Consider the following 57,671-nt stretch of genomic DNA (forward strand, 5'->3'; position numbering starts at 1 on the left):
AATGTCTTGGTCTACCATAAAGAGAAGTCCGAAACGAAGAGGTACTAAGCCTACAAAACAACCAGCTGCGACAGCAAATGAAAATAACATTCCACATAAATTGGTTGAAGAGCTACCTACAGATCAGCTGGGGGAAAACCTTGATGCCACGATTGAATTACTGAAAAATCTATTAGGGAAAAATGCTGATTTCTTTTGTCGGAAGTTTCAAATGTACGGTAAATTTAGTGCTGCAATTATTTATTTTTCTAGCATTGTTGATAAAACGGCAATTAATAGTGGCATTATGAAGCCACTCATGTATGTTCCAGTAAATACAGACCTTGAAAAACTTACCCAAACAAATGTGTTGGATTTCATTTTGAATGAAGCCATGTTTCATACTGAAACAAAAAAAGAAAGTAAGATCGAAAATATCGTAACTGCTTTATTGCGCGGAGAAACCGTTATTTTTATTGATGGTGTTAGTTCTGGCATTCAATTTGCTGTAAAGAATATTGATAAACGTTCAATTTCCCAGCCAGAAACCGAACAGGTTATTTTAGGACCTCGTGAGGGTTTTATCGAATCGCTACAAACAAATATCGCATTATTGCGAAATCGATTAAAAACTGCAGACTTTCGTGTTGAAATTATGGAAATTGGTCGTGTGTCAAAATCAACGACAGCCATTTGTTATCTTGAAGGAATTGCGACTGATGACTTAGTAAAAGAAGTGAAGGATCGTTTAGGGAAAATTGATATTGATGCCATCTTGGATGTAGGCTATATCGAACAATTTATTGAAGATAACCATATGTCACCCTTTCCGCAGATTCAAAGTACAGAACGGCCTGATAAGACAGTGGGTAGTATTCTAGAAGGGAGAGTGGCTATTCTAGTTGACGGATCACCATTCTCTCTTATTGCTCCAGTTGTATTTAATCAATTTTATCAAACCTTCGAGGATTACTCATCTCGATTCTTAATGGGTAGTTTTGTACGACTCGCACGATTGGTGGCATTAGTTTTCTCTTTAATCTTTCCATCTCTGTATGTGTCGTTCATTTCATTTAACCCGGAGTTGCTTCCGACAGAATTTGCTGTTGCTGTTGCGGGTGGACGTGCAGGTGTCCCATTTCCTGCAGTGGTAGAAGTGCTAATCATTGAAGTCGCGATGGAAATACTACGTGAAGCAACTGTTCGATTACCAAAGCAGGTAGGTGGGGCTCTTTCCATTGTAGGGGTACTCGTAATCGGACAAGCAGCGGTTGAAGCGGGAATTGCAAGTCCAATAACGGTTGTTGTAATTGCGATGACAACGATTGGTTCTTTTGCAACTCCGGCATATGATGCAGCGTTTGCTCTCCGCATGCTCCGATTTCCAATTGTCATTATGGCGGGCTTTTTTGGACTTTATGGCGTCGTGATTGGGGTTATTTTCATTTTTAATCATATGCTTTCGTTAAAATCCTTCGGAGTCCCTTATATGAGCCCAGTAACTCCTGGTAATTTCCAAGGCTTAAAGGATGTCATTATTAGAGCACCTTTTTGGTGGATGCCAAAAAGGCCTGAAATGCTACATTCTCAAAACTCTGACCGTTTAGGAAAAACGAAGGGAGAATCTACAAAGGCTCAAAGTAACACTTTAGATCCAGTAATGGTTGGGAATGAGAAATGGGAGGAGGACAAGTCCAGTGGAATATCCACGCGAGATAACGGTCATACAAGCAACGACAATCCTAATTAGCACTATTATTGGAGTGGGATTATTAGCTCTTCCTCTTTTTGCAGTTCGGACGGCGGATACAGGCGCCCCACTTGTAACTTTATTGGGTATAACGATAGCATCCGCTGGACTGGGCTTGATTACATTTCTTGGAATCCGCCACCCGCGAAAATCCATCATTATGTATGGAGAAGATATTCTAGGGAAGTGGTTAAGTAGGGTGCCGAACGTAGTTATCATTCTCTTTTTTGCAATATTAACGGGACTAACTTCACGGGAGTTTGGCGCGGTAGTTATTACTGCCATTTTAAAGCAAACGCCACTAGAAGTGACTGTAATTGTGATGTTAATACTCGCGGCATTATCTACAAGGAATGATATGAATGTATTTGCCTATATCCATAATTTTTATGTACCGTTTATTTTGGCACCGGCTTTAATCATCGTTGCTCTATCTTTAAAGAATGCAAATAGCTTATATTTACTTCCAATACTAGGAAATAATCCTGGGAATTACTTAGTTGGAGGCTTTACCATTGCAGCATTATTTCAAGGTTCTTTTATTTTTACAATGATTATTCCTTTTATGAGGCATCCACGAAAAGCAGTCAAAGCTAGTATTTGGGGAATGGTTATTGCCGGTGGTTTATATCTGTTAATTGTGATTGCAACTGTTGCGGTATTTGGCCCAGGTGAAATAACGAATCTTCTATGGCCGACCCTTGAATTAGCTCGTACAACCTCAATACCTGGTAATCTTCTTCAGAGATTAGATATTGTTTTTTTATCTGTCTGGGTAATTGCTGTATTCACTACATTGTTTTCCAGTTATATGTTCACGGTTCATTCTATTAGCCAAATGGCTGGATTACGTGATCATAAAATGCTTTCCTTTTTTATTTTGCCGCTTGTTTTCATTATCGCGATGATTCCGCAAAATATATTGCATTTATATGATGTTATTGAAATCTTTGGGAGATTAGGCCTAATTCTAACAGTCGGTTATCCTACGTTATTAGTTAGTGTAGACCTTGTAAAGAAAAAGGTGAAAAAAAGTGGGAGTATCAAAGCATAGTTGGAAGACTTGTTTAAAAATTATACTAATCGCTTTAGTGCCTGGGCTATTCTTAACAGGTTGCTGGGATAGTGATGATATTGAACAACGGGCTACGATATTAGGTATATCAATTGATAAGGTTGATGATGCAGACGGTGCAGACCTTGCTCAAATAACCGGTTTAGGAAATCAATTTCCAAAGCCAAAAGATGGATTAATTAAATTAAGTGCTCAAATCGCTGTTCCAGGAAGAATTCCACTTGGACCGCAAACGGGTGGGGCTGGTGTAGACCAAAACCCACTTTGGGTAATAAGTGTAGTGGGATATACATTAGATGACGCGATAGCAGTGCTTCAGCAAGAAGTAGCTGACCGGCTTTTTTTTGGTCATCTACGGACCATAGTCATAAGTGAAGACGTTGCGAAGGATGGGGTAAAAAGATTTAACGATTATCTCCGAAGAAATCCTGAGATTAGAAGGACTGCTTGGATGGTGGTATCAAAAGGTGAAGCGAAAAAGTTTATGGAGTTGGCACCTAAACTGGAGCGGGTCCCTACCCTATATTTGTCTGCAATGGTCGAAAATGCCGTTGGATTAGGTACTTTTCCGGAAGATTTTATCGGCTTGTTTTGGACAAAGCTACAAAGCAAAGGTCAAGATACGTTCCTTCCATATCTTGAATTGAAAAAAGAGGATAATATACAAATTTCTGGTTTAGCGTATTTTAAAGATGATCGAATGATAGGTAGAACGGAACCCGTTGAAATAGGCTTATATATGGCTGTAACAGGAGAGAAGATAGGGGGATATGAGGTATTTGTTGAAGTACCTGAAACGGATGTTAAGGTAATAGTAAGGGCAGAAAATCGCAGGTCATCTATAAAACCAACACTACGAAATGGAAAGCCTCATGTGGACATAAAAATTCATTATGAAAGTACAATCGGCGAAGGAGCTGTTGGAGTAGATTTAAATAATCCGGAAATTGTAAAAAAAATCGAAGAGGAGGCATCGAATGGGGTTAAAGAAGGCACTACAAAATTAATTAAGAAAATGCAGGAGGAACAATCAGATATTTTTGGATTTGGAGAATATTTTCGTGCAAAACAACCTGATTATTGGAATAAAGAGATTCAAACAAAAGAGAAATGGCGTGAGGTATACAAGGATTTGACCTTTGATATTCAGTGTACATCAAAAATTCGAAGAGTAGGTACAAAGGCAAAATAGGCTTATCATACCGAAGGAGTTTACCATGGTCTTTATTGGGTATATAAATTATGTTGTCGTATTAAGTGTCATGACAGGGGTCTTTATTCTCATGTTTGATGTGAAGGGTTATAAAACGAAGAACATGCAAAAAGAAAAGAAGGTTAGCACGTTTTTAGGGTGGTTTAATATAACAGCAGGGGTACTTGCCTATTTTGTTAATTGGGCATATCAGCAGATTTTTTGGTGATAATCAAAACAAGCCCCTAGAAATTTCGAATCTTCTAGGGGCTATTTCCATTTAAATTTCCAACGGTCGTAAATTTGCTTCAATTTCACTTCTCTTCGGTTCTAAAAATGCAGGAAGTGCAAGTCTTTCCCCTAACGTTTCCAATGGTTCATCTATATCAAACCCAGGAGTGTCAGTTGAGAGCTCAAATAAAATACCATTTGGTTCTCTAAAGTACAATGCTTTGAAGTAATAGCGGTCTACCTTACCAGAGTTGGGAAGGCGTGTTTGTTTTATTTTTACAAACCAATCTTCATATTCCTCTTCGTTCGGAATGCGGAAGGCCACATGGTGCACTCCACCACGTCCCAAACGTTCTTTTGGTAGATCAGGTCGTGCTTCAATATGAAGTTCGGCTCCAGCTCCACCTTCACCGGTTGCATAGACTAGAATTTCAGGATAATCACCTGCAAGCGATGGGTAGCTGCCGACCTTTCGGAAACCCATGACATCCGTCAATATTTTCACAGTAGGTTCGGCGTTAGCAACGGTTAATGTGACTGGCCCGAGCCCAATTATCGCATGCTCAACTGGAATAGCATTAACTTCCCAAGGTTCACCTGCAGGAACTCCCAATTCACCATTATCCGCAACAAGGATGATTCTTGATCCTTCATAATCCTGAAATGCCAAAGTATCGCGACCAGCTCGTTTAATGATTTCTTCTGTTAATATGCGGTACTCTGCTAATCGCTTTTTCCAATAATGTAAAGAATCAGTTGTTTTCACACGTAGTGAAGTGGAAGAAATACTTGATACGCCAGGATGTGTTCGTCCGAGTCCAGGTATATCAAAGAATGTTATTTCGGTCCCTGGATTTCCTTTTGCATCTCCATAGAAAAGATGGTAGGATTGCGTATTATCTTGGTTAACTGTTTTTTTGATTAGCCGCATTCCTAATACTTTTGTATAAAATTCAAAGTTTCGCTCTGCTTTGCCAGTGAGTAACGAAACATGATGTAAGCCAAGTAATTGCATGCTCATTCCCCCAATAAAATAAATTATCTTGAATTCAAGATAATTATACCACAGAATAGATAATATAGAAAAGGCCAAGGGAAACCTTGGCCAGAGTTAACTATTTCTTTTTCTTCTTTTGAACGTTTTGTTTTTCTGCTTCTACTTCTGTATAGGATGCGAATTCAACAAGCTCTTCACTAATTCTATTTCCTTTTTTCGCATTATTATTTCGTTGTGCATTTGCATTTCCACGCTTTGTTCGTCCCATTTCGTTCAACTCCATTCTTAACATTTCACTTGTAGTATGAGTAGTTTAAATCTATTAATGTAAGGCAAGAAGTAGGAAATTTAGCCATTTACTTGTTAAAAATACCCTCACAGGTGTGAGGGTATTACTAATGGCAGGTGTCTAGCGATTTTTATTAGCCTGAGATTGCTGGTTCTGTTTACGAACTTCAGCAACATCCGTTTCGCTAGCAAATTCGGTACTGAAAGAGGATCCGGTTGAAGTGAATTGTTGTTGCCCAACAGATTGTTGGAGCTGCTGTGCGGACTGCTCTATCTGGTTTAACTGCTGAGCAGCATTCAATTCACGTCCTGCAAATCCAGGGGCAGATTGTTGCACTTGTGGTGAGCTTTGTTGGAACTGCTGTGCATTCATTTGCTCTGTTTGCGCCAACTGCTTGGCTGTTTGTTTGATTTGATTAAGTGCAGCTTGAGCCTGTGCTGGAATTTGTTGTTTGTTGTTGTTGTTGTTGTTTTGCATTCGGAACCCTCCCAGACGAATTTTTGTGGATTCTCAAAAGGCCTGCCCTTTCAAAAATCCTTTCTTAATTTGTGTAGCACAGCCCCTTTTAATGTAATGAAAAGAATGTTAATCAAGTGATATTTTTCAGTGTATATAAAAAGGACATTTGTATATTCCCATTTATAACAAAGCTTAGAGTATGCTTACCGAGTTTTTTGTTGTTCATTTCAAACCATCCATTATATAATTCAAGTAGTGGAAGAGGTGATTTGAATGAAACGAATCGATTTTTGGGGTCGTGATGAATATGATGAAAGACTTCTTGAAGAAGTACTACGTGGTGTGAAGACAGTCACCTGTACTCCAAAGGTTTGGTATGATCAATTGCCGGACGAGGAAAAAAGTGAAAAAGGCGATATCATACAGGCTTTTACGAAGCGGAATGAACATGTGGCAAACATCCAAATTACCGATTTTTATGAAATTCGATTTGGTGAAATTCAAGGTGAAGTGGGGAAGAGAATCGCGAAGGGCGAAAATTCCACGCTTGATGAGTTTATAGAGGACCATATTTTTAGCTGGGAGAAGCCACTACAAATGGATGGTTACGAACTTAATGAAGATACGGTGATAGTCGTAGAACATTTTACGCTTAAGGACATTTTTATAGATGTTAAGATAGATTTACACCTTGTCCCGATGGCAGAGGTGGAACGGTTTAAGGTCGCCAACTGGACAGATTTTGAGCTATTTGGGGTGGCTAGTGATTACTTTTATTCCGTTTATAAAGAGAAAGACTTTGTGGCATTTGTTCGATTTCGCCAAAATGAAGTAGGCACATTTATATACTACAAATTAAATCCCGATTTCGAAGGGATAATGGACGAAAAAGAACTCTTGATAAAAGCGGAAAAGTACGCGAAAGAAAATTTATTGGCAACCCAGTTGATTCATGAATGGAGTTCGATCTACACCTATCATAAATAATGATTAAGAAGACGTTTTGCGTAGAACACGCGGAGCGTCTTTTTTAGATGCCGCCAAAAAACCAATTTGACTTTCGAATACCTGTAATTGTAAAATCGTGGGACGAGGGGACTCACTTCTTGTCCCACTCAATAGAAAAATACTATTGGGGCAAAGAGACATGTCTATTTTAGTCCCAAAGGGAGAAGTGAAATGAAGCAGCTTTATATGATTTTGGTTCTAGTAATTGTGATGGCTTTTGTTGCGCCTTTTCAAGCTTTTGCTCAAAACTCTCAGCCAATTGATGCACCAACGATAAAGAGTGATGCAGTCATTTTACTAGATGCAAATACAGGTTCAATACTATATGAGAAAAATAGTGATACGAAATTATATCCTGCAAGTTTAACGAAAATGGCAACTGCCATTTATGCCATTGAAACAGGAAATTTAGACGATATTGTCACAGTAAGTGCCAATGCCTATGAAACGGGCGGAACTCGTGTTTACCTGGAAGAAGGGGAAAACGTTACGTTAAAACATCTTATTCAAGGCTTATTGATTAATTCCGGTAACGATGCCGGGGTTGCGATTGCGGAGCATCTTGATGGGAGTGTGGAAGACTTTGCTAAGTCAATAAACTCGTATTTACAAAAGGAAGTGGGTGTCAAACAGACCCATTTTTCTAACCCACATGGTCTATTTGATGAAAATCACTATACCACTGCATATGACCTTGCTTTAATTACAAAATATGCATTGAAAAATCCGGTTTTCCGTGAGATTTTTGGAACAAAGGAGTTAGCCTGGAATGGTGAAAGCTGGGATACAACCCTTTATAGCCACCATTTATTACTTAGAGGTGAAATCCCATATGAAGGGATCACTGGTGGAAAAACAGGCTTTGTCCAGCAATCACGATTCACTCTTTCAACGTCTGCAGAAAAAGGTGAAATGTCTTTAATTGCGATCGTATTAAAAGCTGATCGAAATGAAATAGCTTATGAAGATACAGTTGAGCTTTTAGATTACGGCTTTGAAAATTTTGAGGTAAAAGAGGTAGCTACAGATAAATCCTATATCGGTGACAAGAAAGAAAGCTATCATTTGAGCAAGCCACTCAAATTTACGCAAATGAAAAATGAAGAAGTACAAATTGCGATGAACGACCAAGGTGTATTGCAGGTACTTGGGGATGATGGCCGACTACTTGCAACGAAACAGATGAAAATGGACATCCCGAAGGAAGCATTGAATACCCGTGCTGAAATCAATCCCGTTACAATTAATACTAAGGATCCATTACCAGCCATCCTAATGGTGTTATTTTTTGGCGTAAGCCTCATCTACCTTCGAAAAACAATAAAAAACATAAAAAAGAGCACTTAATCAAAAGTGCTTTTTTTTCTGGGACGAGGGACCTGTCCCTCTGTACCACCGGGGGCCTTCTGTCCTGCAAAAACGATATATTTTTGGCCAAAGTAGTTTGATATTGTGTAAAGTCCTGTTCCAAGCAAGACAGCAATCTCGTTTGTGTATGGTAGTAAAATGAAATCAGCTATGAATTTACTTGCTGAATATGAAAGAAAGTAGCAGCAAAGAATGACTAAAATAAATAAAGGGATGCTTTTTCCAAATGTGGCCTTACTGTTAAACGTAAAGCGTCGGTTTAACAGATAACTGACGATCGCCCCAACTGAATTTCCTAGAAACGTCGAAAGCCAGTATGAGAGACCTGTTACATGCAACAGCAAGAAAATACTTGATAGTCCAACTATTGTATTCATGAGTCCAACTAGCAGAAAGCGGATGAATGTGTTAGTTGGTTTCAGATAATGGGCTGTAATCAATCAAGTATCCACCCTCTTCCGGAGCTTCAGGTTCTTGCTCAGGTATTGCAAGATTGAACGTATCGATATCGACGACGAACTTTGGGCGCCGCTTTGTTTCCTTATAGATTTTACCGATATATTCCCCGATAAATCCTAAAGCAATCAGCTGCAATCCACCAATTAACCAAATCGAGGTGATCAGGGAAGTCCAGCCTGTCTGAGTTTGTCCACTAAATTTTAAGTAAAAAAAGTAACCTCCAAAAAATAAGCTAACAAAGAATGAAAGCAGGCCCATTAATGAAATCAAGCGAATCGGCGTAACACTAAAGGACGTAATCCCGTCGAGCGCAAACGAAAGCATTTTTCGTAAAGGATACTTTGTTTCGCCAGCCATTCGTTCTTTACGGTCATAGAAGACAGATGTAGATTGAAAGCCAATTAGAGGAACCACTCCCCGTAAAAAGAGATTACTTTCATCAAAATGTTCAAGTGCTTCCACGGCACGCCTGCTCATTAAGCGGAAATCGGCATGATTATATACGAGGTTAACACCCATGAAATTCATTAACTTGTAAAATCCTTGTGCGGAATGCTTCTTAAAGAAAGTATCAGTCTTTCGTTCTTTTCGTACACCGTATACGACTTCATAGCCTTCTGAGAAGCGAAGAAGAAATTCACGTATGACCTCAATATCATCCTGTAAATCGGCATCTATGGAGACGAGACAATCTGACTGTCGCTTTGCGGTAAACAAACCTGCTAGTAGGGCATTTTGGTGGCCAACATTTCTGGCTAATTTTAACCCTTTTATTTTACTGTCTTCAAGTCCTTGTTTGTAAATGATAGACCATGTTTGATCCTTACTTCCATCATCAACAAATAAGAGTCTGCTTTTTTCGGAAATTAACTTGTCCGTGATAAGATCGTCCAGAAGGGCTCTAAGCTGTTTCATTGATTCAGGAAGAACTTCCTCTTCGTTATAGCAAGGGACAACAATTGTAAGTAAAGGTTTATTCATGATGAATCCCCCTAACCATTTTATTGTGAAATGGAAACTCGATATAAATAAATCCTCCATGCAGATTCTGCTGAATCGAAAGTCTCCTCTAGAACTAAATTATTTTCGGCTGCATTTTGAATAGGCAGAGATGAAATGATAAACCGCCCACCCATGTCGTAAAATGCTTGCATGTTCAGTTCCATTTTTTTAATTTCTTTTTTTGACGTTTTTTTAAACATATAGTGCTTGCCGAGTTCATCTAAAAAGATGTAGCATCGGCCACCCCACTCATCAAAATATTGTCGCAGTTTCTTGTCCTTTTCCAATTCCTTGGCAATAATTTCACGAAACTGATGCTTATAAGAAAGGGGATAAAAATTATTGTATGTATCAAGTGTATAAAACCCGTTAAACTGAGCAATTGCGGGATGAAGACCGATGCTGGCGACACGATAATCCTCTTGTGGCAAGCCAATATAGTCCTTGATATCCTCAAATTGTTTCTCCGCAAAAAATTGCTGAAAAGAAGGCTTGTTATTATAAACAATTTCTTCATTAAAAGAAGCCACAATTACTAGCTGTGCTGCTAGGAATAACAAACAAGCACGCTTCCATCCAACCCGGTATTCCCATAAAATTTTTAGCGAAATAGCAAACAAAACATAAATAACCATTGGCCTTAGAAAATGGTATCTTGCAAAATTAAAGGTATCTAAAAAATGAAATCGTTCCGTTAAAGGAACCCACCCTTTATAAAACCAAAAAGCATACCAAATGGACAAAATAGCGTTTAGGACATGTAAGAAAAGAAAAACTTTCTCTTGTTTCCATTGTTTCTTGATGATAACAACATTTAAGGCCAGTATGGTAACAGGCAAAATGACCAAGCCATGAACACTCATTACATGGGTATGACCAAGTACATAATTTTTTAAGGATAGACGAAGAGCACGTAAAAATGATAATCGTGCATGAAAATATTCATCCCGACTATTTGGTTCATCCATAAATAAAAAAGAGTACACAAGTCGATATTCAACTACCATAAAAATTAACGTGAAATAAATGAGTGCCCATAAAAAGCGAAGGTTCAAACCCTTACCACGGAAACAATCGACTAGCCAAAAAATACCCATCGCGCTAATAAAAAAGAAAAATCCAAGAACAATGCTTGCATAGAATGGGATCAAGGTCAGTGTCAACCAGTTTATCCATGACTTCTCTCCAGCCCGGATATTAAGCAGAGCCCATAAAGCAAGCGGCATCCCGAGCGTACTCAGCATTCCAGATGGCCAAAAAGGTGTAAGGGCAAAGGCTAATGAAACCCCAACTCGGATCCAAGCCCATTCATTGCGGGCGAGAATATGCTTTTTTAATAATAAATACATGCCTAAAAACGCAAAGATCCTTGTGATAAATTGGCTTAGTCCATAGGCAATCATTGGTGGAAAAACGGCATGTAGCCATACAATCCCACTAAGTTCAGTTCCAAATGCACCTCTTTGAAGATTACCGTTAATAATTTGAGGGATTGAGGCATCAACTGATCCGAGCATTTGATTGCTCTCTGCAAGAACCTTATACCAAGCAAGATTCGAATCTAAGTTGTCGTGAACTCGTAGATGAGCATTCTCACCAAGGATAAAATAAGGAGATACAAAAATGCCGATGAGTAGGAGGGCAGCTATGATGAGACGAAACTCACTTCGTTGTTGAGTTCTAGTTTGCGACAATGTCCTCCCTCCATTAACAAAATTTCCATAATTGGATTTCCATTTTTTATCGTATCCATAATCGTATGTAATATGAATGTGAAAAGAAAAAAGTGGGGAAACCCCACTTTTTATGAATGGTTTTACACGAGTACCGACCGCTGTTCAACGATTATTCGGTTTCTCCTTTTGCTTTTTCAAGGGCTTGGACTATATCGATTAATCCCTCACCAAAATAGATATCCTTTCCAGCTTTTCCAAGGTCTAAGCTTGTCCCTTTGATAATTTCCATGATTTCTATATTAGACAGGTTTGGATTAATTGAGCGCATTAAAGCAGCAAGCGCAGCAACATGTGGTGCTGCCATCGAAGTTCCAGACAATGCAGCATACTGCTCATCAATATAGGTGCTCGGTATTGTCACGCCTGGGGCTGATACATCGATATAATCACCATAATTGGAGAACTCCGCCTTATCACCGTTTAAATCAACGGCTGCGACACTTAACACTTGCGGATACGCAGATGGGAAACTCGGTTGGCTCGAATTATCGTTACCAGAAGCAGCCACCATCACAACGTCATGTCTATATGCATAATCAACTGCTTGTTTCAGCAATTTTGATCCTTGGTAATTACCAAGACTAAGGTTAATCACATCAGCTCCATGATCAGTTGCCCAAATAATTCCACGAGCAATGTCAAAGGTTGATCCATATCCATCTGACCCCATTACTTTTATTGGCATAATAGGGTTAAACCACGTTACTCCTGCAGTTCCTTCATGATTATTTGTTTGCGAGGCAATGATTCCGGCAACATGTGTACCGTGCCCATTATCATCATCTGGAACATTATTGTCCTTTAAGATGTTATAGCCGTCCGTAATTCTGTTCACCAAGTCAGGATGATCCAAATCTACCCCCGTATCAATTATGGCTATTTTAACCTTATCAGAGCCTTGTGTTATACCCCAGCCATTTTCGGAATCAATCATACGCAAATTCCATTGAAAATCGTTATATAGCAGGTCATTTGGTGATTGCTGATTTTGCATTAAAATATAGTTAGGTTCAGCAAACTCGACGTCCTTCCTTTTATCGAAATAAGAAATCATCGCAGGTGTCTTCATGTTATTTGATTCAAAAATGTAAGAAGAATCTAGTTTGCGTAGAAGCTTTCCTTCAATGTCCTTTTCAATTTGTTTAATCTCATCAGGCTTTAAGTGGTGTTTAAAATCAACAATAACCTGGTGGTGATGGTAATGGCTTTTGTCTTTGCCATTATGGTCAATTACGTCTATTTCTTCATGGTTATCTAGTTGTCTTTGCACATTGTTGTAAAGTTGAATCGAGTCTACATTCATCACTTGAGGGGAAGTATCAATCGTTTCATTTTCCATTTGGTGGGGGGTGTTACGAGTAGAAGATGTTTTTGAATTAGCTTGATCCCCATTATTATCAAATAATCTAAAAGAAACGAAAATCGATAACCCCACTGCAATTATTAATGCAACTATAGAAAGTCTCTTTTTATTCCACATTACTATCACCTCAACCAGACTTTTCTTTTAGTATCTTGCTTACACATCTCTTTCATGCCTTACTTTCATTCCAATAAATTGAAAGTAAGTAGAAATAGTATGCATAATTTCCATACATTTCATGGAATAACTAACAGGAGGGAAAGAAGTAGAAAATTAAAGAAACATGTTAAAAGCAAAAGGGTGATCGCGATGGCAAATTGGTTCAAAAAGGAAGATAAGAAACCCAGGTTAACAGAGGAAATATATCAAACCTTTCGAAAATCAGAAGATTTCATTTGCCAATTTAATAGTCAAGCAATTCGCCCATATTGGATTTGTTATCAACGAAATATTATTGATACAAAAACCCTTAACGAACACATACTACCTTATTTACTTTATGCGAAGGTCTATTCAATTCGAGACCTTAAAGCAATTATTCCTAATAAGGAGATTGTGATTTCAAAAAATCCTAGGGAAATTGAAGATAAGCTTTTACAGGGCAGTATTATGATTCAATTTCACAAACATGACGGTTATTGTGCGCTTATAGATGCTGTGAAATTTGAAAAAAGATCAGTCAACTCGCCTGAAGTGGAATTTAGTGTAACTGGCCCAAAAGAGGCATTTGTCGAATCACTTGATACCAATTTAAACCTAATTCGAAAGCGACTTCCTGTGCCCGAATTACGAGTAAAGGAACTGACTGTCGGTAAATTATCAAAAACAAAGGTAGCAGTGGTTTATATTGAAGATGTTGTTGAGAAGGAAAATGTACAAACTGTATTACAACGTATAAATGACATTGAGTTTGATCATATAAGTGATAGCTCTTTTATTTCACAAATAATTGTTGATAATACGAACTCACCATTTCCTCAAATGCTTGAAACAGAACGGCCTGACAGGGTTGCGTCTGTATTAGTTGAGGGTAAGGTAGTGGTGCTATCAGAAGGATCACCTCAAGCCATTATTACCCCAACTACACTAGTTGAGTTTTTCTCATCTTTTGAAGACTATTTCTTGAATTGGTATATTGCATCTTTTGTTCGTTTGCTTCGCCTTTTTTCAGTTATCTTTTCAATTTTAATAACGCCGATATATGTTGCCGTTCTAACTTATCATCATGAATTAATTCCGAGGGATCTTCTGGCTACTTTAGTTATCTCAAGGCGTGAGGTTCCATTGCCACCGATACTAGAGGCCTTGTTTTTAGAAATAGTCATTGAGCTACTTCGTGAGGCTGGAGCAAGGCTACCTGCAAAAGTTGGTCAAACAATCGGTATCGTGGGTGGTATCGTTATTGGAACGGCATCTGTTGAAGCGGGCCTTACGAGTAACGTATTGTTGATAATGGTCGCACTGGCTGCCTTAGCATCATTTACAACACCTGTATATACAATGGGTAACACTATCCGTATAATCCGTTTTCCTTTTTTACTGTTTTCTCAGCTTTGGGGTTTAATCGGAATTGTTGTATGTTTTTGTTTTCTATTAGCACATTTAATTCGATTAACATCTTTAGGTCGCCCATTCTTAGAACCAATTTACCCATTACGTGTTGGAGATTTAAGGGATGCATTTATTCGGCTGCCATATTCTCAGCTTGCAAAACGTCCGGTTTATTTACGTCCTGAAGATAAAAATCGTTTTAATCAAAATAAAGCAGAAGCGAAAAAAGATATTGATGAATAGTTTCACAGTATTCATGCGTATTTGATTCTAAGGAGTTGCAACGATGGAAAGGATCAAAGAATCATTTTTAGTTTCTCCTATTTTTGTATTTTTCTTAATTCATTCCATGCAAGTAGGGGTAGGAATGCTTGGTTTCCAACGAATCATTGCCAAATCGGCTGGGTATGACAGTTGGATCTCTGTAATACTTGCAGGAGTAGCTGTACACATCGTTGTATGGATTATTTATAAGCTCTTGAATCATTCAGGGGGAGACATTGTTGATGTTCATAAAGAGATATTTGGAAAGTGGATTGGTAGTTTTTTAAGCCTATTATTCGTTGTATACCTTATGGCCTTAGCCATAACCGTATTACGTACCTATATTGAGGTTATTCAGGTATGGATGTTTCCTGAATTTAATAGTTGGGTTTTTGGTTTCTTTGCATTGGTATTGACGTACTACATTATACTAGGTGGTTTTAGAACGGTAACGGGAATTAGTTTTTTTAGTATAGTCCTCCCTCTATATATACTTCTATTAGTTTTTTTTCCTTTGGATTATGGACATGTACGTAATTTGATACCGATCATGAATCACTCATTAACAGAAATTGCAAAATCTACAAAGGATATGACTTTGAGTATCTTGGGATTTGAAACGCTTTTGCTATTTTATCCATTTATTAAAAATCCACCAAAGTCCCAAAAATATGCTCATCTAGGGGTCCTAGCAACAACGGTTTTATACCTAATTGCTAATGTTACTGCAATCATGTATTTTAGCGCTGACCAACTGGATAAAATAATCTGGGCAACGTTAACGATGTTTAAAAGTATTAACATGCCATTTGTAGAACGCTTTGAGTATATTGGAATCGCATCATGGTTTCTAGTAATCCTTCCAAATCTTTGTATTGCTCTTTGGGGAGCTAGCAGAGGAATCAAAAAAGTGTTTTCAGTGCAACAACGAAAATCGTTACTTTGGATATTACCAGTCGTATTAGTTGCAAGTAGTCTCATTAAATCACGTCAACATATAGACATGATCAGTGGATATATGTCAAAATTTGGACTTTATTATATTTTTGCTTATATTCCAATCCTCTTCATAATTACACTAGTTGTTCGTAAAATGAGGGAGAAAAAATGAAAAAAATACTAACAGGAATTGCGATTTGTACCATTATATTAGTAACAGTTATTTATGGGAGAGTATCAGTAGAAATTATTGATGAAATTAACATGGTGGCAGCAGTTGGGTTTGATAGAGCTGAGGGTCAAAAAATTAAAGGTACAGCTGTTATCCCCGTTTTTAAAGCAGACAAAAGCATCGAGAATGCTAGCTTCACTGGGGAATCCGTGTTAGCTAAGGAAATCATTAATGTGCTCCAAAAAAAATCAGCGGATCCATTAGTTACAGGTGCTGTCCGTGTTGTTTTGTATGAGGATGAACTTGCAAAAAACGGAATACTACGGTATATTGACGCCCTTCAACGTGATGCAAGCATCGGATCGAATATTAATCTAGCCATTATAGAAGGAAAGACAAATGAGGTATTAGAAAAGAGTTTAGGTAACAGGGGTACTGGGGAATACTTATCAATCATGTTACAACATAATATCGAAAAACGAGATTTGCCAAGGTCTGATCTTCATACTTTTATGTATAAACATTATATGGTAGGTATGGATCCCTATCTCCCAACGATGAAACTGCTTTCTAATAAGATGGAGATTACAGGGCTTGGACTGTTTCAGCATGGTAAAATGGTGGCTAAAATCGATGAACCTGATTTGTTCTTCTTTAAGGCAATGGTCGAAAATTATGGAGAAGGCTCCTATACAATACGATTAAAAGGGACAGATGAGTATGCATCTATTAGGCGCATCAAATCAAAGAGAAAAATAAAGGTCGAGGAAGTAGATGGGGAGCCAAAAGTAAACATCACGATTAAGTTTGAAGGAATATTAAGTGAATTTTCTGGGCAAACAACAAATCCGAAAACTATTCAAAAGATAGTAGAAGAACTCGAGAGCACAATAAAAGATAAATCCGAAGCAATGTTAAAAGAATTTCAAGAAAAAAATATCGACCCAGTTGGGATTGGGTATATGGCTAGACACTCAACGCGTGGTTTAGATTTTAAAAAATGGGAGCTTAATTATCCGAATATAAAAATAGATGTTCATTCAGAGGTAACGATAACCGAGACGGGAATTACGCAATAACTTTGTGACGATGAGGATCTTTTATATCAACCGTTTTCAGGAGTGTATGGTATACTTATTTGTAAATAGTGGTTAAGATAAAGGTAATAGGAGTGTCTTATTTGAAATATTTTATTATTACTGGAACATCTAGGGGACTAGGAGAATCCATTGTTAAGCAGATTTTGGAAAAGAATCACACTTTATTTTGTATCTCTAGAAAGCAAAATAATGAGTTAAAAGAATTAGCGTCTGAAAAGGGAATCAATCTTTATTATTTTTCTTGTGACCTCCAAAAGAGCGAAGAAATCGAAAAAGTAATGGAACGAATTTTTTCATCTATTGACTTCTCAAATGCTGAAGGAATTTACTTAGTGAACAATGCTGGAATGATTGATCCAATTAAACCGATTGGAAAGGCAACTCCAAAAGAACTAACCGAAAATATTCATGTGAATCTGTTGGCGCCAATGTTGTTAAGTTCATATTTCATTCGCCATACGGCATCGTTTGCAACTAAAAAGGTAATTGTGAATATTTCATCAGGCGCTGCAAACCGTGCTAGACATGGATGGACTGCATACTCTTCGTCAAAAGCAGGAATCGATATGTTTACAAAATCAGTTGGCTTTGAGCAGGAAACGATTGAAAATCCCGTAACCATGATTTCATTCTCTCCAGGCGTTATGGATACAGAGATGCAAGAAGTAATCAGAAAGACGAATAAAGAGGACTTTACCGAGGTTGAACAATTCATTGAATTCAATGAGAAAGGGATGCTACGATCACCAGATTTTGTTGCAGGTGTTGTCCTAGACCTCATTTTTAACCAAGAATTAATCAATGGTCATGTCTATGATATAAAATCATTCGTATAAAAGAACCCCTTCCTGAGTGAATTTTCAGGGGGGATTTTTTTGTCGTGATAGACGATTTCGCGGGCTGGAATTATAATGGGGAATGGGGAGGAGAGAGAAGATGAAACATGTAAGAGTAGGAGTAATTGGCCTTGGTGCAATTGGAGAAAGGTTAATCCAAGGTTTCAATGCGAACAAACATACAACAGTAACTGCAGTCGTTGATAAGGAAAAAGAACGAGCTGCAAAAATGGCTGGAAAATTAGGCGGTATCAATTGGTATGATAACCACAAGGATATGCTAGCTAATGAGGAGTTGGACCTTGTCTATGTAGCAGTCCCGCCAAAATATCACCATGCTGTCACAATGGATGTAATCAATAAAGGGGTACATATCTTATGTGAGAAGCCTCTAGCAAATTCAGTTGAAGAGGCTAAAGAAATGTTAGAAAAAGCAGAGCAAGCAGGAATCATTCATGCTATGAATTTCCCACTAAATTATAGCACCTCTGCTAATAGCTTTGAACGGTTAATTAAGGAAGGGTACATAGGTAGAATAAGAAAGCTTGAACTTTCAATGAATTTCCCAAATTGGCCCCGTTTATGGCAACAGAATGATTGGGTTGCCGGTCGAGAACAAGGCGGATTTGTGCTGGAGGTAGGGGTTCATTTTATTCAATTAACCCAACGAATTTTTGGTTCAATAACATATCAACATAGCACATTAGAGCTTCCTGAAGATGAGACAAAGTGTGAAACTGGGGTCATTGCTTCACTAGAGTTAGAGGACGGTATCCCATTTTTAATAAATGGAATCAGTCAAATTGCTGGAGTTGAACGAATCGCTTATACGGCATATGGTACAGAAGGAACACTTTCGCTAGGAGATTGGGGGAATCTTGAAGGTGGCAAGTTGGGAGAGGATATTCAGCCGATTGAATTAGAAATAAACGAAACAGCCACTCTCATAGACAATCTCGTATCTGCCATTGCAAGTGAAGAAAACCGACTCTTTACTTTTAAAGATGGATATGAGGCACAAGTTATTTTAGAAAAGCTAAGAGATAAATAAATGAAAAGCTCCCGCCAAAAAGGTGGGAGCTCTCTTTTACTTCGCTAAGTATTTTTCAACGTCATCTAGCATGAGGTTTGCTGCTAGAACGCCGCCTGCAGTATTCCAAATAGGGTCACTTACTTTGTGCACTTTTCCTGCTTTCACGGCATTTAAACCTTGCCACAACGGATTGTTAATCCAGTCTTCCTCGACCTTTGTAGCTTCTCCATTCCCGGTTTCATATGTGAAATAGAAGATTTCATCAGCATCCATCAATGGGATTTTTTCTTGATCCACTTCTCTTGCAAACTGATCATCAGGATTTTCAGCAAATAAATCAACCTGTTGCTGAGGACGTTTTAAGCCCAATTGTTCGAAAATCACGCCAGAGAACGAATCAGTATAATAAATTCGAGTTCGCCCTTCCATAAAGCGCACGACTGACACTTCAGCATCGGTATTAATTTTTTCCTTAACCTGATTTAAATGTTCTTCAAATTCAGCAAGGACTTTTTTTCCTTCTTCTTCTTTATTGATGGCTTTTGAATAAAGGGTAAAGTTCTTTTGCCAATCACCACGTAAATCCTCAGCAAAAACAGTTGGAGCAATCGCTTTTAGTTGCTCATAGATATTTTCCTGGCGCATTTTATTACCGATAATTAAGTCTGGCTCAAGTGCAGCAATGGCTTCGATATTTACATTGCTTTCTTCACCGACAACTTCGATACCTTCCATTTGATCCTCGATATGGTCGTACCATGGGTCGCCAATCCAAGAACGAACAGCTCCAACTGGTTTAACTCCCATTGCTAATAAGGCTTCTGTTCCTTCATTTGTTAAAATGACAATTCTTTCTGGATTTTTGCTGATTGGAGTCGTACCCATGGCATGTTCAACCGTGTATGTATTTGCTCCTTCAGTTTCATTGTTGCCTTTGTCTGTGTTATCTGCTGCACCACAAGCAGATAACAGAAGTGATAATACAGCTAAGGTTAGAAATCCCAGATAAGCTTTCTTTCTAAAATTCATTATGTATCCTCCTATTAATTGATAATGATTTTCAATTACTTATGATGATAAAATGATTTGAAACTTTAGTCAATAGAAAATTGAGAATGATTTTCATCCCGTTGACAATCATTCTCACTTCCAATAGACTAAAAGAGAACTAAATTACTAATTTCGCTTTCTTTTACCTATGAATAATAAGGCATATGAAAAGTAAAGCCTAACAAAAAACGACCTAATATATAACATAAACATGTTTAACCAAAGTCATACATGTCTTTCTTACAATGTCTAGCTCCAGGAGCCATCGGCTCGAGGTCATAAGCCAATCGCTTCGGAAGGCAAAAAGCGCCTTCTGTCAGCGCTCGTCTTATGCTTGTCGCCGATAAGCAGGCCCCTTGCGCTTTTCTAATTATTCAAGGAGTCTTCTATAATGGTTTTGAAATCAAATCAAGCTAAATTTACTGGACTTATTATCGGAATTTTATTATTACTTTTTTCAATGTGTGCAAGTATTGTGTATGGGTATACGGACACATCTTGGAAGATGGCCTATCAAACTTTTACAGCATTTGATGGTTCAAATGAACATATTATTATCGAAACAATTCGCTTACCTCGAGCACTTATTGCTGCAGCTGTAGGAGCAAGTTTAGGAATTGCCGGAGCATTAATGCAGGCTTTAACGAAAAATCCATTGGCATCACCAGGTATCTTCGGTGTAAATGCAGGAGCGGGATTTTTTATTGTAGCAGGTGTCTCGATCTTCTCGATCAACTCCTTACAAGCCTTTACATGGGTTGCTTTTTTAGGAGCAGCGATTGCCGCATTTATTGTTTATTTTATTGGTTCACTAGGTCGAGAAGGTCTTACTCCAATGAAATTAACATTAGCGGGTGCGGCGATGGCCGCGATGTTCTCTTCCTTTACACAAGGATTACTAGTTATTGATGAAATGGCATTAGACCAAGTATTATTTTGGCTTGCCGGCTCTATTCAAGGACGAAAGCTTGAAATGTTAACGAGTGTTCTTCCTTATTTAGCTGTGGCATGGGTTGCATCCCTTCTATTAGCCAACAAAATCAATGTTCTTACCATGGGTGAGGATGTGGCAAAAGGCTTAGGACAGCGAACTGGAACGGTTAAGCTATTAACAGCCTTTACGATTATTCTACTAGCTGGTGGTGCAGTGGCAGTTGCCGGACCAATTGGATTTATTGGGATTGTCATTCCACACCTTGCGAGGAGCTTAGTAGGAATTGATCATCGATGGATCCTGCCCTTCTGTGGGATTCTTGGTGGCGTATTACTTCTATTAGCTGACATAGCTGCCAGATATATTGTTATGCCAGAAGAGGTGCCAGTCGGTGTTATGACAGCTATAATTGGAACACCTTTCTTTATTTATGTGGCAAGAAAGGGGTTTCGTAAAGCATGAATAAATATCGATCTATTCGATTTGGAAAAAAGGGAAACATCTCTTTTTTAATTGATTATAAATCTTCTATAACGGTTCTCGTTCTAATGGTAGTAACCATTATTTTATTTTTAGTCAGTACAGGGTTAGGTGAAATGAAGATAGACCCCGTTACTGTAGTAAAAACATTGTTTGGATATGGCTCAAAAATGGAACAATTGGTTATCACATCCTTTCGTTTACCAAGAATTATCATTGCCTTTTTAGTGGGTATGGCGCTTGCAGCTGCTGGTAGTATTCTACAAGGAATTATTCGTAACCCACTAGCGTCACCAGATATTTTAGGAATTACGGGTGGTGCGTCTGTCGCCGTTGTGGCCTTTTTAGCCACTTTTTCAAATTCTAGCAATGCACTAACTGTAAGTATAAAATGGATGCCTGTCGCTGCATTTATTGGTGCGACTGTTGTCGCCTTTTTGGTCTATATTTTGGCATGGAAAAATGGTGTTTCGCCCATTCGGCTAGTTTTAATTGGAATTGGTGTTTCTGCCCTCACACAAGCATTGACAACAACATTTATGGTAATAGGACCGATTTATCAAGCTAGTCAGGCAAATATTTGGATTACAGGTACTGTTAATGGGTCAACATGGGCAAATGTACAAATACTTAGTCCTGTGGTCATTATATTATTGGTTTTCTCCTTCATGCTTGCACGACATCTAAACATTCAAGAACTAGGAGAAGAGCTAGCAACCGGAGTAGGAAGTGCCGTTCAAAAACATAGATTTCTTTTATTGTTACTAAGTACTGCATTAACAGGTAGTGCAGTTGCGTTTGCCGGCGGGATTGGTTTCGTTGGATTAATGGCACCACATATGGCACGGAGATTGGTCGGTTCAGCCTTTGGAGCACTGCTCCCAACAGCTGCCCTTTTAGGGGGGATTCTTGTCATGCTGGCTGATTTAATAGGGAGAACCGCTTTCTCTCCAACTGAAGTACCAGCAGGCGTGTTCACAGCTGCCATCGGAGCACCTTATTTTATCTACTTGCTTTATAAGTCTAGAAACAGCTAGAAAAGTTAAAGGGGGCGAATTGGATGAATGCACTGAAAACGGAAAGCTTAACATTATCGTACGGAGACTCCATTATCATTGAAGACTTGCATCTTGAAATTCCAAAAGGGGAGATCACCGTCTTCATCGGTGGAAATGGATGTGGGAAATCAACTTTGTTGCGTTCTTTAGCAAGATTATTAAAGCCAAAACAAGGTGCTGTTCTACTTGAAGGGGAAAAAATCGCTAAACTTCCGACAAAAGAAATAGCAAGAAAGCTTGCCATCCTTCCCCAAGGACCAACTGCACCAGAAGGGTTAACCGTCCTCCAATTAGTGAAACAAGGGCGTTATCCTTACCAAAATTGGCTTAAGCAATGGACAGAAGAAGACGAAAAAATGGTTAATCATGCACTAGAAGCTACCAATATGAAGGATTTCGCAGAACGCACGGTGGATTCCCTCTCGGGTGGACAACGTCAGCGTGCTTGGATTGCGATGACACTTGCGCAGCAAACCGATATTATCTTACTTGATGAACCAACAACATATCTTGATATGACACACCAAATCGAAATTTTAGATCTGTTATTTGAACTTAATGAAACAGAACATCGAACCGTCATAATGGTATTACATGATTTAAATTTAGCATGCCGTTATGCCCATCATATTGTCGCAATTAAAAATAAACAAATATACGGGCAGGGCAAGCCTGAATTTGTTGTGAATAAGAGTCTTGTCAAAGATGTGTTTGGCATGGATTGTGATGTAGCCACTGATCCATTGTTTGGAACGCCTCTATGCATTCCTCACGGCAAAGGAAGACGTATACTAAATAAGGTAGGAGTTTAATATGTCAAACCTCCTTTTGGAAACAGAAATCGAACAATTAAAGGAATTTCGTTTTAGTAATCAACAATTCCAATCAAACCTATCAAGTCCTGTGATAGAGCTTTTAGTGGAAGAGAAGATCAAACAATATTTGGAGAAAGTCCAGGAGAAGATATCTGCACCAGATAAACGAGTAGCGGCCTCCATGTTCATGAAACGTTATGGATTTTTTGCTGTCTTGAATTTGTATGCAATGACAGTTTTAAATAAGCGATTAGATGTTTCATTGACTAATATTTCATTAGAGACAAGTGAAGAAGAGGAAATCTGGTATTGGAATCCGAAGTTCTACTTTTTTAACCTTCATACAGTATCCGGTCCTTCTGAATCTAGAGAGCAATGGCGAAACGAAGCGATTCGGGCTATTTTTCATGAGAATATCCATAAAGTCTTAATGGCTCTATCTGAGTATTCCGGCCTCTCGAAGAAAGTCCTCTGGGAAAATATTGCGATATATGTGTATTGGCTCTATGAATCTGTACTGGCAAAACCGAAGTTTGATGAAAAACGAGAGTTTATCCAAGATGATTTTAATTATCTAGTAAAGAATGCGGAAGGGGAACTATTTGGTCCGATAGATTTTAACCCTTTATCACGTTATTACGGTATAAAGGTGTATCGCCCAGAGTACGAACAGAACATTCGAACAAGGACAACATGTTGTCTTTACTATAAAACCAAAAGTACCGGAGACCGTTGCAAAACCTGTCCGCTAAACTGCAAAATAGGAGATAATAAAAATGAATCAAAAAATAGAAGAACAAGTTGATGGATTACTAGAAAAATACACAGAGCTTTTACTTGGAGAAAGTTCCCCAGAACTAAAGGAAAAAGTGAAGCTATGGTCCTTATATATGCATATTTCAAAATCAATGCCACCTCTAGCAAAGCACTGGAACGAAACCTATCCAGATGCAAAGGATGGCATTATGGAAATCATTGCAGATATCAAAAAATTAAATGAGGAACATCGTTCAAAAAATAAATAGAGATGAGGCACCAACAAATGGGCTTCATCTCTTTTTTCTTATTGAACCGTATTATGGTTTGGGAATTGCGTTGTTGTATAGTTATAAAATTGTTGCAGCTTTTGTTGCACCTTTTGAGTTTCTTCTTCCTCAAGCTTATACCAGCCATTCTTGAACATAAGATTGTAAAGCTCTCTTTGGCAGTCCTGTGTTTCATTAAAAATGGAACGGATATCTTCATAAAGTCCATCATGACTCATCTCATTCAAGGCAGTGCTATATGCAGCAGTCATATATTTTTCCGTTGCAAGCATGTCATTGATAAAATCACGATCATTCATTGCGGGTGTTTTTGGAACGCTCGTTTTTGGATTACTTACCTGATTTGGATTTTGGTTCATTTGCTGATTCATTATGTAGCCCTCCTTCTATTGCATTTGCTGGCTTTGTTGATTTTGGCTCGGTTGCTGTGGTGCTTTACCCGTATGCTTTTGCATATGATCTAAAATTTGTCGATAATGGCGTTCATGCATTTGACATGCTTTTTCGAGCGCTTGAGAGATTTCAGGCATTTGACATTGCCCTGCAAAGAAATGTGCCTTTTTTAAGGCTAAAAGGTTCCAGGACATCATATCTGTTAAGTATAAGAGGTCCTTTGATGTAATAACTGCTGGAGTTTCTGACATTTGCCCAGTTTTTGGGGTATAAAAAGGTTGCTGTTGCTGCTGTTGTGATTGCTGTTGTTGCATATAAAACCCTCCTTATCCTATTTTTCATTATTAGGTTGCCAACAAAACGTTTTTGTATGCAATGCATACAATGAAATAGGGTAGTATTCCAAAATGTAAGCGTTCGACAAAATTTTTCCGGGAATATATCCAAAGTATTTTAAACGTGATAAAATAAATGAGAATTTAGGTAGATTGCTAGACTACAGCTAAGATTGCATTTCGAGGGGGAAATTGAAATGGAACAAATTTTACGTAATTTCTTTTTATTTTTATCAAAAAATAAAGCGTTTACAAAGATGGCGAGGAAATATGGCTTGCGCTTTGGTGCAGCTAGATTTGTAGCCGGAGAGACAATCGTTTTAGCTGTAAAAAAAATCAAAGAGCTAAATGCAAAAGGCCTCGCGGTCACCATCGATTATCTGGGTGAATTCGTTGACAGTGTAGAAGAGGCGAATCTTATGGCTGATGGTTCAATTGAGGCAATCAAAGCAATTGGCAGTGAAAAGCTAAATGCACAACTATCCTTAAAAATGACCTCAATGGGATTGGATATTTCAGATGAGGTAGTTATGAATAATATGCGACGTATCCTTGATGCCGCAAAAGAAAACGATGTGTTCGTGACGATTGACATGGAAGACTACTCACGATGCGCAAAGACAATTGAAATTTTTAAAGAACTACGAAAAGACTACGATAATGTAGGAACTGTAATCCAAGCTTATCTTTATCGTACTGTCCAAGACATAGAAGACTTAAATAAATATCATCCAAATCTTCGCCTTGTAAAAGGTGCTTATAAAGAATCACCAGAAGTAGCATTTCCTGACAAGAAGGACGTCGATGAGAACTTTAAGAAAATCATTAAAATGCATTTGTTAAATGGAAACTATACAGCAGTTGCTTCACATGATGAGGCAATGATCCAATATACGAAGGAATTAGTAAAGGAACATAATATAAGTCATGACCAATTCGAGTTCCAAATGCTCTACGGGATTCGATCAGAACGCCATGAGGAACTAGTAAAAGAAGGATATACAATGCGCGTGTATGTCCCTTATGGAACGGACTGGTATGGCTATTTCATGAGACGTCTTGCAGAACGACCAGCAAATGTTGCGTTTGTTTTAAAAGGAGTTTTTGGGAAGTAGGTTACTAATAAAGCAGTGCGAGGAAAAACAAAAGGTGTTTTCTAGCGCTGCTTTTTTGTTTGCTTCTAGATTATGAAGATGCGACAGGGTTGGATGGGATGAAGGGGATTGGGGCGGAGTATTTGTTGCGAATTGTTTTTCATCGAGGTGATGAAGGGGATTGGGCATGAGTATTTGCTGCGGATTCCTCTTCATTGGGGTGATGAAGGCACTTAAGCCCAAGAGTTCGCATCGTAAAGTCTTTCATCGGTCTTATGAAGTCCCGCGCGCAGCGCAAGAGCCGTCGTAAAGTCCTTCATCAAGGTGATGAAGGCACTTAGGCTCAAGAGTTCGCCTCGTAAAGTCCTTCATCGGTCTTATGAAGTCCCGCGCGCAACGCAAGAGCCGTCGTAAAGTCCTTCATCAAGGTGATGAAGGCACTTAGGCTCAAGAGTTCGCCTCGTAAAGTCCTTCATCGGTCTTATGAAGTCCCGAACGCAACGCAGTAGCCATCGTAAAGTCCTTCATCGAGGCGATGAAGTCCCGAACGCTACGCAAGATCCGCCGTAAAGTCTTTCATCGAGGTGATGAAGTTCCAAACACAACGCAAGAGCTGTCGTAAAGTCCTTCATCACCCCAGCCCCCTAAAAACTACTACCTATTATCCTTCTCCGCCTGTATTATGAGCTCCGTATTGTTGGTTTGTGGATTGTGTTTTTCCGCTTCTCGCTCTTGTATCAGGACCAGCATTTCCCTTTACACTTGCTGCACTAACCGCGCGTTTTGATGGGTTTTTATCAACTTTAGCCATTCGATTCACCTCCAGTTATTAGAATCACCTGAATCTCAACTTTCAATGCGAACTTCAAAGAAATACAAAAATTGTTTGTTGAATATATTGCGAAAATTAAAATATTGCTTTATATTTAGATATAAAGGAACTCATTCTTTTTGGAAGCTCAAAAATCCATTAGCGAATAGAATATGGGATATTTTTTTGAAGCAAAAATGAATGAGCGTTCATTCAAATGTTCAAAAAAGCATAAAAGGAGGAAACTGTGAATGATCCAAAGCATTAAAAAAGCTGCAGTTCTTGGTTCGGGAGTTATGGGATCAGGTATCGCTGCACACTTAGCTAATATCGGAATACCCACATTACTATTAGATATTGTTCCTCGTGAACTTTTAGAAGCAGAAAAAAAGAAAGGGTTTACATTAGAGGATAAACAAGTTCGAAATCGTCTAAGTGATTCAGCAGTCCAAAAGTTGTTGAAACAAAAGCCAGCACCACTTACTTCTAAGGAAAACATCGCTCTAATCACAACTGGGAACTTTGAAGATGATATGTCAAAGCTTTCAGAGGTTGACTGGATTATTGAAGTGGTTGTTGAAAACCTTGAAATTAAGAAAAAGGTTTTTACCCAAATCGATAATGTGAGAAAGCCAGGAAGCATTGTGAGCTCTAATACATCTGGTATTTCGGTTGAGGCTATGGCTGAAGGACGTTCAGAAGATTTTCAGAAGCATTTTTTAGGAACACACTTCTTCAACCCACCTCGTTATTTAAAATTGCTAGAAGTGATTCCAACAAAAAACACAAGCCCAGAAGTACTCTCTTTTATGAAAACATTTGGTGAAGATGTACTTGGAAAAGGAGTCGTTGAAGCGAAGGATACACCGAACTTCATCGCAAACAGGATTGGAACATATGGGTTGCTTGTTACCGTTCGTGAAATGCTAAAAGGCGGATATAGCATAGGAGAAGTAGACTCAGTTACAGGCCCAATGATTGGACGTCCGAAGAGCGCAACATTCCGCACCCTCGATGTCGTGGGGCTAGATACATTTATACACGTGGCCAATAATGTTTATGAACAAGTTGAGGGAGCAGAAAAAGAAGTTTTCGATGTTCCTGACTTTATGAAAGCCATGCTGGAAAAAGGGTGGTTGGGAAGCAAATCAGGGCAAGGCTTCTTCCTGAAAAAAGGTAAGGAGATCTTAGAATTAAACCCTGAAACTCTCCACTACCAAGAGAGAAAAAAGCTACAAACTCCAGTTACAGCTTCCATTAAGCAAGTGAAAGGAACAGCGAATAAGTTTAAAACTCTCTTATATGCGGAGGATCGTGCCGGAAAGCTATTATGGAATATTACAAGCCCAGCACTTATCTATTCAGCTACTCTTTTAGGTGAAATTGCAGATGACATCGTTGCTATCGATGATGCAATGAAGTGGGGCTTCGGCTGGCAATTAGGTCCATTTGAAACATGGGATGCAATCGGCCTTGAAAAATCTGTGAAGAAGATGGAAGCAGAAGGTGCCGAAGTGCCAGCGTGGATTAAAGAAATGCTGGCGAACGGACATACTTCGTTCTATAAAAAAGAAAATGGTTCTGTTTCTTATTATCATAACGGTGAATACAAAGCAGTTAAGGCAAATCCAAAGTATATAAATATCAAGAAATTAAAAGAAACGAATGGCGTCATTAAGAAAAATAGTGGTGCTAGTTTAATAGATTTAGGCGATGATGTTGCCCTTTTAGAATTCACATCACCTAATAATGCAATCGGTTTCGATATTATTCAGATGATTAATTACTCAATTGATGAAGTAGCAAAAAACTATAAAGGATTAGTGATTGGTAACCAGGCGAAAAATTTCTGTGTCGGTGCTAACCTTGCGATGATTTTAATGGAAGCACAGGATGACAATTTTTATGATATCGAACTTGTTGTTCGTCAATTCCAACAAGCGATGATGAATATCAAATACAGTGAAAAACCAGTGGTCGTTGCACCATTTGGCATGACGCTTGGTGGAGGAGCAGAAATCTGTTTACCTGCTGCTCAGGTTCAAGCTTCAAGTGAAACCTATATGGGGCTAGTAGAAGTTGGTGTAGGTGTAATCCCTGGCGGTGGTGGAAATAAAGAGCTTTACATTAACCATCTTCAAGGAATGCCAGCAGGAGTAGAGGTAAATCTTCAAAATGTCGCAAACAAAGTATTCGAAACAATAGCCATGGCGAAGGTTTCTACATCAGCCGATGAAGCCCGTACGAATAACTTCTTAACAAAAGAAGACGGCATCAGCTTCAATGGAGATCACCTCATCCATGATGCGAAACAATCAGTGCTAGCATTGTCGGCACAAGGGTATAAAGCTCCAGTACGTAAGAAGGTACCGGTTGTTGGTGAGTCAGGATACGCCACCTTATTATTAGGTGCACAAGCAATGAAATACTCTGGCTACATTTCAGACCATGATCTTAAAATTGCGAAAAAGCTTGCTTGGGTACTTGCAGGTGGAAATGTTCCATATGGTACTGAAGTAGATGAACAATACTTATTAGACCTTGAACGTGAAGCATTCCTTAGCCTTGTTGGTGAGCCAAAGACGCAAGCCAGAATGCAACACATGCTTGTTAAAGGAAAACCATTACGTAACTAAACATATATGTTTTAAGGAGATTGGATACTTCAATCTCCTGCTCGGTTAAAAAGTTAGGAGGGAATGTGTTGAGAGAAGCAGTCATCGTAGCGGGTGCGAGAACCCCTGTTGGTAAAGCGAAAAAAGGTACACTTGCAAATGTTAGACCAGATGATTTAGGAGCATTAGTTGTTAAAGAAACAATAAAACGAGCAGGTAATTATGAAGGAAATATTGATGATTTAATCATCGGATGTGCAATGCCTGAAGCAGAACAGGGCTTAAATATGGCAAGAAATATTGGGGCATTAGCAGGATTGTCGCATACAGTTCCGGCAATTACGATCAATCGTTATTGTTCATCTGGACTTCAATCAATTGCCTATGCAGCAGAAAAAATTATGATAGGACATTCTGATACAGCAATTGCAGGTGGAGCAGAATCTATGAGCCTAGTACCAATGATGGGCCATGTTGTTCGTCCGAATGCAAGGCTTGCAGAAACAGCACCTGAATACTATATGGGAATGGGCCATACAGCAGAGCAGGTAGCGGTAAAATACGGTGTTAGTCGTGAAGATCAAGACGCTTTTGCTGTAAGAAGTCATCAAAGGGCCGCAGCCGCTATTAAAGCTGGTAAGTTTGTTGATGAGATTATTCCAGTAGACGTAACTCTTCGTCATGTGGATGCAAATAATAAATTAGTAGAAAAACACGTCCTTTTTTCTCAGGATGAAGGCGTCCGAGAAGATACAAATCTTGAAGTGCTTGCAAAATTAAGACCAGCATTCTCGGTGACTGGATCTGTTACAGCAGGAAATGCTTCACAAACAAGTGATGGTGCAGCTGCTGTAATGGTGATGGACCGTGAAAAAGCAACGAGCCTTGGCTTGACTCCATTCGTGAAGTTTAGATCGTTTGCCGTTGCTGGAGTTCCACCAGAAGTTATGGGGATTGGTCCAGTTGCAGCGATTCCACAGGCACTTAAAATGGCAGGGCTTGAGCTCTCAGATATTGGGTTATTTGAGTTAAACGAAGCATTTGCGTCTCAGTCTCTTCAAGTTATTCGTGAATTAGGACTTGATGAAGAAAAAGTAAACGTAAATGGTGGAGCAATTGCACTCGGTCATCCACTTGGATGTTCAGGAGCAAAATTAACACTTACATTGATGCATGAAATGAAGCGTCGTAATGTACAGTTTGGTGTTGTCACAATGTGTATCGGTGGTGGTATGGGAGCTGCCGGAGTGTTTGAATTACTAGCATAAAAAATATGGCTAACAATGAGTTAGCCTCTGAATAAAACTTTTAGGGGGAAACCAAATGTCAAATGCAACTGATAAAGTCGTTTTAGGTGGGGGCTTTTTAATCGAAGATCTTGAAGCAGACCGTGTCTTCACACCGGAAGATTATACAGATGAACATAAAATGATTGCAAAAACTACAGAAGACTATGTAGCAAACGAAGTTCTTCCACAGGTTGAGCAACTTGAAAACCATGAATTTGATCGCTCAGTAAAATTATTGAAAAGCGCAGGAGACCTTGGACTATTAGGTGTAGACGTACCAGAAGAGTACGGTGGATTAGGTCTAGACAAAGTAAGCTCTGCTTTAATTGCTGAAAAAATGGCAAGAGCCGGTGGATTCTCAATTTCTCATGGAGCACATGTTGGAATTGGTTCACTTCCAATTGTTCTTTTTGGTAATGAAGAGCAAAAACAAAAATATCTTCCTAAGTTAGCTACAGGTGAGCTACTAGCTGCATATGCGTTAACAGAGCCAGGTTCAGGTTCTGACGCTCTAGGTGCAAAGACGACTGCGAAATTAAATGCAGAAGGGACGCACTATGTATTAAATGGGGAAAAGCAATGGATTACAAATGCTGGCTTCGCGGATGTATTTGTTGTCTATGCAAAAATAGATGGCGATAAATTTTCGGCGTTCATTGTTGAACGTGAGTTTCCTGGAGTTTCAACAGGTGCTGAAGAAAAGAAAATGGGGATCAAGAGTTCCTCAACACGTACACTAATTCTAGAAGATGCACAGGTACCTGTGGAAAACCTTTTAGGTGAAGTTGGCCGTGGTCACATAATTGCCTTTAATATTTTAAATATCGGCCGTTATAAGCTAGGTGTAGGTGCAGTTGGTGGTGCCAAGAGTGCGTTTGAACTTGCAGTAAAATATGCAAACCAACGACAACAATTTAAAACGCCAATTTCAAAATTTGGATTAATCCAAGAAAAATTAGCGAATATGGCATCAAAGATTTATGCGGCCGAATCCAGCGTGTATCGTACAGTTGGGTATTTTGAAGACCGTATGGGCCAACTATCTGAAGAAGAAGTAAAGAATGGTAAAGAAGTTGCTAAATCAATTGCTGAGTATGCAATAGAGTGTTCGATTAATAAATTCTTCAACACTGAAGTATTAGACTATGTAGTTGATGAAGGTGTACAAATCCATGGTGGCTATGGATTTATGCAGGAATACGAGATCGAAAGAGCATACCGTGATTCGCGTATTAACCGTATTTTTGAAGGAACAAATGAAATCAACCGTCTACTCGTTCCTGGAACTTTCTTACGTAAAGCATTAAAAGGGGAATTACCTTTACTTGAAAAAGCAACACAGCTTCAAGAGGAGCTAATGATGCTAATGCCTGAAGAGGTGGGTGATGGCGTATTAGAACAAGAGAAATTCCTAGTTCGCAATGCCAAGAAGATTGGCCTTATGATTGCAGGACTTGCAGCGCAAAAATTTGGACCTAAGCTTGAGAAAGAACAAGAGATTCTTGCAAATATTGCCGACATTGCTGCAAATATTTATGCGATGGAATCTGTGGTTCTTCGTACAGAAAAAGCAATCAAAAAATCAGGTGAAGATAAAAATCAACAAAAGATCCTTTACACTCAAGTATTTGTTCAAGAAGCATTTAATGAGATTGAAGCTCATGCTAAAGAAACACTTGTTGCGACAGAAGAAGGCGATGTTTTACGGATGATGACATCTGCACTACGTAAATTAACTCGTCATACACCTGTGAATGTAATTGCGAAAAAACGTGAAATTGCAGCTACACTTATTGAAGCTGAAAAATACACTGTGTGATTTAAAACCGAACTGCGAGAAATAGCTCCTAAATATAGGGGCTTTTTTTCTTAAATAAAAGAGTTATTTCTTTATTAAGAAGGATAAACGGGAAATGCGTCGAAATTAATCCTTGGAATATAGAGAATCATTGTTATTTCAAAATTTTATATGTTAAAATATTTAGGTAGTATGTTGTAGGGGTGGTGAGAATATGGCTTTAACATTTTACTGGTATCCAAAATGTGGAACCTGTCGAAAAGCGAAAAAATGGCTTGACGAACATCAGGTTGCTTTTGAGGAAATACATATTGTGGAGAATCCCCCATCAAAAGAGCAATTAAAAGAAATGTACCAAAACAGTGGATTGGAATTAAAGAAATTTTTCAATACGAGTGGACAAAAATACCGTGAACTTGGATTGAAGGACAAAGTAGGTACAGCCTCCGAGGATGAATTGTTAGAACTTTTAGCCTCTGATGGTATGCTAATTAAGCGCCCCCTCACAAGCGATGGTAAGAAGGTAACTGTTGGTTTTAATGAGGCGCAGTTTGAAGGCACTTGGGCAAAATAAATCGGATGAAAGACCTTAAAAAGGACTTTTACATAATCCATTTTGTTGAGATTATTCTTCAAAATGCACACTAATTATTTCATAATATCGAATTAATGGAGGGTACAAGATGAGCACGCCAAAAGAATTACGTTATTCTGAAGAACATGAATGGGTGAAAGTAGAAGGGGAAAAAGTACGTATTGGGATTACAGATTTTGCACAATCTGAGTTAGGTGATATCGTATTTGTTGAACTACCAGAGGTAGGCGATGAAATACAAGCAGATGAGCCATTCGGTAGTGTTGAATCTGTTAAAACGGTTTCTGAACTTTATGCACCTATCAGTGGTAAAGTTGTAGAAATAAATGAAGACCTTGATGATAGCCCAGAATTCGTAAATGAATCTCCATATGAAAAAGCATGGATGATCGTAATTGAGCCTGCAAATGCTGGTGATATTGAAAACCTAATGACAGCTGAGCAATATGAAGAAATGATAAAAGAAGACTAACCTTTTTATTAAAGGAGCCGAAAACAGGAAATTTCCTATCGGCTCTTTTATTTTTTCCATACTTGTGAGGACATTGTCAAACAGAATGAAGTTTCTCTTAATGGACACTCTAAAAATAAATACCGATGGAAGGGTGTTCGTAATGGTATTGAAACATACTCGAATTGAAGTGACTGACCGAGTGGTTGGTAAGCTTGGAGATAACGAAATGAAATTATATGTTGAAAAAGAACCAATTGGAAAAATTCGATTTACAAATGAAGGGGCTCAATATGAACTAAAGCAGGGATATGAGCAAGAAGAGAGCAAAATTTTCACATATGCTGATATACCTACTAACCCAGATATGAAATATGTAGATTGTGATGATGAAAATGGTTGGTGTTAAGACAGTGGAAACCCACTGTCTTTTTTTCCCTATTGTTTCCTAATGATTCACCAAAATATAATCTTCGCTATAAAATGAAGGAAAAGCAGTTGTACACATCGAAGAAGTATATAACAGATTATTGTACACTTGAAACAAGGTGATGAAATGGTGGCTTTTGACGATATTGAAAAAGTAATCATTGTTGAGGGGAGAACAGATAAAAAGAAAGTCGAAACGGTTGTGAATGAACCCGTTGAGATTATTTGTACCAACGGAACGATTAGTATTTCCAAACTCGATGAGTTAATTGAGCATTTGTTTAATAAAGATGTTTATATTTTAGTGGATGCCGACAGTGCAGGAGATAAGCTTAGAAAACAGTTTAAACGCGAATTTCCAGAAGCTAGGCATTTGTTTATCGATAAAATGTATCGCGAGGTTGCGACTGCCCCTGAACAACATATTGCAACGGTTCTTCTTTCAGCAAACATTGATGTGCACGCTGAATACTTACTGTAGTGCCAAGCGTGAATCCTATACTTTTTCAAAAAATATGGTAAAATAAACAACAATTAAGATGATAAAAGGTTGTCGTAAAGATGAAGGAATGGAATGAACACGAAATTGACACTCACCTTACGAACACGGGGGAGTTTTGGCTTTATTTATTTACACCAATGTGCGGAACCTGTCAGGTAGCTTCTAAAATGATGACTGTCGTCGCTGAATTGTTACCAAACGTAATAATCGGTAAGAGTGATCTGAATTATTTACCAAAAAAAGCAATCGATTGGCAAATTGAAAGTGTTCCTTGTTTGATGCATGTAAAAGAAGGAAAAGTTGCCCATAAGTATTATGCTTTTCAGTCAGTTCCTTACTTGGTTGAAATCTTATCAAAAAAATAAGCCCAAGAATGTTGATATCAGCATTCTTGGGTTTTTGTTTTGTATGTATATTCTTTTTCTGCCTTATATAATTATTTTACCCAAGGAAAAATTTAAACATATTACCTAAAATAACTCCGTTTATCGTTTTTCATTGTACTCATACTAAAAAGAGTACTATAAGAAAAGGGAAAGCGCATGAAATTTCTGTACGATATTTCCTAATAGTTGGGGGAGATGTTCATGGAGTCAATCTGGCTTGAATATGCCTGGGCATTGTTAATCCTAATCGGGTTAGAAGGCTTATTATCTGCCGACAATGCTCTAGTGCTAGCAATCATAGCCAAGCATTTACCCGAAGAACAGAAAAAAAGAGCAATCAATTACGGAATACTCATGGCCTTTGTTTTCCGTTTTGGAGCACTCTTTGCCATTTCCTTTATTGCAAACGTTTGGCAAATTCAAGCGATCGGAGCAGCTTACCTTCTTTATTTAGGCTTAAAGCATATCATTCAAGCAAAGTTTGGAAAGGAAAATAAAAACATTCATAAGGATGATGAAAAAGAGTCTGCTGGTAAAGGATTTTGGCCAACTGTAGGAAAGATTGCATTAGCGGATCTTGCTTTCGCTATTGATTCAATCTTAGCTGCGGTTGCTCTAGCACTTGGTCTTCCAGATTCACCTCTTGGCAATTTTGGTGGCATGGATGGAGGGCAATTCCTTGTTATTCTTCTTGGAGGTATTGCTGGCCTCGTATTGATTAAGTTTGCTGCAACTTGGTTTGTGCAACTTCTTGAGAAACGTCCCGCATTGGAAACAACCGCATATGCAATTGTAGCCTGGGTCGGAGTCAAACTTGCTGTAATAACCCTTGCTCATGAGGATATTGGTATCTTAGATCATGATTTCCCTCATAGTACTGTTTGGACAATTATCTTCTATGGAGTATTAGTCGGTATTGCACTTCTTGGTTGGTTTGCGCCGAGTAATAAGAATAATTTACAAAACCGTGAAGCCTCTTAAAAAATAAATTCGTTTCTGTGATGAAACCCAAGAGCATTTCACTTCAAAGCTGTTAACTTTCGCGATAATCCAATAAGGATTATCGCTTTTCTTTTTTTAAAAAAACATTTCTTTATCTTATTAGATATATTGCAATTTTTTAAAAAAGTTGTATGATATTTAGGGAGTCGAAATATCATAATTATCATGAGTTATAGGAGCACATATGAGCATTGTCACCGGATGGAAAACGCAATATAAAGCATACAATCAAAACATTAAATTATTTATACTAGCTACTGTTTTTACACAATTAGGCATGGGTATGTTCACAATTATGTATAACTTTTATGTAAGAGAGCTAGGTTACTCCGAGCAAACGAATGGAACGATTATCGCAATGACGGCTTTAGCATCTGCATTAATCCTCGTACCCGCAGGGCTTATGAGTGATAAATTTGGCCGAAAAAAAGTGATGGTGCTTGGATTAGTGATTTCAACATTCGCTTTCTTTGCTAGAAGTATACTTGATGTTGAGCAGTTACTTATTGCCACAGCTTTTATTACAGGCTTATCGACTGCATTTATTCAAGTATCAGGAATCCCGTGGTTAGCGGAAAACTCGACATCTGCACAAAGGGTTCACCTCTTTAGTTTTCATTCAGCTATCATGATGGTCGCACAAGTGGTAGGAAATATTGCGGGTGGGGCATTTTCTGATGCTTTTCAATTTGTCTTTCATATGAGTGGGCTATGGAGTGTAAGAATAACACTATTAATTGCAACTATCATTTATATGGCCGGCATTTTACCGATACTAAAAATGAATGAACAGCCAAGGATACAACCTGAGATTAAAACAGTGGAGCCTTTTAGTCAAAGGCTACGAACAAATAAATCACAAATAAAGCTAATTGCGATGTTTGCATTTGCTCAAATGATCATAGGATTTGGTTCAGGATTAGTTATTCCATACCTAAATTTGTATTTTGCTGACCGCTTCTTAGCGAGTAATACTGTAATTGGTCTTATTTTATCGTTGGGACAAGCAGCAACAGCGATCGCGATGATTATTGGACCAGTCATTGTTAGTAAGGTAGGAGAAGTGCGTGCAGTGGTGTATCTACAACTATCATCACTACCATTCCTCTTGCTGACAGGATATACCGAAAATCTTTACATAGCGGCGATTGCCTTTTTATTTAGACAAGCATTAATGAATGCAGGAAACCCGATACAAGCGTCTCTTGTTATGGGTCGGGTAAATGATTCTATGAAAGGACTAGCCAACTCAGTTAACCAAATGGTATTTTCATTAGGCTGGGCTTTAATGGGGCCAGTATCAACCTCGATTGTCATGCTGCATGGTGCTTATCGGGGCTATGCTTATGTGTTTACAATTACGTCTATTTTATATTTAATCGGGTCTCTCTATTTCCTATTTGTTTTTACTGGGAAATCCTTTCAAAAAGAGGAAAAACAAATCGCAAAAATATCTTAATATGTCGTATTTCCCGGGAAAAAGGAACGAATTTTGTAGCAATTACATGAATGTGTCATAAGGGATGTCGATTTTCACATTAAATACAAGTAATTTGGAATTTCTTGTTTTTTCTAAATATTTTCATTGACTTGTATTTAAAAAAGGGTTAACATCAAATTAATCGTAAAAGTACAAAACTTAATAGTTTATCTTATCACGAGTGGTGGAGGGAATGGCCCTATGAAACCCGGCAACCGGTAATTTACACGGTGCTAAATCCAGCAGGCATTTTTTTGCCTGAAAGATAAGAAGAGAAACCATACATACAACCTCTTCTTATCGAAGAGGTTTTTTATTTTATTATAAGAGGGAGAGATTCTAATGACTGAAAAACAAAGAAACTTTAGACCAGAAACGATCGCGATACATGGAGGTCTTGAGGCAGACCCAGTTACCGGAGCTAGAGCAGTTCCTATCTATCAAACAAATGCGTTTAAATTTAACACTACTGAGCATGCGGCAAATCTCTTTGGCTTAAAAGAAAATGGTTATATTTATACTCGAATCCATAACCCAACTACTACAGTTTTTGAAGAAAGAGTTGCCCAATTAGAAGGTGGAGTTGGTGCCCTAGCAGTTTCAAGTGGAATGGCAGCCATTACAACTTCTATCCTTAATATTGCAGGAGCGGGAGATGAGATTGTATCTGCTTCTACACTATATGGTGGAACGTATAATCTATTTGCTAACACTCTACCTAAATATGGTATTAAGACACATTTAGTAGATCCAAAAAATCCTGAAAATTTCCGTCAAGCCATTACACCAAATACGAAGGCGATTTTTGCTGAGACAATCGGAAACCCTAGCTTAGATATACTAGATATTGAGGCCGTTGCTAACATTGCTCATGAGGCTGGAATTCCTCTAATTGTTGACAATACATTTGCGACACCATATTTATGTAGACCAATTGAGCATGGTGCAGACATTGTTATCCATTCAGCTACAAAGTGGTTACTAGGTAATGGAACAACCATGGGTGGAATTATAGTAGACGGTGGTAAATTTGATTGGAATTCACCAAAATTCCCCGGATTTACAACACCAGATCCTAGTTATCATGATTTAGTCTACGCTGAAGCTTTAGGACCAGTAGCCTTTATTATTAAAGCTAGAGTTCAACTTCTTCGTGATTTAGGGCCAGCTATTAGCCCATATAATTCATTCCAATTCAACTTAGGTCTTGAAACTTTACATGTTCGTATGAAGGAGCATATTGCAAATACTGAAAAAGTTGTTTCCTATCTTAAAAATCATCCTGGGGTTGAATGGGTATTGTACCCAGGTGAAGAGGACCATCCAAATAAACAACTAGCTGATAAATACTTACCAAAAGGTGCTGGATCCGTAATTGTGTTCGGTATTAAAGGTGGAAGAGAAGCTGGTGAAAAGCTAATCAATAGTGTAGAGCTTTGGTCACATGTTGCAAACGTTGGGGATGCAAAAAGCTTAATTATTCACCCTGCAAGTACTACACACCAACAATTAAGCCCAGAAGATCTTAAGGCGTCTGGTGTAACAGAAGACTTGGTTCGCTTATCTGTTGGTATTGAAAATGTTGAAGATATTTTAGAAGATTTGGAGCAAGCCATTAAAGCAGCTAATGGAACAAGTTCAGATTTATCGGGGCCGACAGCATAACCAAAAATTGTTCACAATATTTTCGTTGACACCCTTATATCGAGATGATAAGATAACTCACGTGTTGTTTTAGTATGATAATGAAAGTTAAATAATCTGATAACTCTTATTCAGAGTGGTGGAGGGATGTGCCCGATGAAACCCAGCAACCGTCAACGTCTGTTGAAAAGGTGCCAATTCACACAAAGCTATGGGCTTTGGAAGATGAGAGGAAGGAATCACTGAATTGTGCCTTTCTGCTCGTTTTTGCAGGAAGGCTTTTATTTTTATATGCGGGGCATATTTGATTATTTATTATCTTTATTTATTTACATTATCGCATACACTAAACATAGTTTTCTCTGAATAGAAGGTGTGACAACGTGATAACACTAAAAAATGTTAAAAAGATTTATCAAACAAAAACAAATTCTGTAACAGCAGTTAACAATATTGACTTACAGATTAATGAAGGTGAAATTTTCGGGATCATTGGATACAGCGGCGCGGGTAAAAGTTCACTCATCCGTTTATTGAATGGTCTTGAAACACCAACAGAAGGAAATATTACTGTTGCTGGTCATAATATCACTTCCATTAAAGGAAAAGCATTGCGTGATGCTCGTAAAGAAATAAGTATGATTTTTCAGCACTTTAACCTATTATGGTCGCGAACAGTGAGGGAAAATATCTCCTTTCCCTTGGAGATTGCAAAAGTGCCCAAATCTAAACGAGAAGAACGGGTTAATGAGCTTATTAAGCTTGTAGGACTGGAAGGGCGAGAAGGTGCTTACCCATCACAACTTAGCGGTGGCCAGAAGCAAAGAGTTGGAATTGCAAGAGCACTTGCTAACAACCCAAAGGTTTTACTATGTGATGAAGCAACATCTGCATTAGACCCGCAAACAACTGACTCTATTTTGGACTTGCTAGTTGATATTAATGAACGTCTAGGATTAACAATTGTATTAATTACCCATGAAATGCATGTGATTCGTAAAATCTGTCATCGTGTTGCAGTTATGGAAAATGGGAAGTTTGTTGAGCAAGGACGAGTGCTTGATGTATTTAAAAAGCCTCAAGCCAACATCACAAAACGCTTCGTTCAGCAAGTAACAGAGCCTGAAGAAACAAAAGAAACGGTTGAGAATTTATTAGATCGATTTCCAAATGGAAAAATGGTACAGCTTAGCTTCGTTGGGGAAGATGCTGAAAAGCCATTAATCACACGATTAATCCGAGATTTTAAGGTGGAAGTGAATATTTTACAAGGGAAAATTTCACAAACCCAAAATGGATCTTATGGAACATTGTTTATTCATCTTGATGGTGATGCTAATGAAGTCACTTCAGCCATCGAATTTATTCGACAACAACGAGTAGAAGCTGAGGTGATTGAAAATGCTTGAACAATTTCAAGAATTACTTAAATGGGAGAAACAGGTTAATGATTATCAAGCACTCAATTGGGGGAACCTTTGGGAAGCAACCTTAGAGACTTTATACATGACCTCGATCTCGGTGCTTGCTACTTTTATTATCGGTTTATTTTTGGGTTTAGTTCTCTTTTTAACAGATAAAGGGAATGCCTGGGAGAATACAGTGGTAAATCGAATAGTATCTGCATTTGTTAATATTTTTCGATCCATACCATTCATCATTCTGATTGTCCTATTAATACCTTTCACGAAAATTATGATGGGTTCTATGTTGGGGCCAAGTGCTGCATTACCATCTTTGATTATAGGGTCAGCACCGTTCTATGCAAGAATGGTTGAAATTGCTTTGCGTGAAATCGATAAAGGTGTAATTGAGGCATCTCATTCGATGGGAGCTACAAACTCGACAATTATTTTTAAAGTGTTAATTCCTGAATCTTTACCAGCCTTAATTTCTGGGATTACCGTTACTGCGATCTCCCTAGTAAGCTTTACCGCAATGGCTGGTGTTATCGGTGCAGGTGGGTTAGGACATTTCGCCTATTTATATGGATTCCAAAGCAATAAACCTATCATTACATTTATTGCTACTGTTGCAATTCTAATATTGGTATTTATCATTCAATTTGTGGGTGATTTCTTTACAAAACATACAGACAAGAGATAACAGGAGGAAAAACAACAATGAAAAAAATACTTTATGTACTACTATTTGGACTACTTTCAATTGCCCTAGTTGCTTGTGGCGGAAATGACGACGCTGGCGATGGAGGAGATACTCAAGAAGCAGAAGGAAATAAAAAGCTTGTTGTAGGTGCATCAGCTGTTCCACATGCGGAAGTCCTTGAACAAGCAAAACCTTTATTAAAGGATAAAGGTATTGACCTTGAAATAGAAGTTTTTACAGACTATATCTTACCGAACGTAGCTTTACATGAAAAAGAACTTGACGCAAACTACTTCCAAACACCTGGTTATTTAGATTTACAATTAAAGGACAACCCTGATTTTGATTTTGTAAGTGTTGGTGAAATTCATAAAGAGCCAATCGGGATTTATTCAAAAGAATATAAAAATCTAAACGAGCTCCCAGATGGAGCAAAAATAATTATGAGTAACTCTTTTAGTGACCATGGACGTATCTTACCGATTTTTGAAAGAGAAGGCATCATCAAACTTAAAGAAGGTGTTGGTGACCAAGCAAGAGTTGAAGATATCGTAGATAATCCAAAAAATCTTGATTTTTCTACTTTAATCGAAGCAAAGCTTCTTGCTACATCCTTTGAAAATGGTGAAGGAGATGCGGTTGTAATCAACACAAACTACGCTCTCGAAGGTGGAGTAAATATTGCGGAAGACGGTATTGCCTTTGAAGGTGATGATGTCGTACCTGCAAACCTAATCGTTGTCAATAAAGGCGAAGAAGAACGCGAAGAGATTAAAGCATTAGTAGAAGTGTTAAAATCTGAAGAAATTCAAAAGTTTATTGAAGAAGAATATGCTGGTGCTGTTACTGTAGTTGAATAAATAAAAAAGAGGCTTGCCAAGTGGTAAGCCTCTTTTCAATTTTTGCATATTCTTGAGGAAAACAAAGGAAATTGATTGAATTGTATCTGTCGTGTTCCTATTGTAAGCCATATAGTCAAATAAGGATTGGTAGCTTAAAATACTGCAATATCCTGTTGTTGAGGCAAAAGGTTGATAGTGATAGCATTAAATATGTGCAAGTAAGCACGATAAAATCGAAGGGATTGGTTCATTATCAATCAAATCCGTTTAAATTATACGGGCGAAATGGAAAAGGCAATGCATCAGGCACATGGGATTGGATACAAGGATTACTGTCGAAAATTCAAAGAGCGTATGCGGGTTGAGAATAACCGAGAACAGGACTATAAACAAGGTCGAATGATTATTGCTCAAATAGGTAGAATGAACATGTAATTAGATATATACGTTTGCAAAACCCAGTGTCCACTACACTGGGATTCTATATTATAGAATGAATTAACGGAATCTGTGAAAAATAAACTGAGGATTTGAATACTTCCCATTAGATATTCCTTTTCTTCCTTACATATCCTTTTGTTTTGTGTTATCTTATTGATGGACAAGATTTAACTTTTTATTCTCATTTAAAGGCCCCAATACATCAAAACATATATTAAAAAAATGTATCACCAGTGTGAATGTGTAAAGGTTGATATCACTTTGAATTTGATATAAGATTGTAATGAGAATAAAATGAGAATGAAGTTTTGACTTAATGTGTCAATACTATACAAAATATTTTCGTTTAATGGAGGTAGTAGTTATGGCAGGATCAACTTTAGTTATTAAGGATCTTCATGTCGAAATCGAAGGCAAGGAGATTTTAAAAGGGGTTAACCTTGAAATAAACGGTGGAGAAATTCACGCAATTATGGGACCAAATGGTACAGGTAAGTCAACTTTATCATCTGCAATCATGGGTCACCCTAAATATGAGGTAACAAGCGGTAGCATCACTCTTGATGGTGAAGATGTGTTAGAAATGGAAGTTGATGAGCGTGCACGCGCTGGTCTTTTCTTAGCGATGCAATATCCAAGTGAAATCAACGGTGTTACAAACGCTGACTTCCTTCGTTCTGCAATTAATGCACGTCGTGAAGAAGGTGATGAAATTTCATTAATGAAATTCATCCGTACAATGGATAAAAATATGGAATACCTAGAAATGGATCCTGACATGGCTCAACGTTACCTTAACGAAGGCTTCTCAGGTGGGGAAAAGAAACGTAATGAAATCCTACAATTAATGATGCTTGAACCTAAAATTGCAATCTTGGATGAGATTGACTCAGGACTTGATATCGATGCATTGAAGGTTGTTTCTAAAGGAATTAATGAAATGCGCGGAGAAGAGTTTGGTTGCTTAATCATCACTCACTACCAACGCTTACTTAACTACATTACACCAGATAAAGTTCATGTAATGATGCAAGGACGTGTTGTGAAATCAGGTGGACCAGAACTTGCACAGCGTCTAGAAGCTGAAGGATATGATTGGATTAAGAAAGAATTAGGAATTGAAGATGAAACTGTAGGTCAAGAAGCGTAAGCGTAAGGAGGATTATTATGACAATCGATACGAAACCATTTGATAAAGATTATGTCAGAGGTTTTTCGTCTACTCTTGGTGAACCAAGTTGGCTACAGGAACTTCGCTTACAAGCTCTTGAAAAAGCAGAAGACCTTCCAATGCCAAGACCAGATAAAACAAAAATTGATAAATGGAACTTTACACAATTTGCAAATCATGTTGTGGAAAGTGCACCATATAACTCAATTGACGAACTCCCTGAAGAAATTAAATCATTAATTCATGTTGAAGAAGATAAGAATATATATATTCAACGTGACAACACTCCAGCTTTTATCTCTCTTACAGAAGAAGTAAAAGCAAGTGGTGTTATCTTTACAGATATTCATACAGCTGCACGTGAACATAGTGACCTTCTTCAAAAGTATTTTATGAAAGAAGCTGTTAAGGTTGATGAACACCGTCTAACTGCGCTGCATGCTGCATTGGTTAACGGTGGTGCATTTGTATATGTTCCTAAGAATGTAGAAGTATCGGTTCCACTACATGCTGTATTTATTCAAGAGAATGGTGAGTCTGCACTATTCAACCATGTAATCGTAGTTGCTGAAGATAATAGTTCAGTTACTTATGTTGAAAACTATATTTCAACAACAGATTCTTCGAATACAGTTGTGAATATTGTTTCAGAAGTTATTGCAGGCAGCAATGCAAAAGTTACTTACGGAGCTGTTGATGCCTTAGCTACTGGAAACACAACCTACGTAACACGTCGTGGAGTAATCGGCCGTGACAGTAAGGTTGAATGGGCTCTCGGCCTTATGAATGATGGTGATACCATTTCTGAAAATATCACTAACTTAGTTGGAGACGGTTCATATGCTGATACAAAGACCGTTGTTGTAGGTCGAGGCGAGCAAAAGCAAAACTTTACGACTAGAATTACTCACCATGGTAAGAATTCTGAAGGTTATATTCTAAAACATGGTGTAATGAAGGACAGCGCAAGCTCTATCTTTAATGGTATTGGGCATATCGAACATGGCGCTTCTAAATCCAATGCTGAACAAGAATCAAGAGTATTGATGCTAAGCGAAAAAGCTCGTGGAGATGCAAATCCAATTTTACTTATTGATGAAGATGATGTAACAGCAGGTCACGCTGCATCTGTTGGTAGGGTTGACCCTGTTCAATTATATTACTTAATGAGCCGTGGTATTCCACAGATGGAAGCTGAGCGTTTAGTCATTCATGGTTTCCTTGCACCAGTTGTAAACCAACTTCCAATCGAAGGAGTTAAGAAACAACTAGTTGAGGTAATTGAAAGGAAAGTAAAATAATGAATATCCAAGATATTCGTTCCATGTTCCCAATCTTAGATCAAGAGGTAAATGGAAACCCGCTTGTCTATTTAGACAGTGCTGCTACATCTCAAAAACCTGTTACTGTAATCGAAACGCTGGATCGCTATTATCGAGAATACAACTCAAATGTTCATCGCGGAGTTCATACCCTAGGTACAAAAGCAACTGATGCATATGAGAATGCTCGTGAAAAGGTTAGAAAGTTCATCAATGCATCTTCTATTCAAGAGGTTATTTTTACCCGGGGAACAACAACTGCAATCAATACAATTGCAGCAAGCTATGGGCGAGATAATCTCAGTGAGGGCGATGAAATTGTCATTACCTATATGGAACACCATGCCAATATTATTCCTTGGCAGCAAATTGCAAAACGTACAGGTGCGAAATTAAAATATATCCCTCTACAAGAGGATGGTTCGATTGACCTCAAGGATGTTGAAGAGATTGTTACGAATCGAACAAAAATTGTTTCTGTAATGATGGTCTCTAACGTTCTTGGTGCAATCAATCCAATTAAAGAAATTACCGAAATTGCACACCGTAATGGGGCTGTTATGGTTGTTGATGGTGCACAAGCTGCGCCACATCTAAAAATCGATGTGAAAGACCTCGATTGTGACTTCCTTGCTTTTTCTGGCCATAAAATGTGCGGACCTACTGGTATCGGTGTATTATATGGTAAGAAGGCATTGCTTGAAAAAATGGAGCCAGTTGAAACGGGTGGGGAAATGATTGATTTCGTTGACCTATACGAATCAACATGGAAAGAGCTTCCTTGGAAATTAGAAGCTGGAACTCCTATTATTGCTGGAGCAATTGGTTTAGGTGCTGCAATCGACTTTTTAGAAGATATTGGTCTCGACAATATTCTTGCGCACGAGCACAAGTTAGCAGCACATGCAATTGAACGAATGTCACAAGTAGAGGGTCTAACCATTTATGGGCCTGAGCATCGTGCAGGAGTAGTAACTTTCAATATTGAAGATGTCCACCCACACGATGTTGCAACAGTTCTAGATGCTGAAGGTATTGCTGTAAGAGCTGGTCATCACTGTGCGCAACCACTTATGAAATGGTTGAAGGTATCAGCCACTGCTCGTGCAAGTTTTTACCTCTATAATACAGAAGAAGAAATTGATAAACTAGTTGAAGGACTCATAAAAACAAAGGAGTATTTCAGCAATGGATTCTAAAATAAACCTTGATACCTTGTACCGACAGGTAATAATGGATCATTATAAAAAGCCGAGAAATCGAGGAGTTATCCAAGATGGGGCGTTAACAATTGATATGAATAACCCAACCTGTGGAGACCGCATTCATCTTACTTTAAAAGTAGATGATGGTGTCGTTCAAGATGCTAAATTCGATGGAGAAGGTTGTTCCATTTCAATGTCATCTGCTTCAATGATGACTCAAGCGATTAAAGGCAGTAAAATTGAAGATGCATTAAAAATGTCACAAATCTTCTCAGAAATGATGCTAGGAAAAGAATATGATGATAGCATTGATTTAGGAGACATTGAAGCACTTCAGGGCGTTTCAAAATTCCCAGCACGCATTAAATGTGCAACATTAGCTTGGAAGGCAATGGAAAAGGGATTTAAGGACGAACAAAATGAATCGTGAGTGATTTCTCATAGCAGTTCGATATGAGGATGCCTCACATAGAATGGAGTGAAGTAGAATGGCAAAGAAAATGCCTGAAATTGGCGATTATAAATATGGCTTTGCAGATAAAGACGTTTCCATCTTCCGTTCAGAACGTGGTTTAACAAAGGAAATTGTTGAAGAAATCTCTCGCATGAAAGAAGAGCCTCAATGGATGTTAGATTTCCGTCTTAAATCCTTAGAGCATTTTTACAACATGCCTATGCCACAATGGGGTGGAGACCTTAATAGCTTAAACTTTGATGAAATTACGTATTACGTAAAACCTTCTGAGAAATCCGAAAAGTCATGGGATGAAGTTCCTGAAGAAATCAAAGCAACTTTTGATAAGTTAGGTATTCCTGAAGCTGAACAAAAATATCTTGCAGGTGTTTCTGCTCAGTACGAATCAGAGGTTGTCTACCATAATATGAAGGAAGACCTTGAAGAACTGGGAATTGTATTTAAGGATACAGATTCAGCTCTTAAAGAGAATGAAGATATTTTCCGTGAGCACTGGGCGAAGGTTATTCCTCCAACTGATAACAAGTTCGCGGCATTGAACTCAGCAGTTTGGTCTGGTGGATCATTTATCTACGTACCACCAGGTATAAAGGTTGATACACCACTTCAAGCATATTTCCGTATCAACTCTGAAAACATGGGTCAATTTGAACGTACATTAATAATCGTTGATGAAGGTGCAAGTGTACACTATGTTGAAGGATGTACGGCTCCTGTTTATACAACAAACTCACTACACAGTGCAGTTGTTGAAATCATCATTAAAAAAGATGCGTACTGCCGTTATACAACTATTCAAAACTGGGCTAACAACGTTTATAACCTTGTTACAAAGCGTGCAGTATGTGATGCGAATGCAACAATGGAATGGATCGATGGTAACATTGGTTCAAAATTAACAATGAAATATCCAGCTGTTATCCTTCGTGGTGAAGGAGCTCGCGGTATGACTCTTTCCATTGCAATTGCTGGTAAAGGTCAACACCAGGATGCGGGTGCGAAAATGACTCACCTTGCTCCAAATACATCTTCTACTATCGTATCGAAGTCTATTGCTAAACACGGTGGTAAAGTAACATACCGTGGTATTGTACACTTCGGACGTAGAGCACATGGAGCTCGTTCTAATATCGAATGTGATACGTTAATCATGGATAATCAATCAACTTCTGATACAATTCCGTATAATGAAATTTTAAATGATAATATTTCATTAGAGCATGAAGCGAAGGTATCGAAAGTATCTGAAGAACAACTATTCTATCTAATGAGCCGTGGTATTTCTGAGCAAGAAGCTACTGAAATGATCGTAATGGGCTTTATCGAGCCATTTACAAAAGAGCTTCCAATGGAATACGCAGTTGAAATGAACCGCTTAATCAAGTTCGAGATGGAAGGTTCAATCGGATAATAAGAACACATGCAATAACTCGTTTGAGATACTCTCAAGCGAGTTATTTTTGTACATAATCGTAATAGGAGGTGACTCCATGATCTATATTGGCGTAACAGGCTGGGGTGACCATGATAGTCTATATACAGCAGGAACCACACCAGGTGATAAACTGAAGGAATATGCCGGTCATTTTCCGATCGTCGAGGTGGATGCATCTTTCTATGCGATTCAGCCTAAACGTAATGTGGAAAAATGGCTGAAAGACACACCGGAATCTTTTCAATTCATTGTTAAAGCTTATCAAGGGATGACAGGTCATCAACGTGGGGAGATGCCATTTGAAACAAAGGAAGACATGTTTGATGCCTTTCGTTTGTCACTTGAACCTTATCAACAAGCAAAAAAGCTCGCCATGGTTTTATTTCAATTTCCACCATGGTATGATTGTAAACGTGAAAATGTAGACTACTTAAGGTGGTGCAAGCAGCAGATGGGAGAAATTTCTGTGGCCCTTGAATTCCGCCACCAATCATGGTTTTCACCACAACTAAAACAACAAACATTACAATTTATGGAACAGGAAGGCTGGATTCATAGTATTTGTGATGAGCCACAGGCAGGCCAAGGGTCAATCCCGACAGTCTTACATCCAACCCATAAACAAAAAACGCTCGTTCGTTTCCATGGCAGAAACGTCCATGGCTGGACAAAGCCAAAAGAAGGCAATTGGCGTGATGTTCGTTATTTATATAAGTATAATAAAGAAGAGCTAGAAGAATGGATTCACCATGTTCAGAAACTTAATCAATCAAGTGAAACCATCTACGTATTGTTTAATAACAACTCAGGTGGAGATGCAGCAGACAATGCTAAGCAATTTATCGATATGCTCGGAATCGAATATCGAGATCTAGCCCCGAGGCAATTAGACTTTTTTAGTTAGTACAAACTATAAGCATATTTTAGATTTCATACATAAGTGAAGCACCTAAAGAGGAAAGTCCACAGCAGCATTTTAAACAGGCAGAAGGAGGTGTAGGGATTGATTGAAACCGTGCATATTTATCACACAAACGATCTCCATAGCCATTTTGACCGATGGCCTAAAATCACAAAATATATCACAGAAATGAGAAAACTGCATCAAGCAAACAATGAGGAAATGCTCTTAATCGATATTGGTGACCATATTGATCGCTTTCATCCGATTTCTGAAGCATCCCATGGGAAAATGAATGTGCAGCTCTTAAACCAGCTTCAATACGATTATGCCACTATCGGTAACAACGAAGGGATTACGATGTCGTATGAACATCTGGATTCTTTATATGACGAGGCAGAATTTAAGGTGTTGCTTGCAAATCTATTCGACCGAGATGGGAAGCTACCTAACTGGGCAGATCCTTACCATATTCATGTCTTGCCAAGTGGGTTTAGGATTGGAATCATCGGTTTAACGGTTCATTATATTGGGCTTTATAAGCTGCTCGGCTGGAACGTCAAAGACCCTTTGGTTATCCTACAAGACACAATCAATGAATTAAAAGACAAAACAGATATGGTTCTTTTGATGTCCCATTTAGGAATCAATGAGGATGAGCAAATTGCAAGAGATTTCCCAGATGTTGACGTGCTACTTGGTGGCCATACACATCATCTTTTAGAAAATGGGAAGAGAATCAATAACACACTTCTATGCTGTGCGCAAAAATACGGGAATTATATCGGACATGTCACTCTTAAAATTGATACTGAACACAAAAGGCTTATTGAAAGTGCTGCAAATGTAATCCCTACGAAATCACTGTCAGAAAGTAAGGAAACAACTGAAATCATTTCAGAGTACATGGCAAAAAGTATACACACCTTACAACATGATGTTGTTGCTGAGATTGAACAACCACTTCTAAGTGATTGGTTTGCAGAAAACTCATTTTCCAAGCTTTTAGCTGAGGTGCTTCGTGAATGGTGTGAAGGAGACATATCCATGGTGAACGCAGGGCTATTGCTTGACTCGCTTCCAACAGGAAAGGTAACAAGAGAAGACTTGCATCGAATATGTCCACATCCTATTAATCCATGTAAGGTCTGGGTTAAGGGCGATGAACTGAAGGAAATCATTTTACAGGCAAACACGAAGGAAATGGAAAATCTCAGAATAAAAGGTCTAGGCTTCCGTGGAAAGGTAATGGGCAAAATGGTATATGATCGTGTAGAGCTTAAAACTTCAAAGCTTTCGGATGGATTAGACCATATTACCGATATTAAAATCAATGGGGAGGACCTTGACCCAGACAAAACGTATTCAATCGCTACGATTGATATGTTCACATTCGGATCACTTTTTCCTGTCATACGAGATGCTAAGGATAAAGAATACTATATGCCAGAATTCTTACGAGACCTTTTAGCTGAAAAATTAAAAACAATCAGCAAAACGTTCTAAAGATACTTAGTCAAAAGGGTTAGAGAAAGATAGGTCTATGACTAGTACTATTTCAAACACAAATCACTTTCCCGTTACATAAATTAGTTAGGGAAAGGAGTGTGCTAGGAATGGTCTCAATGACACCAATAGTAATTGATAATCATCAATTTACAGCCATTACCGTTAAACTGCCTAAGACAAATTTTATGGCAGTCACAAATGAAAATGGCTATATTATGTGTGGAGCTCTCGACGTTGCACTGTTGAATGAAAAACTTAAAGAACGAGGCATTATTGCTGGTAGGGCAGTTGGTGTTCGTACAATCGAGCAATTACTGGATGCCCCTCTTGAATCAATTACGATTGAAGCCGAAAACCGAGGCATTACAGTAGGTATGAAAGGCAAAGACGCCCTATTAAAAATGATCTAAAATTAACCTGAGAAGGTATACCATATAAAAGAATCTTGCACCACCCAAGTGTTGTCGAACAAAATAGTTATCGTACATCCCCCCTTACTTGCATACACATAGCTTGTAAGGGGGGATTTTCGTTTGGGAAAGTACAAAGCTCGTCTACAACCAAGAAGGAAAGGGCCCTTGCCTTTCCGCTACGTCTTTTTATTAACATTTGTCTTTTTTATTCTCTCGACTGTTATTGGTTTATTCATTATTAACAAAGCGATAGAGCCAGCACTTATGGCATATGCTGAAAATGAAACAAAGAAGGTTGCTGCAACAGTTATTAAAAATGCTATTAATCAACAATTAAATGAGGAAGAATTAGTCCAAGAGGATCTAAGTATTGTGCAAACGGATGAAAATGGGAAAGTGATTAGCTACAATACTCAGGTTGTCAATAAAATGGCGACAAAGACACTCGGAAATATTGAGCGATACTTAAAGTATGTAAATGAAGGTGAAGTTAATAAACTTGAATATCCTGATTTAGAAATTGAGACGGATGATGCCAGTGGCCAAACGGGCTTTGTTTTTAAAGTACCCCTTGGGGAAGCAACAAATAATGCCCTATTAGGAAACTTAGGTCCGGAAATACCGATTCGTTTTCATATGATTGGATTTGGGGAAACAACGCCACAAGGAAGAATTGACGAGTGGGGGATTAATAATGGGTGGTTTCAATATAATGTTCTTGCGACAGTGACGATGCAGGTTATTTTACCTTTCTCAACAGGAGAGGTTGAAATTGAAACCATTATCCCCGTTATCAATCAAAACATTTTACATGATGTTCCAGATTTCTATAATAACGGTGGGGAATCATCTCCTTCTATAGAGATACCGACAAATTAGCAAAAAATACTATACTAGAATAGTTGAATCTAAGCGTAAAATCGTATATACTAGCGAAGGAATTAATAAATGAATACACCACCTTATCGGATCGATGGGGTAGAGGTGCGGAAAATAAGAGTAAACTATGTGAGGATGACAACGTAGATCATAGTTGAAAGGATTTTTTGCCGAAGCAAAAATAAACTCGTCAATGTTATTTTTGTTGGGGTTGCCTTGAAAAAGGGTAACACTGTCATTATAGAAATGATCTATAATGGAGGGCTACTGATCGTGATGGAGGATAACATAACATTACGGAGAGTAATGATAGTTATTTTCTATCATACTCTCTTTTTGTCTTCTAAAGAGTATCTTCTTTCACCACGCCCTCCATAAAAATACTTGGAGGAATCATATCATGTCTGGAACAATATATTCAATTATCCCACCAATCATTGCACTTCTCATGGTTATTTTAACAAGAAGAGTTTTACTATCACTTGGAGTCGGCATTGTATCGGCTGCATTCGTATTACATGGAAATGTACTTAAGAATGAAGGAGTCGGAGCTTGGCTACAAGACGTCTTACTTACAATCTGGAATAGCATTAGAGGAGTCTTCGTTTCAGAAGGCGCACTTAATACTTGGAATGTATATATTATTTTATTTTTATTCCTATTAGGAATTATTACTGCCTTTATCTCCATTTCTGGCGGTAGTCGCGCATTTGGCGAATGGGCCCAAACAAAAGTAAAAACAAGAACGGGTGCACAACTTTTAGCTGCTGTTTTAGGTATTATTATTTTTATTGATGATTATTTTAATGCTTTGGCTGTTGGACAAGTAAGTAGACCAATTACAGACCGAAATAAGGTTTCACGTGCAAAGCTAGCTTATATTATTGATTCAACATCCGCTCCAATTTGTGTTGTATCACCCATTTCTAGCTGGGGTGCTTATATTATTGCAATCTTGGCACCTATTTTAGTCACACATGGAGTAGCAGAGTATTCACCATTATCTGCTTTTATTCAAATGATTCCGTTAAACCTCTATGTATTGGTTTCGATTTTAATGGTAATAGCTGTAGCCATTTTTAATATTAATTTTGGTAGTATGAAAACCCATGAAAACCGTGCATTAACAACAGGGGAGGTAACAGACCCTGAAAAACCGGTATTAGGGGAATTAAAGCAGGAATTACCTCAAAGTGAGAAAGGTACTGTCGGTGATTTAGTTTGGCCGATTATTGCATTAGTTGTCGGTACGGTTGGATCCTTATTATGGACAGGCTACAAAGCTTCTGAAGGCGATATAACCATTTTTACGATTTTTGAAAATACTGATGTAACAGGTTCGCTATTATCCGGTGGAATCCTAGGGATTATTGTTACACTTATTTTGTTCTTTGTTCAAGTTTTCGCGAAAAAGGCTTTAAACATCGGCCTTCTTCCTAAGGGAATTGTTGAAGGGATAAAATCAATGCTCCCAGCTGTATACATTTTACTATTTGCTTGGGTAATTATTGACTTGATTGGACAAATTGAAACAGGAAAATATCTAGCAAGCCTTGTAGAAAGGTCCAATTTAAATATAGCATTTATACCGGTGATTTTATTTGTTGTAGCAGGATTTATGGCGTTTGCAACTGGAACGTCTTGGGGAACCTTTGGGATGATGCTCCCGATTGCAGGAGACATTGCGGCTGCTTCAGATATTAATTTATTACTTCCAGCCTTAGCTGCAGTACTAGCGGGTTCAGTGTTTGGTGATCATTGCTCACCAATATCAGATACAACTATTCTGTCCTCCACTGGAGCGGGTAGCCACCATATTGATCATGTAATGACACAGCTACCCTATGCCGTCACCTCTGCCGTGATCACTGTAATCGGATATATAGTACTAGGTCTAACAGGCAGTACCCTATTAGGAGTGCTTACTACCATAGTATTATTTGTTATTTTTGTTTTTATAATGAAAAACAGACAAAACGAATAGAATTACTATTCAAATGTTAACAATCGAACTTAACTAGTATATAAGAGACAAAGGGAATTAGAACCTTTGTCTCTTTTTTTAAAAAAGTAAATTTCATTTTAAAATAACTTTTGACATAGAGATAAAGACTGGCTATACTAATAAATAGATTATAGAAAATAATCTGAAAATAGAAAAATTTCCAACATAAGCCTAGTGCTAAATGACTAATACGGTAACGGGCTAAAGTGGGAAAGGGGAGGTTTGTTTATGGATAATCGTCCACAGTGGGGGACACGGGCAGGATTCGTAATGGCTGCAATCGGTTCTGCGGTTGGTTTAGGTAATATTTGGAGATTTCCATATGTTGCTTACGAAAATGGAGGAGGCGCTTTCTTTCTACCATACCTATTTGCGATTTTAACAGCTGGAATACCAATCCTAATTCTAGAATTCACAATCGGACAAAAGTTTAGGGGTTCAGCACCTTTGTCATTTTTCCGTTTAAATAAAAAATTGGAATGGCTTGGGTGGTGGCAGGTATTAATTTCTTTCGTAATTGCCACCTATTATGCAGTCATTATCGCATGGGCAATTTCGTATACTTTCTTTTCATTTAATAAAGCATGGGGAGAAGATACAGGCGGATTCCTATTCTCTAAATACTTGCATTTAGCTGAAACTCCTGGAGACATAGGAGCACCAGTACTTGGGGTCTTTGGACCTTTAGTTGTTGTTTGGGCAATTACGCTATTTATCCTATTCAAAGGCGTGAAGAAGGGGATTGAAAAAGCGAATAAAATTTTCATTCCTACACTATTAGTTATTTTTACGATTATCGTTATTCGTGCAGTAACACTTGAAGGAGCAAGTACGGGACTAAATTCATTCTTCCAACCTAACTGGGATAAGATTATGTCTGGAGAGGTTTGGGTAGCGGCATACGGACACATTTTCTTTAGTTTATCAATTGGTTTTGCAATTATGATTACTTATGCAAGTTATTTACCAAAGAAGTCCGATGTAGTAAACAATGCATTTATTACCGGTTTTGCGAACTCAGGTTTTGAACTATTAGCAGGTATCGGGGTATTCGCTGCATTAGGCTTTATGGCAGCACAAGCGAATGTACCTGTAGAAGAAGTAGCAAGTGCGGGTGTTGGTCTAGCATTTGCGGTCTTCCCGCAAATTATTAACCAAATGCCATTTGGCGAATTTTTCGGAGCGCTTTTCTTCTTATCGTTAGTATTTGCCGGATTAACATCACTTATTTCGATTTGTGAAGTGTTCATTGCAGCAGTTCAAGACAAGTTTAATCTTACTCGTAACAAGGCAGTCATATATGGTGCAGGTTTAGCATCACTTATTTCAATCCTATACTCTACAAATGGAGGACTATACTTCCTGGATGTAGTTGACTACTTCATTAACCAATTTGGTATTGCTGTTGCTGGATTAGTTGAAGTAATACTTATTGCTTGGGTATTCAAGCAAATGAATCCATTACAAGCACACGCAAATGCGATCTCCGATATTCGTGCAGGTGGTTGGTGGAAGATTTGTTTAGGCGTAATCACACCAGTCGTTTTAGGATATATGATGTTTGACCTATTCAAACAAAATATCCTTCAACAATTTGATAATGCAACTGGAAACTATGAAGGGTATGCAACTTCATTTATACTTTTCCCGGGTGTTTTCATTGCAGCAGGAGTCATTATATTAGGAATTGTGTTCTCACTTAAAAAGTGGGGTAGTGCAGCTTTAAATGACAACTATTCTTCTGGTAGTGACAAGGAGGTAGGACTATGACCGGTGGTGCAATTGCTATGATGATCATTGGGATGGTTATCTTATGGGGAGGTCTAGCAGCAAGTATTGCACATGCTGCAAAAAAGGCTAAACAGGCGAAACAAGGTTAAAGAAAGAAATCAATATAAAAAGAGGGTCAAAAATAGAACGGAAAAAGGCTGTGGTAAACAAATAACCACAGCCTTTCATTTTATTTGCGTTTCTTTGACTGTCTTTCTGCTCTTTCCCAAGCTCGTAGATGTGGATATGGATCAAAGGACCATTCTGTATATCCATTGTCTTTGTACATTCCATAGTGAAGATGTGGAGGAAACTTTCCGGCTGTTCCTGGTGGTCCATAGCCGGAACTTCCAACAGAGCCGATCACTGTACCGGGCTCAACAACCTGCCCGATTGCAATATCCTTTGCAAATCCATTTAAGTGGGCAAAGTAATGGTACGTATTATTCACATCGCGGATTCCGATACGCCATCCACCAAATCGGTTCCAACCTTTCATTTCGATAATCCCATATGAGGTTGCCCTTACTGGTGTTCCGTAGCTTGCAAAGATGTCAGTACCTTCATGCATTCTACGACCTCCCCAGCCACGTGCATCTCCCCAAGTATTTTTATAGCTGTGATTATAGCCTAGAGGAACAGGAAAGGCATGTTTATCTAAATCAAGTGTGCCATATGTTGAATAGATTTTTGCGATACCCGTAATCAGTGAAACGGATTTGTCCCGTTTGTAATAATCCCATAAACCAATCTTGATATTATCAGGGTCAGTTCCGTACGCTAAAATTTGCTCTGAAATTGTAAGTAGGATATCCTCATCATTTGTTTGATCGGCAACACCATCTCCGTTGCCATCAAGACCAATTCCTCCAAAAAGCTGAATGCTATATGGATTCGAATCATTTGGATTTGGGTTTAAAGCCCCCGCCCAAGACTCGGGTTTAATATATATTCCAATTAACCCAGTTTCTTTCGGAATATCTTTTCGGGAACGACGGATGCTTCTTTCATACTGGTCGATAGCCGCATAATAGTACCAAGGAATCTGTGTTACTGTTTCCATCTTTGTATAGAGGTTCATTCGTTCCTGAAAAACTTTTTGTTGATCCTCATTTGCACTTGCATCCAAAGGCATACACGTAAAAAGTAAGCAAATAACAACTACTATACCAAGTTTTCTGTTCATGCACGCAAGTCTCCTTTCACTAAAATAACACAAGGGTGTATTGTTCTAAAAGGCATCATCTATAGGTCTTAAAAGACGAATTTGTCTAGTTGGAATTAAATAAAAAGAAGTACTCTTCCTTGTTAGTTTGTTAAATCATCTCATTTTCATAATCACTAATTGTTGGAAGCTAAAAAATACAAATAAATCGAATACTTGGATTCTTGAAGAAGTTAGGAGTATAATAGGGATAGCCTTTGCAATGGAGTGATGAAGTATGTCAAAAAAACAAGAATATCTTCGAAAGCCGGAATGGCTAAAAATAAAACTGAATACGAATGAGAGCTACACAGGCTTAAAGAAAATGATGAGAGAAAAGCAATTACATACCGTTTGTGAGGAAGCAAAATGTCCTAACATTCATGAATGCTGGGCTGTAAGAAAAACAGCTACTTTTATGATTCTTGGGGATACTTGTACCCGCGCATGTCGCTTTTGTGCGGTTAAGACTGGACTTCCAAATGAATTGGATTGGGCAGAACCAGAGCGTGTAGCTGATTCTGTCGCAATGATGGGATTAAAGCATGTTGTTATTACAACAGTTGCTCGTGACGATTTGAAGGACGGGGGAGCTGCGGTATTTGCAGAAACTGTTCGTGCAATTCGTAAAAAGAATCCATTTACATCAATTGAAGTACTACCATCTGACATGGGGGGAGTATACGAAAATTTAAAAACCTTAATGGATGCAAAGCCCGACATTATGAACCATAATATTGAAACGGTTCGCCGTTTATCTGACCGTGTGCGTGCACGTGCGAAATATGAACGTTCACTTGAATTTTTACGTCGTGCAAAAGAAATGAATGCAGACATCCCAACAAAATCAAGTATCATGATCGGCCTTGGCGAAACGAAGGAAGAAATCATTGAAACAATGGACGACCTTCGAGCAAACGATGTAGATATCATCACAATAGGTCAATATTTACAACCAACCAAAAAGCACTTGAAAGTTGAAA

Annotated in this window: 56 protein-coding genes and 3 riboswitches (1 of these 59 running past the window's edge); of the genes, 44 read left to right on the forward strand and 12 right to left on the reverse strand. The window is 38.3% G+C overall.

The annotated features are described in order from the left end of the window. Nucleotide 1 precedes the first annotated feature (1 nt). From CKJ95_RS06680 to CKJ95_RS06695, 4 genes are read left to right on the forward strand one after another with little or no spacing between them, the layout of a single operon-like run. Nucleotides 2-1,729, forward strand: a complete 1,728-nt coding sequence (locus CKJ95_RS06680) for a spore germination protein (protein ID WP_099352620.1) — start codon at nt 2-4, stop codon at nt 1,727-1,729. Further along, nucleotides 1,677-2,783, forward strand: a complete 1,107-nt coding sequence (locus tag CKJ95_RS06685) for a GerAB/ArcD/ProY family transporter (protein ID WP_099352621.1) — start codon at nt 1,677-1,679, stop codon at nt 2,781-2,783. Before CKJ95_RS06680 ends, CKJ95_RS06685 begins: the two co-directional genes overlap by 53 nt. After that, nucleotides 2,764-3,996, forward strand: a complete 1,233-nt coding sequence (locus tag CKJ95_RS06690) for a Ger(x)C family spore germination protein (protein WP_099352622.1) — start codon at nt 2,764-2,766, stop codon at nt 3,994-3,996. The genes CKJ95_RS06685 and CKJ95_RS06690 overlap by 20 nt, the downstream gene beginning before the upstream one ends. Before the next feature lie 25 nt (nt 3,997-4,021). Beyond that, entirely contained in the window at nt 4,022-4,225 is a 204-nt protein-coding gene (locus CKJ95_RS06695; protein WP_099352623.1) for a CLC_0170 family protein, read from the forward strand. A 51-nt stretch (nt 4,226-4,276) separates the two neighbouring features. On the opposite strand, the gene CKJ95_RS06700 is transcribed toward CKJ95_RS06695, so the two are convergent. From CKJ95_RS06700 to CKJ95_RS06705, 3 genes are all read right to left on the reverse strand, one after another. Next, the gene (locus CKJ95_RS06700; protein WP_099352624.1) at nt 4,277-5,242 is read right to left on the reverse strand and encodes a ring-cleaving dioxygenase; all 966 of its coding nucleotides are present in this window, start codon (nt 5,240-5,242) and stop codon (nt 4,277-4,279) included. A gap of 100 nt (nt 5,243-5,342) precedes the next feature. Continuing rightward, nucleotides 5,343-5,492: a hypothetical protein gene (locus CKJ95_RS23300; protein WP_165918145.1), complete on the reverse strand. Its 150-nt coding sequence runs from the start codon at nt 5,490-5,492 to the stop codon at nt 5,343-5,345. A 141-nt stretch (nt 5,493-5,633) separates the two neighbouring features. Then, entirely contained in the window at nt 5,634-5,990 is a 357-nt protein-coding gene (locus CKJ95_RS06705) for a gamma-type small acid-soluble spore protein (protein WP_257215724.1), read from the reverse strand. Nucleotides 5,991-6,245: 255 nt separating this feature from the next. On the opposite strand from CKJ95_RS06705, the gene CKJ95_RS06710 reads away from it, so the two are divergent. Further along, on the forward strand, nt 6,246-6,959 hold the full coding sequence (locus CKJ95_RS06710; RefSeq protein ID WP_099352625.1) for an ASCH domain-containing protein: 714 nt from the start codon (nt 6,246-6,248) through the stop codon (nt 6,957-6,959). A gap of 192 nt (nt 6,960-7,151) precedes the next feature. Continuing rightward, nucleotides 7,152-8,327 (forward strand): D-alanyl-D-alanine carboxypeptidase family protein, encoded by a 1,176-nt coding sequence (locus CKJ95_RS06715; RefSeq protein WP_099352626.1) that lies wholly within the window; start codon nt 7,152-7,154, stop codon nt 8,325-8,327. Here the strand turns inward: CKJ95_RS06715 and CKJ95_RS06720 are convergent. The 4 genes from CKJ95_RS06720 to CKJ95_RS06735 form a co-directional block, all read right to left on the reverse strand. Next, complete coding sequence (locus CKJ95_RS06720) at nt 8,324-8,788, reverse strand: GtrA family protein (RefSeq protein WP_099352627.1); 465 nt, start codon at nt 8,786-8,788, stop codon at nt 8,324-8,326. The genes CKJ95_RS06715 and CKJ95_RS06720 overlap by 4 nt on opposite strands. Continuing rightward, nucleotides 8,757-9,788 (reverse strand): glycosyltransferase family 2 protein, encoded by a 1,032-nt coding sequence (locus CKJ95_RS06725; RefSeq protein ID WP_099352628.1) that lies wholly within the window; start codon nt 9,786-9,788, stop codon nt 8,757-8,759. Before CKJ95_RS06725 ends, CKJ95_RS06720 begins: the two co-directional genes overlap by 32 nt. Before the next feature lie 20 nt (nt 9,789-9,808). Then, nucleotides 9,809-11,503, reverse strand: a complete 1,695-nt coding sequence (locus tag CKJ95_RS06730; RefSeq protein ID WP_099352629.1) for a DUF6044 family protein — start codon at nt 11,501-11,503, stop codon at nt 9,809-9,811. 151 nt (nt 11,504-11,654) lie between these two features. Continuing rightward, a complete protein-coding gene (locus CKJ95_RS06735; protein ID WP_099352630.1) occupies nt 11,655-13,025 on the reverse strand; it encodes a S8 family peptidase in 1,371 nt (456 codons plus the stop codon). A 192-nt stretch (nt 13,026-13,217) separates the two neighbouring features. Here CKJ95_RS06735 and CKJ95_RS06740 point away from each other — a divergent pair, with 192 nt between their 5' ends. The 5 genes from CKJ95_RS06740 to CKJ95_RS06760 all read left to right on the forward strand — a co-directional run bounded on the left by CKJ95_RS06740 (nt 13,218) and on the right by CKJ95_RS06760 (nt 18,821). Then, the gene (locus CKJ95_RS06740) at nt 13,218-14,702 is read left to right on the forward strand and encodes a spore germination protein (protein WP_099352631.1); all 1,485 of its coding nucleotides are present in this window, start codon (nt 13,218-13,220) and stop codon (nt 14,700-14,702) included. Between the two features lie 43 nt (nt 14,703-14,745). After that, nucleotides 14,746-15,834 (forward strand): spore germination protein, encoded by a 1,089-nt coding sequence (locus CKJ95_RS06745; protein WP_099352632.1) that lies wholly within the window; start codon nt 14,746-14,748, stop codon nt 15,832-15,834. Next, complete coding sequence (locus tag CKJ95_RS06750; protein ID WP_099352633.1) at nt 15,831-16,913, forward strand: Ger(x)C family spore germination protein; 1,083 nt, start codon at nt 15,831-15,833, stop codon at nt 16,911-16,913. Before CKJ95_RS06745 ends, CKJ95_RS06750 begins: the two co-directional genes overlap by 4 nt. Before the next feature lie 101 nt (nt 16,914-17,014). After that, nucleotides 17,015-17,770 (forward strand): (S)-benzoin forming benzil reductase, encoded by a 756-nt coding sequence (locus tag CKJ95_RS06755; RefSeq protein WP_099352634.1) that lies wholly within the window; start codon nt 17,015-17,017, stop codon nt 17,768-17,770. Nucleotides 17,771-17,870: 100 nt separating this feature from the next. After that, nucleotides 17,871-18,821, forward strand: a complete 951-nt coding sequence (locus CKJ95_RS06760) for a Gfo/Idh/MocA family protein (protein ID WP_099352635.1) — start codon at nt 17,871-17,873, stop codon at nt 18,819-18,821. A gap of 36 nt (nt 18,822-18,857) precedes the next feature. Here the strand turns inward: CKJ95_RS06760 and CKJ95_RS06765 are convergent, their stop codons facing one another. Next, complete coding sequence (locus tag CKJ95_RS06765) at nt 18,858-19,832, reverse strand: ABC transporter substrate-binding protein (RefSeq protein WP_099352636.1); 975 nt, start codon at nt 19,830-19,832, stop codon at nt 18,858-18,860. A gap of 412 nt (nt 19,833-20,244) precedes the next feature. Between CKJ95_RS06765 and CKJ95_RS06770 the strand changes: the two genes are divergently transcribed. From CKJ95_RS06770 to CKJ95_RS06790, 5 genes are read left to right on the forward strand one after another with little or no spacing between them, the layout of a single operon-like run. Continuing rightward, the gene (locus CKJ95_RS06770) at nt 20,245-21,249 is read left to right on the forward strand and encodes a FecCD family ABC transporter permease (protein ID WP_099352637.1); all 1,005 of its coding nucleotides are present in this window, start codon (nt 20,245-20,247) and stop codon (nt 21,247-21,249) included. Beyond that, nucleotides 21,246-22,304, forward strand: a complete 1,059-nt coding sequence (locus CKJ95_RS06775) for a FecCD family ABC transporter permease (RefSeq protein WP_099352638.1) — start codon at nt 21,246-21,248, stop codon at nt 22,302-22,304. The genes CKJ95_RS06770 and CKJ95_RS06775 overlap by 4 nt, the downstream gene beginning before the upstream one ends. A gap of 23 nt (nt 22,305-22,327) precedes the next feature. Continuing rightward, entirely contained in the window at nt 22,328-23,137 is an 810-nt protein-coding gene (locus CKJ95_RS06780; RefSeq protein WP_099352639.1) for an ABC transporter ATP-binding protein, read from the forward strand. Nucleotide 23,138: 1 nt separating this feature from the next. Then, nucleotides 23,139-23,945 (forward strand): IucA/IucC family C-terminal-domain containing protein, encoded by an 807-nt coding sequence (locus tag CKJ95_RS06785; protein WP_099352640.1) that lies wholly within the window; start codon nt 23,139-23,141, stop codon nt 23,943-23,945. Beyond that, the gene (locus CKJ95_RS06790) at nt 23,917-24,165 is read left to right on the forward strand and encodes a YusU family protein (protein WP_099352641.1); all 249 of its coding nucleotides are present in this window, start codon (nt 23,917-23,919) and stop codon (nt 24,163-24,165) included. Before CKJ95_RS06785 ends, CKJ95_RS06790 begins: the two co-directional genes overlap by 29 nt. Before the next feature lie 38 nt (nt 24,166-24,203). Here the strand turns inward: CKJ95_RS06790 and CKJ95_RS06795 are convergent, their stop codons facing one another. Beyond that, nucleotides 24,204-24,557, reverse strand: a complete 354-nt coding sequence (locus CKJ95_RS06795) for a spore coat protein (protein ID WP_180271429.1) — start codon at nt 24,555-24,557, stop codon at nt 24,204-24,206. Nucleotides 24,558-24,572: 15 nt separating this feature from the next. Continuing rightward, nucleotides 24,573-24,893, reverse strand: coding sequence for a hypothetical protein (locus CKJ95_RS06800; protein WP_180271430.1), 321 nt, complete (start codon nt 24,891-24,893; stop codon nt 24,573-24,575). A gap of 218 nt (nt 24,894-25,111) precedes the next feature. On the opposite strand from CKJ95_RS06800, the gene CKJ95_RS06805 reads away from it, so the two are divergent. Further along, a complete protein-coding gene (locus CKJ95_RS06805; protein WP_099352642.1) occupies nt 25,112-26,029 on the forward strand; it encodes a proline dehydrogenase family protein in 918 nt (305 codons plus the stop codon). Nucleotides 26,030-26,669: 640 nt separating this feature from the next. On the opposite strand, the gene CKJ95_RS06810 is transcribed toward CKJ95_RS06805, so the two are convergent. Continuing rightward, nucleotides 26,670-26,819, reverse strand: a complete 150-nt coding sequence (locus tag CKJ95_RS06810) for a YuzL family protein (protein WP_099352643.1) — start codon at nt 26,817-26,819, stop codon at nt 26,670-26,672. Between the two features lie 251 nt (nt 26,820-27,070). On the opposite strand from CKJ95_RS06810, the gene CKJ95_RS06815 reads away from it, so the two are divergent. The 26 genes from CKJ95_RS06815 to CKJ95_RS23190 all read left to right on the forward strand — a co-directional run bounded on the left by CKJ95_RS06815 (nt 27,071) and on the right by CKJ95_RS23190 (nt 55,594). Further along, nucleotides 27,071-29,455, forward strand: a complete 2,385-nt coding sequence (locus tag CKJ95_RS06815) for a 3-hydroxyacyl-CoA dehydrogenase/enoyl-CoA hydratase family protein (RefSeq protein WP_099352644.1) — start codon at nt 27,071-27,073, stop codon at nt 29,453-29,455. A gap of 68 nt (nt 29,456-29,523) precedes the next feature. Next, nucleotides 29,524-30,702, forward strand: coding sequence for an acetyl-CoA C-acetyltransferase (locus tag CKJ95_RS06820; RefSeq protein ID WP_099352645.1), 1,179 nt, complete (start codon nt 29,524-29,526; stop codon nt 30,700-30,702). 55 nt (nt 30,703-30,757) lie between these two features. Next, on the forward strand, nt 30,758-32,542 hold the full coding sequence (locus CKJ95_RS06825) for an acyl-CoA dehydrogenase family protein (protein ID WP_099352646.1): 1,785 nt from the start codon (nt 30,758-30,760) through the stop codon (nt 32,540-32,542). A 193-nt stretch (nt 32,543-32,735) separates the two neighbouring features. Beyond that, nucleotides 32,736-33,095, forward strand: coding sequence for an arsenate reductase family protein (locus CKJ95_RS06830; protein WP_099352647.1), 360 nt, complete (start codon nt 32,736-32,738; stop codon nt 33,093-33,095). Nucleotides 33,096-33,204: 109 nt separating this feature from the next. After that, complete coding sequence (gene gcvH, locus CKJ95_RS06835; RefSeq protein WP_099352648.1) at nt 33,205-33,588, forward strand: glycine cleavage system protein GcvH; 384 nt, start codon at nt 33,205-33,207, stop codon at nt 33,586-33,588. 142 nt (nt 33,589-33,730) lie between these two features. Further along, on the forward strand, nt 33,731-33,976 hold the full coding sequence (locus CKJ95_RS06840; RefSeq protein WP_180271431.1) for a YusG family protein: 246 nt from the start codon (nt 33,731-33,733) through the stop codon (nt 33,974-33,976). Between the two features lie 147 nt (nt 33,977-34,123). Then, nucleotides 34,124-34,477: a toprim domain-containing protein gene (locus tag CKJ95_RS06845; RefSeq protein ID WP_180271432.1), complete on the forward strand. Its 354-nt coding sequence runs from the start codon at nt 34,124-34,126 to the stop codon at nt 34,475-34,477. Between the two features lie 80 nt (nt 34,478-34,557). Further along, nucleotides 34,558-34,863, forward strand: coding sequence for a thioredoxin family protein (locus CKJ95_RS06850; RefSeq protein ID WP_099352651.1), 306 nt, complete (start codon nt 34,558-34,560; stop codon nt 34,861-34,863). A 222-nt stretch (nt 34,864-35,085) separates the two neighbouring features. Further along, nucleotides 35,086-35,865: a TerC family protein gene (locus CKJ95_RS06855; protein ID WP_099352652.1), complete on the forward strand. Its 780-nt coding sequence runs from the start codon at nt 35,086-35,088 to the stop codon at nt 35,863-35,865. 205 nt (nt 35,866-36,070) lie between these two features. Next, complete coding sequence (locus CKJ95_RS06860) at nt 36,071-37,345, forward strand: MFS transporter (protein WP_099352653.1); 1,275 nt, start codon at nt 36,071-36,073, stop codon at nt 37,343-37,345. Between the two features lie 190 nt (nt 37,346-37,535). Beyond that, nucleotides 37,536-37,638: riboswitch (SAM riboswitch) on the forward strand. Between the two features lie 70 nt (nt 37,639-37,708). Beyond that, nucleotides 37,709-39,031 (forward strand): O-acetylhomoserine aminocarboxypropyltransferase/cysteine synthase family protein, encoded by a 1,323-nt coding sequence (locus tag CKJ95_RS06865; protein ID WP_099352654.1) that lies wholly within the window; start codon nt 37,709-37,711, stop codon nt 39,029-39,031. 103 nt (nt 39,032-39,134) lie between these two features. Then, nucleotides 39,135-39,242: riboswitch (SAM riboswitch) on the forward strand. Nucleotides 39,243-39,393: 151 nt separating this feature from the next. Beyond that, nucleotides 39,394-40,419 (forward strand): methionine ABC transporter ATP-binding protein, encoded by a 1,026-nt coding sequence (locus CKJ95_RS06870; RefSeq protein ID WP_099352655.1) that lies wholly within the window; start codon nt 39,394-39,396, stop codon nt 40,417-40,419. 97 nt (nt 40,420-40,516) lie between these two features. Further along, complete coding sequence (locus CKJ95_RS06875; protein WP_257215730.1) at nt 40,517-41,116, forward strand: methionine ABC transporter permease; 600 nt, start codon at nt 40,517-40,519, stop codon at nt 41,114-41,116. A gap of 17 nt (nt 41,117-41,133) precedes the next feature. Further along, a complete protein-coding gene (locus CKJ95_RS06880) occupies nt 41,134-41,976 on the forward strand; it encodes a MetQ/NlpA family ABC transporter substrate-binding protein (protein WP_099352657.1) in 843 nt (280 codons plus the stop codon). Between the two features lie 787 nt (nt 41,977-42,763). Continuing rightward, nucleotides 42,764-43,549, forward strand: a complete 786-nt coding sequence (gene sufC / locus CKJ95_RS06885) for a Fe-S cluster assembly ATPase SufC (protein ID WP_099352658.1) — start codon at nt 42,764-42,766, stop codon at nt 43,547-43,549. Between the two features lie 17 nt (nt 43,550-43,566). After that, nucleotides 43,567-44,871 (forward strand): Fe-S cluster assembly protein SufD, encoded by a 1,305-nt coding sequence (sufD, locus tag CKJ95_RS06890; protein ID WP_099352659.1) that lies wholly within the window; start codon nt 43,567-43,569, stop codon nt 44,869-44,871. After that, on the forward strand, nt 44,871-46,091 hold the full coding sequence (locus tag CKJ95_RS06895; protein WP_099352660.1) for a cysteine desulfurase: 1,221 nt from the start codon (nt 44,871-44,873) through the stop codon (nt 46,089-46,091). Before sufD ends, CKJ95_RS06895 begins: the two co-directional genes overlap by 1 nt. After that, on the forward strand, nt 46,081-46,527 hold the full coding sequence (sufU, locus tag CKJ95_RS06900; protein WP_099352661.1) for a Fe-S cluster assembly sulfur transfer protein SufU: 447 nt from the start codon (nt 46,081-46,083) through the stop codon (nt 46,525-46,527). The genes CKJ95_RS06895 and sufU overlap by 11 nt, the downstream gene beginning before the upstream one ends. A gap of 58 nt (nt 46,528-46,585) precedes the next feature. Next, a complete protein-coding gene (gene sufB / locus CKJ95_RS06905; protein WP_099352662.1) occupies nt 46,586-47,983 on the forward strand; it encodes a Fe-S cluster assembly protein SufB in 1,398 nt (465 codons plus the stop codon). 79 nt (nt 47,984-48,062) lie between these two features. Then, nucleotides 48,063-48,911: a DUF72 domain-containing protein gene (locus tag CKJ95_RS06910; protein WP_099352663.1), complete on the forward strand. Its 849-nt coding sequence runs from the start codon at nt 48,063-48,065 to the stop codon at nt 48,909-48,911. Nucleotides 48,912-49,010: 99 nt separating this feature from the next. Then, nucleotides 49,011-50,414, forward strand: a complete 1,404-nt coding sequence (locus CKJ95_RS06915; protein ID WP_099352664.1) for a bifunctional metallophosphatase/5'-nucleotidase — start codon at nt 49,011-49,013, stop codon at nt 50,412-50,414. A 110-nt stretch (nt 50,415-50,524) separates the two neighbouring features. Then, entirely contained in the window at nt 50,525-50,827 is a 303-nt protein-coding gene (locus tag CKJ95_RS06920; RefSeq protein WP_099352665.1) for a YunC family protein, read from the forward strand. Nucleotides 50,828-50,950: 123 nt separating this feature from the next. Then, nucleotides 50,951-51,709 (forward strand): sporulation protein YunB, encoded by a 759-nt coding sequence (gene yunB / locus CKJ95_RS06925; RefSeq protein WP_099352666.1) that lies wholly within the window; start codon nt 50,951-50,953, stop codon nt 51,707-51,709. 92 nt (nt 51,710-51,801) lie between these two features. After that, nucleotides 51,802-51,984, forward strand: a riboswitch (Lysine riboswitch). A gap of 125 nt (nt 51,985-52,109) precedes the next feature. After that, the gene (locus tag CKJ95_RS06930) at nt 52,110-53,693 is read left to right on the forward strand and encodes a Na+/H+ antiporter NhaC family protein (RefSeq protein WP_099352667.1); all 1,584 of its coding nucleotides are present in this window, start codon (nt 52,110-52,112) and stop codon (nt 53,691-53,693) included. Nucleotides 53,694-53,942: 249 nt separating this feature from the next. Next, nucleotides 53,943-55,484, forward strand: a complete 1,542-nt coding sequence (locus tag CKJ95_RS06935) for a sodium-dependent transporter (protein ID WP_099352668.1) — start codon at nt 53,943-53,945, stop codon at nt 55,482-55,484. Then, nucleotides 55,481-55,594, forward strand: coding sequence for a methionine/alanine import family NSS transporter small subunit (locus tag CKJ95_RS23190; RefSeq protein ID WP_142353927.1), 114 nt, complete (start codon nt 55,481-55,483; stop codon nt 55,592-55,594). Before CKJ95_RS06935 ends, CKJ95_RS23190 begins: the two co-directional genes overlap by 4 nt. Nucleotides 55,595-55,674: 80 nt before the next feature. Here the strand turns inward: CKJ95_RS23190 and CKJ95_RS06940 are convergent, their stop codons facing one another. Next, nucleotides 55,675-56,670 carry a M23 family metallopeptidase gene (locus CKJ95_RS06940; RefSeq protein WP_099352669.1) on the reverse strand — a complete coding sequence of 332 codons (996 nt, stop codon included), beginning with the start codon at nt 56,668-56,670 and terminating at the stop codon, nt 55,675-55,677. Between the two features lie 256 nt (nt 56,671-56,926). Here CKJ95_RS06940 and lipA point away from each other — a divergent pair, with 256 nt between their 5' ends. Further along, on the forward strand, nt 56,927-57,671 hold the 5' portion of the coding sequence (gene lipA / locus CKJ95_RS06945; protein ID WP_099352670.1) for a lipoyl synthase. It continues 155 nt past the right edge of the window; 745 of the gene's 900 nt are visible here — the first part of the coding sequence; its start codon is at nt 56,927-56,929; its stop codon lies off the right edge, out of view.

This window comes from Fredinandcohnia onubensis, assembly GCF_002734285.1.
In the GTDB taxonomy this organism is placed as follows: domain Bacteria; phylum Bacillota; class Bacilli; order Bacillales; family Bacillaceae_L; genus Ferdinandcohnia; species Ferdinandcohnia onubensis_A.

What these genes read in the sequence shown, in the direction of transcription:
- CKJ95_RS06680 (WP_099352620.1), top strand. Translation starts at nt 2, where the DNA reads ATGTCTTGGTCTACCATAAAGAGAAGTCCGAAACGAAGAGGTACTAAG.
- CKJ95_RS06695 (WP_099352623.1), top strand. Translation starts at nt 4,022, where the DNA reads ATGGTCTTTATTGGGTATATAAATTATGTTGTCGTATTAAGTGTCATG.
- CKJ95_RS06700 (WP_099352624.1), bottom strand. Translation starts at nt 5,242, where the DNA reads ATGCAATTACTTGGCTTACATCATGTTTCGTTACTCACTGGCAAAGCA.
- CKJ95_RS23300 (WP_165918145.1), bottom strand. Translation starts at nt 5,492, where the DNA reads ATGGGACGAACAAAGCGTGGAAATGCAAATGCACAACGAAATAATAAT.
- CKJ95_RS06705 (WP_257215724.1), bottom strand. Translation starts at nt 5,990, where the DNA reads ATGCAAAACAACAACAACAACAACAAACAACAAATTCCAGCACAGGCT.
- CKJ95_RS06710 (WP_099352625.1), top strand. Translation starts at nt 6,246, where the DNA reads ATGAAACGAATCGATTTTTGGGGTCGTGATGAATATGATGAAAGACTT.
- CKJ95_RS06715 (WP_099352626.1), top strand. Translation starts at nt 7,152, where the DNA reads ATGAAGCAGCTTTATATGATTTTGGTTCTAGTAATTGTGATGGCTTTT.
- CKJ95_RS06725 (WP_099352628.1), bottom strand. Translation starts at nt 9,788, where the DNA reads ATGAATAAACCTTTACTTACAATTGTTGTCCCTTGCTATAACGAAGAG.
- CKJ95_RS06735 (WP_099352630.1), bottom strand. Translation starts at nt 13,025, where the DNA reads ATGTGGAATAAAAAGAGACTTTCTATAGTTGCATTAATAATTGCAGTG.
- CKJ95_RS06740 (WP_099352631.1), top strand. Translation starts at nt 13,218, where the DNA reads ATGGCAAATTGGTTCAAAAAGGAAGATAAGAAACCCAGGTTAACAGAG.
- CKJ95_RS06745 (WP_099352632.1), top strand. Translation starts at nt 14,746, where the DNA reads ATGGAAAGGATCAAAGAATCATTTTTAGTTTCTCCTATTTTTGTATTT.
- CKJ95_RS06750 (WP_099352633.1), top strand. Translation starts at nt 15,831, where the DNA reads ATGAAAAAAATACTAACAGGAATTGCGATTTGTACCATTATATTAGTA.
- CKJ95_RS06760 (WP_099352635.1), top strand. Translation starts at nt 17,871, where the DNA reads ATGAAACATGTAAGAGTAGGAGTAATTGGCCTTGGTGCAATTGGAGAA.
- CKJ95_RS06765 (WP_099352636.1), bottom strand. Translation starts at nt 19,832, where the DNA reads ATGAATTTTAGAAAGAAAGCTTATCTGGGATTTCTAACCTTAGCTGTA.
- CKJ95_RS06770 (WP_099352637.1), top strand. Translation starts at nt 20,245, where the DNA reads ATGGTTTTGAAATCAAATCAAGCTAAATTTACTGGACTTATTATCGGA.
- CKJ95_RS06775 (WP_099352638.1), top strand. Translation starts at nt 21,246, where the DNA reads ATGAATAAATATCGATCTATTCGATTTGGAAAAAAGGGAAACATCTCT.
- CKJ95_RS06780 (WP_099352639.1), top strand. Translation starts at nt 22,328, where the DNA reads ATGAATGCACTGAAAACGGAAAGCTTAACATTATCGTACGGAGACTCC.
- CKJ95_RS06785 (WP_099352640.1), top strand. Translation starts at nt 23,139, where the DNA reads ATGTCAAACCTCCTTTTGGAAACAGAAATCGAACAATTAAAGGAATTT.
- CKJ95_RS06790 (WP_099352641.1), top strand. Translation starts at nt 23,917, where the DNA reads ATGAATCAAAAAATAGAAGAACAAGTTGATGGATTACTAGAAAAATAC.
- CKJ95_RS06795 (WP_180271429.1), bottom strand. Translation starts at nt 24,557, where the DNA reads ATGAATCAGCAAATGAACCAAAATCCAAATCAGGTAAGTAATCCAAAA.
- CKJ95_RS06800 (WP_180271430.1), bottom strand. Translation starts at nt 24,893, where the DNA reads ATGCAACAACAGCAATCACAACAGCAGCAACAGCAACCTTTTTATACC.
- CKJ95_RS06805 (WP_099352642.1), top strand. Translation starts at nt 25,112, where the DNA reads ATGGAACAAATTTTACGTAATTTCTTTTTATTTTTATCAAAAAATAAA.
- CKJ95_RS06810 (WP_099352643.1), bottom strand. Translation starts at nt 26,819, where the DNA reads ATGGCTAAAGTTGATAAAAACCCATCAAAACGCGCGGTTAGTGCAGCA.
- CKJ95_RS06815 (WP_099352644.1), top strand. Translation starts at nt 27,071, where the DNA reads ATGATCCAAAGCATTAAAAAAGCTGCAGTTCTTGGTTCGGGAGTTATG.
- CKJ95_RS06825 (WP_099352646.1), top strand. Translation starts at nt 30,758, where the DNA reads ATGTCAAATGCAACTGATAAAGTCGTTTTAGGTGGGGGCTTTTTAATC.
- CKJ95_RS06830 (WP_099352647.1), top strand. Translation starts at nt 32,736, where the DNA reads ATGGCTTTAACATTTTACTGGTATCCAAAATGTGGAACCTGTCGAAAA.
- gcvH (WP_099352648.1), top strand. Translation starts at nt 33,205, where the DNA reads ATGAGCACGCCAAAAGAATTACGTTATTCTGAAGAACATGAATGGGTG.
- CKJ95_RS06840 (WP_180271431.1), top strand. Translation starts at nt 33,731, where the DNA reads ATGGTATTGAAACATACTCGAATTGAAGTGACTGACCGAGTGGTTGGT.
- CKJ95_RS06845 (WP_180271432.1), top strand. Translation starts at nt 34,124, where the DNA reads ATGGTGGCTTTTGACGATATTGAAAAAGTAATCATTGTTGAGGGGAGA.
- CKJ95_RS06850 (WP_099352651.1), top strand. Translation starts at nt 34,558, where the DNA reads ATGAAGGAATGGAATGAACACGAAATTGACACTCACCTTACGAACACG.
- CKJ95_RS06855 (WP_099352652.1), top strand. Translation starts at nt 35,086, where the DNA reads ATGGAGTCAATCTGGCTTGAATATGCCTGGGCATTGTTAATCCTAATC.
- CKJ95_RS06860 (WP_099352653.1), top strand. Translation starts at nt 36,071, where the DNA reads ATGAGCATTGTCACCGGATGGAAAACGCAATATAAAGCATACAATCAA.
- CKJ95_RS06865 (WP_099352654.1), top strand. Translation starts at nt 37,709, where the DNA reads ATGACTGAAAAACAAAGAAACTTTAGACCAGAAACGATCGCGATACAT.
- CKJ95_RS06875 (WP_257215730.1), top strand. Translation starts at nt 40,517, where the DNA reads ATGACCTCGATCTCGGTGCTTGCTACTTTTATTATCGGTTTATTTTTG.
- CKJ95_RS06880 (WP_099352657.1), top strand. Translation starts at nt 41,134, where the DNA reads ATGAAAAAAATACTTTATGTACTACTATTTGGACTACTTTCAATTGCC.
- sufC (WP_099352658.1), top strand. Translation starts at nt 42,764, where the DNA reads ATGGCAGGATCAACTTTAGTTATTAAGGATCTTCATGTCGAAATCGAA.
- sufD (WP_099352659.1), top strand. Translation starts at nt 43,567, where the DNA reads ATGACAATCGATACGAAACCATTTGATAAAGATTATGTCAGAGGTTTT.
- CKJ95_RS06895 (WP_099352660.1), top strand. Translation starts at nt 44,871, where the DNA reads ATGAATATCCAAGATATTCGTTCCATGTTCCCAATCTTAGATCAAGAG.
- sufU (WP_099352661.1), top strand. Translation starts at nt 46,081, where the DNA reads ATGGATTCTAAAATAAACCTTGATACCTTGTACCGACAGGTAATAATG.
- sufB (WP_099352662.1), top strand. Translation starts at nt 46,586, where the DNA reads ATGGCAAAGAAAATGCCTGAAATTGGCGATTATAAATATGGCTTTGCA.
- CKJ95_RS06910 (WP_099352663.1), top strand. Translation starts at nt 48,063, where the DNA reads ATGATCTATATTGGCGTAACAGGCTGGGGTGACCATGATAGTCTATAT.
- CKJ95_RS06920 (WP_099352665.1), top strand. Translation starts at nt 50,525, where the DNA reads ATGGTCTCAATGACACCAATAGTAATTGATAATCATCAATTTACAGCC.
- CKJ95_RS06930 (WP_099352667.1), top strand. Translation starts at nt 52,110, where the DNA reads ATGTCTGGAACAATATATTCAATTATCCCACCAATCATTGCACTTCTC.
- CKJ95_RS06935 (WP_099352668.1), top strand. Translation starts at nt 53,943, where the DNA reads ATGGATAATCGTCCACAGTGGGGGACACGGGCAGGATTCGTAATGGCT.
- CKJ95_RS23190 (WP_142353927.1), top strand. Translation starts at nt 55,481, where the DNA reads ATGACCGGTGGTGCAATTGCTATGATGATCATTGGGATGGTTATCTTA.
- CKJ95_RS06940 (WP_099352669.1), bottom strand. Translation starts at nt 56,670, where the DNA reads ATGAACAGAAAACTTGGTATAGTAGTTGTTATTTGCTTACTTTTTACG.